The sequence below is a fragment of the Kitasatospora sp. NPDC048722 genome (assembly GCF_040650235.1).
Classification (GTDB): domain Bacteria; phylum Actinomycetota; class Actinomycetes; order Streptomycetales; family Streptomycetaceae; genus Kitasatospora.
Genome location: NZ_JBEZGX010000010.1, coordinates 114,103 through 158,419 on the forward strand (window position 1 = coordinate 114,103; position 44,317 = coordinate 158,419).

The following is a 44,317-nucleotide window of genomic DNA, read 5'->3' on the forward strand; positions in this document are numbered from 1 at the left end:
GCCCTCGCCCTGTTCCACGCCGACGGCCCCGCCCTGGACGCGCTCTGCCGGATCGCCGACGACGTGCGCCGCGACGCCGTCGGCGACGACGTCACCTACTGCGTCACCCGGAACATCAACTTCACCAACGTCTGCTACACCGGCTGCCGGTTCTGCGCCTTCGCCCAGCGCCGCACCGACGCCGACGCCTACACCCTCTCGCTCCAGCAGGTCGCCGACCGGGCCGCGCAGGCCTGGGAGGTCGGCGCCACCGAGGTCTGCATGCAGGGCGGCATCCACCCGGACCTCCCCGGCACCGCCTACTTCGACATCGCCCGCGCGGTGAAGGAGCGCGTGCCCGGCATCCACGTGCACGCCTTCTCGCCGATGGAGGTCGTCAACGGCGCCACCAGGACCGGCCTCTCGATCCGCGACTGGCTCCAGCAGGCCAAGGAGGCGGGCCTCGACACCATCCCCGGCACGGCCGCCGAGATCCTCGACGACGAGGTCCGCTGGGTGCTCACCAAGGGCAAGCTGCCCGCCGCCACCTGGGTCGAGGTCGTCACCACCGCGCACGAACTGGGCATCCGCTCCTCGTCCACCATGATGTACGGGCACGTGGACACCCCGGCGCACTGGCTCGGGCACCTGCGGCTGCTCGCGCAGATCCAGCAACGGACGGCCGGTTTCACGGAGTTCGTCACCCTGCCGTTCGTCCACACCAACGCGCCGGTCTACCTCGCCGGCATCGCCCGGCCCGGTCCGACCGCCCGCGACAACCGCGCGGTGGTCGCGATGGCCCGGCTGCTGCTGCACCCGCACATTCCCAACATCCAGACCAGCTGGGTCAAGCTGGGCGCCGAGGGCGCGGCCGAGATGCTGCGCTCGGGCGCCAACGACCTCGGCGGCACGCTGATGGAGGAGACCATCTCGCGCATGGCCGGTTCGGCGTACGGGAGTCACAAGTCGGTGCGCGACCTCCAGGCGATCGCCGAGGCGGCGGGCCGTCCGCACCGCCAGCGCACCACCACCTACGGCGAGGTGCCCGCCGAGCGCCGCGCCGCCGCGCTCGCCTCGGACGGCCACCTGCCGGAGCTGCTGCCCGTCCTGGACTGAGCCGCCCGGGGGTCCGGCCGCCGTGCTGCCGGCGGCCGGACCCGGCGGGGCACCGGGGTGCGAGGGAGCCCTTCGGGTCGAACGGGTCTTCGCATAGGGTGCCAGGGCGCGCGACCGGCCCGAGCGTCGCGTCGCCCCCTACCCCGCCGATTCCGGACGAAAGGCGCACCCGTCGTGATGCCACTGTGGTCACGCGCACAGCAGCAGGACTTCCGCAGCCGGGTGCGGGGCTGTCTGCTCGGCGGCGCGATCGGGGACGCGCTGGGCGCCGCCGTCGAGTTCGAGGCACTGGACAAGATCCTCGCCCAGCACGGTCCGCACGGCGTCACCGGTTACGTCCCCGCCTACGGGCGGACCGGCGCCGTCACCGACGACACCCAGCTCACGCTCTTCACCGTCGACGGCCTGATCCGCGCCCACATCCGCCGCGACACCGGCAGCTGGCACCCGCCCACCGACCTCCACCTCGCGTACCTGCGCTGGGCCGCCACGCAGCGCGACTGGGGTCCGGACGAACGACGCCCCGACCTCGGCTGGCTCGGCCGCGAGGAGTGGCTGTACGCCCGGCGCGCTCCCGGCCAGGGCAGCCTCACCGGCCTCAGCGGGCCGGACGGCGAGCGCCTGGGCACCCTGGAGCACCCGAAGAACCCGCACTCCAAGGCCTGCGGCACGGTCGTGCGGGCGGCGCCGTTCGGGCTGCTCACGACCTGGGAGCCGGGCCTGGTCTTCCAGCTCGCGGTGGAGTGCTCGGTGCTCACCCACGGCCACCCGACGGGCTACCTCGCGGCCGGCGCGTTCGCGGTGATCGTCCAGAGCGTCGCCCGCGGCGGCACCCTGGAGGAGGGCGTCCACCTCGCCCTGGCGCTGCTTTCCGAGCGGCAGGCGCACGAGGAGACGACGGCCGCGCTGCGGGCGGCGCTGGACGCCGTACGAGCGGGCGAGCCGTCCGCGGCCCGGGTGGAGGCGCTGGGGGAGGGCTGGGTCGCCGAGGAGGCGCTGGCGATCGCGGTGTACTGCGCGCTGGTCGCGCACGACGTCCGGTCGGGCCTGCTGCTCGCCGTCAACCACTCCGGGGACAGCGACTCCACCGGCGCGGTCTGCGGCAGTCTGCTCGGCGTGCTGCACGGCGACACCGCGCTGCCGCCGGGCCTGGTGGCCGGGCTGGAGGGGCGCGGCGCGATCCTCGAACTCGCCGACGACTTCGTGCTGGAGCTGGTGCACGGCGCCGAGCTGCACGGCCGGGACACCCCGGAGGGCGCCGCGTGGGCGGCCCGCTACCCGGTGGCGGGCTGAGCGGTCCCGGCCGGGACGGTCCCCGGGAAGCACAGTTGCCCGTAGCCGTGTCCGCCGCCGAGGAGGCGACGGGCACCGCTACGGGCAACTGGGCCGAGAGCGGCCCGGGTTCAGGCTGCGCCGGGTTCCCCCGCGCCGAACTCCCCGGGGCCGAACGTCCCTGCCCCAGCGGCGGCGGCGAACGCGTTCCAGGCCTCGGCGGAGAAGCGCAGTTGTGGGCCGTGCGGGTCCTTGGAGTCCCTGACGGCGACGGCCCCCGCGGCCGGCGTGGCGATCTCCACACAGGCGCCGTTGCCACCGCTGTGACTGCTCTTCCGCCAGGGTGCGCCGCTCTCGATGGTGGTGCTCATGTGTGGAATCCCTCTTCAATCTCTGCTATCAGTGTCCGGCTTTCCGCCACACCGAGCGCCGCCGCCCTCAGGTGGTCGTAGAGACTGGTATAGCGGCGCACGTCGGCCTCCTTCTCCAGGTAAAGATCGCTCGTCACCCCTTCGAAGTAGACAACCGTGGAATCGGCTGACTCGGGGAACTCCAGCAGGGAGAATGTCCCGGTCATACCGGGGTGGGCACCGGCGGCGAACGGGATCACCTGGATCGTGATGTTCGGCCGCTGGCTCAGCTCCAGCATGTGCTTGAGCTGGTGGGCCATCACCTCGCGGCTGCCGACCTCGCGGCGCAGCACCGCCTCGTCTATGACGGTCCACAGGCTGCCCAGCTGGTGCTCGCCGTGGACGCGGTCCTGGCGCTTCATCCGCACCTGCACCCGGCGCTGGACGGCGAGCGCGTCGGTGTCCGGCTGGGTGCCCTCGACGACGGCCTGGGCGTACTGCTCGGTCTGCAGCAGTCCCGGGACGAAGGAGGACTCGTAGGCGCGGATCGAGGAGGCCTCGGCCTCCAGGCCGATGTAGACGCTGTACGGCGTCGGCATGTCGTTGAAGTCGTGCCACCAGCCGCGCTGGCGGGACTCCTTGGCCATCTCCATGAGGCTGTTGCGCATCTGTTCGTCGGACACGTTGTACACGTCGCAGAGGTCGCGGACGTCGCGCTGGCTGATGCTGCGGCGGCCGTTCTCCAGTCGGCTGATCTTCGACTGGGAGACCATCAGCCGGCCGGCCACCTCCTCCGCGGTCATCCCGAGGCCCTCGCGGAGCTTGCGCAGCTCGGAGCCCAGGCGCCGTCGGCGCACGGTGGGATTGATGTTGGCGGACACGTCGACCTCCGGCCGGACCTCTGGTGATCGTTGGAACGGCAGTCCTCGGAACACTTCGGACATTGGGACCAACCCCCCTGACTCGGAGCAGCATGACACCTTGGGCCAGGTCGGCGCCGGGGAATCACAGCAGCGCAATAGAACTGATCATCGGAAAAGCGCTTCTGTGAGACAGCGAAGCCCCCCAGGTGGTAATGCGGCTCAGCGGCTCGAACCGGTACGGCTACCGGCGCTGGTTCGTACGGGCTTCCGGCGGCGCACGTGCTGGTGGCACATGCTGCGGCAGGCTCCGCCGGACGTCCCCGGGCGACCCGGGGGCCTTCGGGGACGGCAGAGGGGCGGTCGCCGGGCGACTTCCGTCGCGGGCGACCGCCCCTCCTTGCTCCTGGTACTGCTGGTGGTGCGGGTACCGCTGGTGGTGCATCGGGTCGTTCAGCGCTCACGGACGGCGCGAACGCCGTGGCGCGCGCTGCCAGGTGTGACGCCGGACGTCTCGCCGGACGTCTCGCCCGGCGTTCCCGGGTGCGCTCCCGGACCCCGGACCGGGCGTCAGCGGACGCCGACCCGGGAGGCGGCCACCCGGCCGCCGCCGGTGCCCCGGCCCGCCGCGCGGGCGCCGGAGGAGCCGGCGGACCGGCCCGTGCCCGTCGCCGACGAACTCTGGGCCGAGCGGTTCTGCTGCGTCGGCAGGCCGTTCTGCACGTCCATCACGGCGTGCGCGACCATCCCGCCGAGCGGGTCGTACCGGATCAGGTCGCGCAGCCGCGACCGCGAGGACCGGCCCTCGTTGCCCGGGTACAGGTGCTTGCCAAGCCCCACGGAGTGGGCCAGCGCGGCGAGCGCGGCCGTCCGCGGGTCCGGTGGCACACCGGTGCGGATCGCGGTGTCCAGCCGCTGCTTGATCGCGGCGTTGGTGCAGTCGTCGGACGCCTGGTAACGCGTCGTCGGCAGCACCCCGCACACCTGGCCCGGCACGGCGGTCACCATGCCGCAGCGCTCCAGGTGCGCCAGGTAGGTCTGGCGCAGCCCCAGCCGGGGCCCGCCGATCCAGTGCGCCGCGCGGACCGGACTGCCGCGCCGTCGCAGCAGTTCCAGTGCGTGGTCCAGGGTCGGGTCGCCGGTCGGCCGTGCGAGCACGACGGCGATCCGGTCTCCCTCCGGTACGATCCGTCCGGCCAGGGACAGCTCGACGAGCTGCGCCCCGGCGAGTCCGAGGTCGAGGGTCTGCGGCTGCGCAGTGGTACCCGTGGTCGGGTCCAAAGCGAGCAGCAAGAGTTCCTCGGGAACAGTTCTGCGGCTCTTGCCCATCCAAGCCTCCCCGCGTGGATGAGAGACAGGGTGACGCCTCTCACACGGGCTTGTCGAGTACGCCTCCGAATCGTGACCTTGCGGTGAAGGCCTGGAACCAGGGGCCGCGGGCCGGGCGTCTGTTCGGTGAACGGACCGCGATACGGCCGTGCGACGGCAATAAGGGCCGGTCGGGCGGGGTGTGCGCGGCCGGATCGCCGGTCGGTGGCGGAGACTGTACAGGTACACGGGGCGGGGCGCCGGCTTCCCGAAATCGGGTCTGCCGGTGCCCCGCCGGGCGTTGAGGAGGCTGGGTTACGTGGGCGAGTCCCCCGACAGGGTGCTGCGGGACGGCGGGAGTGGGCAGGACCGGGAGCGCGAACGGACCGGATCGACCGCCGTCGGAACGGCCGCTGACGGCGCCTCCGCCGACACCTCCGCCGACACTTCAGCCGACACCTCGGCCCCGGCCTCCGCTTCCGCTTCCGCCTCCGCCTCGACGTCCGGCGACGCGCCGAAGGCGGGGGGCAAGGGCGGTTCGACCGTACAGCTCCGTGTCCGGGATGTGGACAGCAAGACCACGATGCTGCGGCTGCCGGTGGACAACCGCACCACGGCGCTGCGGCTGCCCGACGAGCTCGTGAAGCGGTCCGGCGCCGGGAGTTCCGAGGACGATGCCCCCGAGGCACCGGACGAGGCGTCGGATGCCACCCCGGAGAAGGAGGCGAAGCCGTCCGGCACGCCGGCGGGCGCCGACCCGCGTCTCGGCATGCGGACGGCCGCCGCGGAGCCGGCGGACGAGGCGGACGAGGCCGCCGACGCCGACGACGCCGACGACGCTCCGGGGGATGACGCCGCGCCGGGGGCCGAGGACGACACGCCCGAGGGTGACGCTCCGGTGGACGCGGTGGACGCGGTGGACGCGGAGGACGCGGAGGACGCCGCCGAGGCGGACGCTCCGGTCGTGGCGGTGCGGCTGAGCAAGTCGGTGCCCGCCGCGCCCGCCGCGCCCGCCGCGAAGGCCGGGGGAGCCGAGAAGCCGGAGTCCGCCGAGAAGTCCGCGCCGGCCGAGAAGCCGGACCCCGCCGAGAAGGCCGGGGGCGCCGACGAGCCGGACCCCGCCGAGAAGGCCCAGGGCCGGGTGAAGTCCGAGAAGCTGGAGAGGCCGCGCCTCACCCCGCTCAAGGCCGCCTCCGCCCCCGCCTCCGGCACCGTCCCCGAGCCGCCCGCCCCCGGCCCCCTGCCCGAGCCCGAGCCGCAGCCCGGCCCGGAGCCGCTGCCGAAGCCGGCCCCCGCCCCGGAGCCCGCCCCTGCCCCGGCGCCCGAACCGCTGCCCACGCCGGACCCGCGGCCGGTGCCGCCCGTCCCGCCGCTGCCGAAGCCCGAGCCGCTGCCCGCCCCCGAGCCGCTGCCCTCGCCGGAGAACACCGCCGAGGCGATGGAGGTCCTGGCAGCCCTCAACGCCCGCCCGGTGTCGCCGCTGCGGCGCGCGCTCAAGCGGATCACCATCTGGACCGTCTTCCTCGCCGTGGTGCTCGGCGCGGCGGTCGTGGCCCAGCTGCTGCGCCCGCTGCCGGACGCGAAGGTGCGGATGTCCGCCGCCGGCGGCTACAGCTTCCCGGGCGACCCGCTCGACCTCGCGTGGCCGGCCAAGGGCCAGTCCGCAGCCGAGGTGGTCGGCGTCGGCAGCCTCGGCAGCTCCGGCCCGGAGACGCCGGCCTCGATCGCGAGCGTCACCAAGGTGATGAACGCCTACCTGATCCTGCAGAAGTTCCCCTTGAAGAAGGGGGAGAGCGGCCCCAAGATCATCGTCGACAAGCAGGCCGCCCAGGAGTCCGGCAACGTCGACGAGTCGAAGGTGACGCTCACCGAGAACCAGGTGCTGACCGAGTACCAGGCGCTCGAGCTGCTGATGCTGCCCTCGGCCAACAACGTGGCCCGGCTGCTCGCCCGCTTCCACTCCGGCTCCGAGGCGGAGTTCGTCAAGCTGATGAACGAGACCGCGGCCAAGTTCGGCATGACCAACACCACTTACGCCGACCCGGCGGGCTACAACGCGGACACCAAGAGCACCGCGAAGGACCAGCTGAAGCTGGCCGAGCAGGTCATGCAGGACGAGATCTTCCGGCAGATCGTGTCCACCCCGGACACCACCTTCAACAACCAGAAGATCCCCAACACCAACAACCTGATCAACCCCAAGACCGGCGTCATCGGCGTCAAGACCGGCTCCAGCACCCCGGCCGGCGGCTGCCTGATGTGGGCCGCCTTCAAGGAGGTCGGCGGCGTGAAGCGGCTGATCCTCGGCGTCACCCTCGGCCAGCAGGCCACCTCGCCCAACCCCGGCGACGGCATCCTGCCGACCGTGCTGAAGGTCAGCGGCAAGCAGATCCAGGCCGCGCAGAACGGCGTGACCGGCCAGACCGTGGTCAAGAAGGGCGACGTCGTCGGCTACGTCGACAACGGGCTCGGCGGCAAGGTCCCGGTCGTCGCGACCAAGGACCTCGTCGTGGCCGGCTTCCCCGGCATCAGCGGCACCGTGACCCTGGACGCCGGCAAGGTCGACCACCACGCCGCGGCGGGCACCGAGGTCGGCACGCTGCGCGTCGGCGACGGCGACACCAAGATCGAGGTGCGGGTGGCCCTCCAGTCGGACCTCAACCCGCCGTCCATCCAGTCCCGGCTGACCCGGATGCTCTGAACCCACGCCGTAGGACACGCTGTCGAAGGGGGAGCCGGGCTACCGGCTCCCCCTTCACCGCGTTCCGGGCGTTCACCGCATTCCCGGCCTTCAGCCCGTTCCGGTCCTCCAGCCGACGCGCGAGCGGTTACTCCTCGGCCAGCGTCGGCCCGAGCGCCGGCGCCAGCGTGTACGCGGTGAAGCCCGCGATCAGCCAGGACAGACCGGTGAACACCACCCCCTGACTTCCCGAACCGCGCCGCACTGTGCGCCATGGTGTGCGCGGGGCAGGTGGACGTGGTCGGCCACACGGAGGCCGACCACCTCCACCCCGCACAGCAGCGCGCCCGGCAACAGCGGCGGTCTGCGCACCCGGCCGCCCAGCAGCTGCTGCTGCGTCCACCACCACGGCGCCGTCGAGGCCAGGAAGGCCACGGCAACCCGAGCCGGCGGCCGGCCCCGAAGCCGTCCCGTAGTGATGCCTGAGAGATCAGGGCGGCCGGCCTGGTCGCCGCCCGCGGCAGCTCCCAGCACCTCTCGCACACCCACGGGATCGCCCGGCTCAGCGCCGCCGCCGACGGCAGGGTGAGCTGCGCGCCGAGCACCCCGAGGCCGGCCTCGCCCGTCCCGTTCGCCAGCCGCCGGTCGACTGCTCCGCCGCCCCGCGGATCCCCAGCTCACTGCGCACTGCGCGCAGGACGTGGTCGCGGAAGGACGCCGGGGTGAACACCGCCACCGGGAACGCCTGCGTGGCGTGCCTGGCGGCGCAGTCCAGCAGGTTCACCCGGACCAACTGGCGGACCGCCCGGCTGTCCAGCGGCACCTGGTCGGGCAGCCCGCGCGGCTACCGGGCCGTCCCGGCGGCCGGGCGCCCTGAGCCGGGCCGTCCGTCCACCACGGTGGCCGCCTCAGTCGGGCGGCCGGCCGCTTGGTCACGGGCGCCCTGCTCGGTCACGAGGCGCCATGGTCGCCCGGGGCCGGTCGGGCCGCACCCGGGGTGGTCGGCGGGGCTCAGCCCCGGCGGTCGAGCAGCGCCAGGGTGGCACCGTCCAGCGGCGTCACCCGGGTGGGGGTGCCGTAGCGGGCCCGCAGCGCCTGGGCGTCGTCCGGCCGCATCGCGGCGAGCGGGTCCGTGGTCTGCCCGAGGACGACCAGCCAGATCCGGTCGGCCCGCCCCAGGCAGTCGGCCGGGACCGCGCACGCCGTCGGCGACAGCTCCGCCGCCTCGACCGCGCCCCGCGCGACGAACACCGGGTACGGGCGCACGTCCGCCGGCAGGTAGTAGGCGAGGCCGGGGCCGATCATCGCCCAGCTCTGGTCGCCCAGCGGGACGGCGAGCCCGTCCCCGGGCCGGTAGCCGGCGGCGATCAGCCCGGCGGCCGCGCGGAACGGCTCGTGCGCGTGCGCCGACTCGTACCGCACCGTGGCCTGCCGCGGCAGCGCCGCCCAGGCGGGCAGTGCGAGCAGCGCCAGCGCCAGCGCCATCCCGGCCACGCGCAGCCGCTTCCGCCGCGGGCCGCGCCGGGCGAGGCCCGTCAGCGCCTTGTAGACCGCCGCGACGCCGCCCCCGCCGAGCGCCGCCCAGGCGGGCACGGTGAACAGCAGGTACCGGTCGACGAAGTACGACGTGCCGCCCTGCGACACCAGCCAGACGCCCACCACCGGCACCACCGCCAGCAGCAGCGCCTGCAGCGCCTGCACCCGCCGTCCCGGCAGCACCACGGCCGGGACGGCCAGCAGGACGACGGCGACGAACACGTCCGGCGCCCCGGCCAGGGTCTCCCCGAAGTGCCACAGCGCGTCCACCGTGGGCGTCCCTATCCAGCCCAGCTGCCGCTCCGACTGCCGGGCACCCAGCACCACCACCGGCACCAGCGGCAGCGCCGCCACCAGCACCGCCGCCGGGTACTGCCACAGCACCCGCCGGTCCGCCGTCCCGCGGGTGCGCCACAGGTGCAGCAGCACCACGGCGGACTGCCCGGCCACCGTGCTGAACGAGACCAGGTGCAGGACCCCCGCCACCGCCATCGCCACGCAGTACGGCGCCCACCGCCGCCACCCGGGCCGCTCCAGCGCCCGCAGCAGGAACCAGGTCGCCGCCGCGATCGCGCAGGTCACCAGCGCGTAGGCGCGCGCCTCCTGGGCGAACCGCGACACCTGCGGCACCGCGCAGAACAGCAGTCCCGAGCCGACCGCCGTCACCCGCCCGCCGAACAGCCGCTCGGCGGCGAGCCCCACGAACGCCGCCGCCCCGGCCATGGCCAGCACCGACGGCAGCCGCAGCGAGACCGCCGAGTCCCCGAACACCGCCGTCCAGGCGTGCATGAGCAGGTAGTACGCGCCGTTGCTGGCGTCCACGTGCTGGAGCAGCCGCAGCAGGTCCGGCAGGGAGCGGGTCGCCACCGTCCACGTCGCGACCTCGTCCCGCCACAGCACCGGCGTCCCCAGCCGGAACAGCCCCACGCCGAGCATCACCACCGCCGGCCACAGCCACACGGACCGCAGGAGTCGGCTGAGGGGGTGCGCAGCAGGGCTCATCTGGACCTTCGATCGGACATCCGAAGTTCGAACACGTTCGTTGAAGGCTACTTGCCCCATGCTGACACCCCGTCGGCGCCCGTACCATCCGCCTCTGCCTCCGCCCCCACCCCTGATCCGGTACGCTGTGGACGGCCTTGTGACCACACGGCCCGCCTCAGTGGGGCTTGCAGGAAACTCGATCGCCGCAGGTCGGGTGCGCATGAGCGCAGACCTTGAGAACGCCTGGGCGTTCATCTCGGAACGCGTGGTGATTGTTCGCAGGTCAGGCGAGTTGTCGGCCAATTCGGCCGTCGCGAGGCCAGCTTGAGTCTTTTGACGGCTACTCAATGGTTCGTCTGAGTGCCTTGTCTCGGTGGCCTCCGGCAGACGCCGCGTCGATATTGGCCGAGTGAACCGTGCCGCACTGATCCGGTCCTGCGAGCTTCTCGTCGTCGTGATGGCGCATGATCGGAGAGTTCTGCTGCACCGGGAATCGGGCGATTCCCGGTGGTGGCCGTTGCGTTTCGCGGTGGCGCCTGGGGAGTCGTTTCTCGCAGCGCTTCAGGAAGTGCGGCGCCGGGATCCTGCTCTCGGCGCCGGTCTGGTCGGGCCGGTGGTGGCCCGGCTGCGCCGCGAAGCGGTCGTCGAAGGCCGGCCGGTGTGTCAGGAGTTCCGGCTGTTCATTGTGAAGCTGTCGCCGGCCATCGGGCTGGCCGGGGTCGAGGGCGGGGTCTGGTGGCCGGTCGAGCGGCTTACCGGACTGAAGAGCTCGACGTTTCCGCTGGAGCTGGGTGTCCTGCTGGAGGGGTATGTCGGCGGGTGGATCCCGGACGGCGTGATCACTCTGGACGGCTGAGGCGGCGGGGTCAGTTCATCGCGGTCGGCTGCGCCGCCGTCGGGGTGCGGTGGGCGAGGACCTTATCGACTGCGGCGATTCCCGGCCACAGATCGGCGGAAAGGGCGACTTCCAGGCGGGCGACAGTGCCCATGTCGCACAGGACTCTTCCGCGCATGAGGCGGCTGATGGTGGTGTGGGCGACGCCGGACTTCTCGCTGAGGGTGCGCGTTCCGTGGCCGGTGGATTCCATGGCCCGGATGAGCTTGCGGGCGAACGCCTGGCCGTAGTGCGCGCTCGCTGGGGCATCGGCGATGAGTTCTGCCTGCGGCCATTGACCGGCGGCCACATATGCGGCGGGCACTAGGTCGTTGTTACTCCGGGGCATGCCCGGATCATCCCACGTCCCCATGGGCCCTTTCCTTTGTTGCGCCCGTTTTTCCCAGACCGACAAGTGGTGCATGTAAGCACCAATTTGCCGATTCGAGGTTAGGGACTGCTTGCGCGTCCCCGGCTGAGGCGCGCCGCGAGCTGGTGCTCGCGGCGCAGGGCCGTGGCCCCGCCGCCCCGGGGGTGTCGGGCGGGTCCCGCACGGACGCCACCGCACCCGCGTGCCCGGTTCAACGCTCAGCCGGACGGATCTGACGTGACTACGAACCGTCGGGGACGGTCATGGCGGCGCGGATGGCGCGAGTGCGTTCGGCGAGGGCGGGGAGGTTGACGGTGGCCTCGGTGGCGTTGGTGTCGACGACGCTGCCGACGGTGTTGTCGTCCGCCCAGGCGCACGCGACGGTGAAGTCGCTTCCCTTGCCCGTCGCGGCGCATTTCAGGAAGCCGCCGAGCGGGCCGGGCGGGAACGTGGTGTATCCGCCCACGGGCTTGGAGCCGTCGGAGGGAGTGGGGTCGTCGGCGGTGTCGGGGCCGCCGAGGAGGCTGTCGAGTTCGTGGACGGGCCTGGCGAAGGAGCCGGTGGCGCCGACGACGATCAGGCTCGGGTCGGTGGCGCCTGGGGTGCGGTAGGCGACGACGAAGTGATCGTGGATGCGGATCCTTCCGGGTGTGTTGGGGAAGATCCGGGCGTCCTGGTCGGCGAGGTTTTTCGCAGAGGTGGGATCGAGGGTGAGCTCACCGATGGTCTGTGGCGTGGTGAGCTTGTGGCGCTCGGGGTCGTCCGGGCCGAGGACGACGAAGAGCGTGACCGCGGTGACGACGGCGGCGACGGTGATGGCCACGGTGGTGAGCGTGCGGCGCTTCAGCCGGCGGTGCCACGGGATCGGTTCGGTCGCCACCGGCTCGGCCCAGCGTGCACGGAGCCGGTCGGCGGCACTCGCGGCCTGGTCGTCGACGGCAGCGTCTGCCTGCGGGCGCTGGGTGTCTTCGGGGTTGGTCATGGGGCCTCGTCCAAGGTTGTGTCCGGGGAGTTGGAATGGCCGGGTGGGGCTCCTGACGGTTCGGAGCCCCACCCTGTGCGCGTTACGGCCGGTGCGTCACGGTGTGTGCTCGGGTGCGAGCGACCACTGCTGGTTTGCCTGCAGTCCGGGGCAGTCCCAGATCCCGAGGCGTGTGCCCTGGGCGGTGGCCCAGCTGGGGAGTTCCAGGCACTTGCCGCCCGGGCTGTTGGCCGGGTCCACGGTGGCCGGCAGGTAGATGCGGCCGTCGGGACGCATCGTCCACTTCTGGCCGGTGTTCCCATTGCAGGTGGTGAGGATGACAGCGGTGCCGTTGGTGAGACCGTTGTCCTTGGTGGAAACGCACCAGCTTCCGGCGCGGATGGTGCCGTCGGTGCCGAGGTTGAAGCGCTGGTTGGGGGTGTTCCAGCAGGAGTAGATGCCCAGCGGCGCTCCGTCGCGGGGGCCGCCGTCGGCGTCGGCGCACTGCCAGGAGACGAGGTTGGGGTGGATCGAGGTACTGGCGTCGGCGTAGCCGACCGTGTTCCACGGGCCGAAGCCGTCGACCTTGCCCTTCGCGCCGGTGCTGCTCTGGCCCGGGAAGACGGCTATGGCGTTGGTGTTGTCGATGACCCAGAGGTCGGGGGAGCCGGTGCCGTGGTAGTCGCCGGCGCCGATGCGGGGGAAGCTGGCCGCGGTCAGTGCCACGCCGGTGTTCAGCTTGATCCCCGCGTCGGGCTTGGTGAGTGCGCCGTAGTCGACGGTCCCGTTGGACGTCCAGCCGAGGGGATAGGCGAAGACGTCGCCCGTGACGCGGTTGCGCGCCCACAGAGTCGTCTGGAAGGTGGGGTCGGTGGTTCCGGGGATGCTGGTGGCGCCGTTGGCGGCGCCGGGGTTGATGAGTTCGAGGTCCTTCCAGCTGCCCGAGGCGGTGGGGATGAGCGTGGCGCTGTCGATGTCGGGGGTGCCGTTGGGCTGGAAGAGATAGAGGTTGTTGTTCTCCAGGGTGAGGATGGACGTCTGGGTACTGATGATCTTGTGGTCAGGGTTCTTCGGATCGCCGGCCACCGCTTCGCCTTCGGGTGTACCGAAGGCGATCACCTGGGAGACGTTGGTCCAGGCCTTCGTGTTGTAGTCAGGGCTGGGGCAGGGCTGTCCGGTGCCGTACGTCGTGCAGGAAGGAGGTCGGGTGAGCGGGCCCGGCCTGAGCTTGTCGAAGCGTCCAGTGTCCCTGTTCGGGACCAGCCAAAGAACGTCTCGGAGCTTGGAGGTCGTGTCCTTGTTGTAGTGGGCGACGATTGCGTCGACGGGCTGCCCGATTTCGAGGGTTCCGTGGTGGCTGAGCTGGAAGTCGGCCCACGAGACGCCGTCCGGTGCGGCCGCAGCAGATGCGGCGAGGGAGGTGGCGGGATCCGCGGAGCCGCCGATGACCCGCAGGTCGCCGTTCTTGTCAGTGACGACGATGTCGGGCTTCTGGTCGTTGTCGATGTCGCCGAACAGGGGCTGGGTGCCGGGCTTCCAGGGGACGTAGTAGTTGTAGACGGCGGGCTGGCTGTAGTTGCCGGCGTTGTCCAGTGCCCAGGCGTACAGGGTGTTGGTTCCCCAGTTCTTGGGCGTGTACTTGTAGGTCTGGCCGGGCTGCAGGGTGCCGCTCGGGCTGCACCGCCAGCCGACCACCGGGGTCGGGTCGGTGCTCACGCGTACGCAGGCGACGCCGGAGGCCTGGAGGCCCGGGCCGGGGGACGGGTCGTCGGCGTTGATGGTGAACATGCCCTCGTCGTTCGCGTACTTGGCCGGGCTGGGGTTGGGGGTGCCGGAGGGCGGGAAGTCGGTGGAACCGATGCTGACGCGGGGGTTGGTCTTGTCGACGCGGAAGTAGCACCAGGCGCTCATCGGCGATGTGAGGAGGCCGTCAGAGGACTGGGCGTACCAGCCGTACTGGTGACCGTCGCTGAGGGAACCGACCTGGATGGTACGGCCGGGGTTGTTGTAGCTGCCGTCCCATCCGCCGTCCTTCAGACTGAAGTTGGGGTCGTTGTCGTCCCACATGTGGAAGCCGGTGTAGAGGGGCTGGCCGCTGGGGGAGTAGCTGTTGGCGGTGAGGGTGATGTTCTGGTTGCTGCCGACCCAGCCGGGGTTGTCCCAGGGATGGGCGCCGCGGGTGTTGCACGGTGCGGAGGCGTCGCCGGCGAAGCCCGGGGTCGGACCGGTGCGGGGATCCCAGACGGTGGGGGTGATGTCGTAGGTGGTGGTGACGCTGGGGTTGTTGGCGATGGTGTGGCGGTACTCCTTGGTCCACTCGGTGTCGCTCGGGGCGATGCCGATGGTCCAGGTCGCCCACTTGCCGTTGGCCGCCTGCTTCATGATGTCGGTGACGTCGACCGAGAGCGGGCCGGTGCCGGTGATCGGCTGGCCGCCGACGTAGGAGCAGCCGCCCATGACCTGGTTGCCGTTGTCGTTGCACGGCTGCTGGTACCAGTTGGTGTCGCCGTTGATGGCGGTGGGGGCCCAGTAGACGCCGAGGTTGGTCCCGGTGCTGGGGCTGGAGGCGCCGGTGACCTGTGCGTTGAGGGTGGAGGTGTAGAGCGTCGGGGGCACTTCGGCGCCGCTGACTTGGGTGTAGATAGCGGGGTTGACGCCGAACTGGAAATAGGCCCGCTGACGGCCCAGATCGCCGCAGTCCAGGCTGGGGTCGGAGCTGTGATACCCGCAGAAGCCGGTGGCGAGGTTGGACTTCGCGTTCCAGTTCTTCGCGCTTTTGTGGTTCTCCTGGGCCTCGACCGAGCTCTCGGTGTAGCTGGTGACGGCGGTGAGCGTCGGGTCCAGATACCACGGTCCGGTCCCGGCGCCGAGCGCCTTCGGGTCCGGGGTGAGCTCGATCGCGTCACTCGTGACCTTGGTGCCGATCGGGGCGACGTTCGCGCCGTCGCCCGGCGCCTCGGCCGTCGACGGGGCGGCAATGGCGGGCGCAGGCGCCGAGTCGGTGGCCGGTGCCGCGGTCAGCGCGGTGCGGGTGTACGACCTGGATGCGGCGGCAGGAGCGGCGGGTGCGGGCTTGGTGGAGTCCCACTGCAGCGGGGCGGGGGAGCGGAACCGCAGACCGCCCTTGTCGTCCTTGACGTCGATGCGGCCCTGATCGTCGGAGGCGACCGTCAGGCCCTGGGCGGTGAGCGGGAAATGCAGGGTCTTCAGCGCCGGGTTGGCCGCCGCTTCGGGCGTACGGACGACGATCACGTCGCGCCAGCCTCCGACCGGCAGGGCTGTCACCTGGAGGTCAACGCCGGGCAGCACGTTCGCGTATGTCGCCGTGTCCCCGTTCAAGGCCGGCTTGGGCAGCGCGAACGGGGCACCGACGGACAGCGTCTTGCCGTCGGCAGTCGCGACGGTGGCCATCGGGCCGGTACCGCCGCCGGAGAGCGTCAGCGCGGTGCCGGCGACGGCCGGGCTGACGGTGCCGTCGGGATTCTGACGGAGGGTGGAGTCGATGTCGGCCCAGCCGCCGTTGCGCTTCACCCGGACCGGCAGGGCGTTGTCCGTGGTCGACAGCGTGCCGTTGGGGTTCGCCACGGTCTTCGACGCCACATCGGTCATCGCGTCCACGACGACCGGCTTGCCCGTGGACCTGGCCTTGGCGAGCGCGTCCAGCATCGCCTGTTGGAGCGGTGTGCGAGGCGGTGCCGGCTTGGTCGGAACGAGCGGCGCCGTACCGTCGAAAGGCCCATGCAAAGGCGGCGTTGCCGCGTCGGCGGCGAGCGCGGACGGCGTGCTCAGCAGGCTGACGCTGAGGACGCATCCTGCGCCGAGTGCGGTCAGCCGGGTGACGCGCTTGCGTATCGATGGCGGCGGTGGCGTGTACGTAATTGTCCGTGGCGTAGTGGACATGGAGCTTTTGTGACTCCTCCCGGTCGGCAGACGCTGTCGTGGGTCTGCGTTCGGATGGGAACGATGTGGCCTGAAATGCCGATCGGTCAAACCAGTTTGTCGCGCTGTGCGGACATGTCTGGATACGTGCGAATCGCGAGGTCAAGGCTTTATAAAGATCTCACACTGGCAATGGGGCGACCTGGCTGCGTGTCAGAGCCTGCACTTATCGTCACATCAACCCTGGCATGACCCTGTCCGGTTTCATGCCGTTTCGGCCATCCATGAGGAGATGTGACGATGATTTGGCCTGCCCGGAAACGGGCCGGAAGACTAACGAGCGGCCGGTGGCGAACGCCCGTCGTGTCGACGGTGCTCGCCCTGGCGATGACCGGGGTGACCGTACCTCCGGCGGTGGCGTGGACGTATCCCGAGCCGGAGGGGAAGGTCTGGACCCCTCCGCACACGCCGCTCGGTGGATCCACGGCCCCAGTCAAGGGGAGCGACGCGCGGCCTTCGGCATCTGAGCCGGTCGCCAAGGCGCCGGACTGGAAGCCCGAGCCGGCGGTGCCCTTGGTAACCGGGACCGCGACGGTGACGCTGGGAGCTGACAGCGCCGAGGCCGAGGCCGCGCGTAGGGCGACAGGCGGTGCTTCACCTGCCTCTGGTGGATCGACAGGATCCAAGGCCGGGGCACTGGCTGTGCAGGTCGCACCGGGTTTCGGCAAGGGCGGCGAGAGTGCTCACACGGTAACGGTCGAGGTGACCGGACAGGACAAGGGCAAGGCCGCCGGTGTCACGGGTCCGTTGATCGCCCTGACCGATGCCGAGGCTCCCACGAGCGGCGGGGGCCGCACGGCGAGCGTCACCCTCGATCTGAAGGCCCTGCAGGCGGCTGGATGGTCGGAGCGGGCCGGGCTGGTCGCGCTTCCGGGATGTGCGCTGACGGCGCCGGAGCGACAGGAGTGCCGCACGCAGACTCCGGTCCCGGCCAAGCTTGACGGTTCCGGCAAGATAACCGCTGACGTCACCCTGCCTGCTGCCAAGGCCTCCAGCCAGGGGCGCGGTGGCGCGGTGAAGGCGTCGTTCACCGCGGCGCAGGCAGTGGGGACGACGGACCCGGGCAGTGGTGGCGGTTCCGTGGTTCTCTCTGCAGCACCCTCGCCGTCGGGCCCCATGGGCAGTTACACCGCCACTCCGCTGTCGCCTTCGGCGGGGTGGGAGGCCGGATCCAACATCGGCAACTTCACCTACAGCTACCCGATCGACGTGCCTCCCGCCCTCGGTGGGGCGGCTCCGGCTGTGGCGCTCGGCTACAACTCGGCGGCGGTGGACGGCAAGACGTCCGCGACGAACGCGCAGCCATCATGGGTCGGCGACGGCTGGGGCTACGAGCCCGGGTTCATCGAGCGCTCGTACCGCAGCTGCGACAAGGCCGGAATCACCGGCTCGTATGACCGGTGCTGGGGCGGCCAGAACGCCACCCTTGCCCTCGGGGGCCACTCCGGCACGATCGTGCGCGACGACACCACCGGCACGTGGCATCTCCAGAGTGACGACGGTTCCAAGGTCGAGCAGCTCGCTGGCGCGGTGAAGGCCGCGGGTGACATCGACTACCAGGGCATGGAGTACTGGAGGATCACCACCCCGGACGGTGTCCAGTACTACTTCGGCCTCAACCACCTGCCCGGTGGTGACGGCAGTGACCCGGCTGCGAACTCCGTGCTCACCGCCCCGGTGTACTCGCCCAACAGCGGCGACCCCTGTTACAACGCGGCGAGCGGGAACAACTCCTGGTGCCAGATGGCCTGGCGCTGGCAGCTCGACTTCGTCGTCGACCCGCACGGCAACCTGACCACGTACAAGTACGCCACCGAAGGCAACAAGTACAACCGCGGCACCGTCCAGAGCGGCAGCAACGGCACCCTCACCGACTACCAGCGGGCCGGCTACCTCAAGGAAATCGGCTACGGCCAGCGCCTGGACGACCAAAAGGCCGCCAAGGGCAACGCCAACCCGGCCGCCAAGATCCTCTTCACCACGGCTGAACGCTGCATACCCAATGGCGCGATCACCTGCTCCGAGGATCAGCGCACTACGGCCAACGCCACCTCCTGGCCGGACACGCCCATCGACCAGATCTGCACCGACAGCTCCTGCGTCAACGCGGCACCGACGTTCTTCACCACCAAGCGCCTGACCACGATCAGCACTCAGGTCCTGGTCAACTCGGCCTACCGAACCGTCGACACCTGGAACCTCAACCAGGAACTCGCCGACCCCGGCGATGGCACCAAGCGTCTCCTGCAGCTCGACTCGATCCAGCGCGTGCCGAGCAACGGCCAGGCTCCGATCAGCGACCTGCCGCCGGTGCAGTTCCAGTACAAGATGCGCGCCAACCGTATCGACGGACTCGTTCCTCCCTCGCCGATGTTCATGCGCCCGCGTATCCAGGGCATCACGACCGATACCGGCGGACGGATCGACGTCCTCTACTCCGACCCCGAGTGCTCTCGGGTCAACAACCACATGCCGGCCTCCGAGGACAACAACTCGATGGCCTGCATGCCTGTCAAGTGGTACTTGCCCGGGAGCTCCGCCAAGGACCCGGTCAGCGACTGGTTCGACAAGCCCCTCGTCAGGAGTGTTGTCGAGCAGGACCTCGTCAGCACTCCGGCCATCGCCAAGACCACCGAGTACACCTACAACGGGGGTGCGGCCTGGCACCGTGACGACGCCGAGTTCACCGACCCCAAGACCCGCACCTGGGACGACTTCCGCGGCTACCAGTCGGTGACCACGACCTCCGGAAGCGGTGCCGCCAGCGAGGCCCCCAAGACCCAGCAGAGGGTCACCTACTTGCGCGGCATGGCCGGCGACTACCTCGCCGACGGAAAGACCCTGCGCACCGTCCCGGACGTCCCCAGCCCCCTGGGCGGCACCGTGGCCGACAGCGCTCAACTAGCGGGTCGCGTTGTCGCCACCGAGGTCTACGACAAGGCCAGCGGAACGGTCACGGCGGTCTCAGGGAACACCTACAACGGGCAGCAGAAGTCAGCGACCCACGCGCAGACTGCGGGAACCCCGCAGATCTTCGCCTGGTACGCCGACTCCGAGGTCACAGGGCTCTCCAAGGCCCTTCTCTCCGACGGAACCTGGCGCACGACCACCGCCACGACCACCACGGAACCCGCGAACGGCAACCGCGTCACCAAGGTCGATGACAAGGGCGACGGCACCGCCACCACTCCCGAGACCTGCGTGCTCATCACGTACGCGTCCGGAAGCGATCCCCAACGCCTGACCTTGGTTTCGGAGCAGGTCAAGATCAAGGGAGGCTGCGGCAGCACTGCCAGTGCCACGAACATCCTCAGCGGTGTCCGCACCCTGTACGACGGCAAGCCGTTCAAGCAAGCCAGCAGTGCCGGTGACCCTAGCAGCGAGCTGGTTCTCGACCACTTCGACAGTAACGGCCAGCCTGTCTACGTTCACAACGGCAGCGTCACCTACGACCTCTACGGCCGCCCGCTGAGCGCGAACGCGACCGACGGATCCACCTACGGCGCTGATGGCACCCAGCTGAGTGCGCCGACCCTCACACCGGCCAATGCGACGGTATCCCTCACGCCTGCCTCCGGCGAACTGCCCTCGCAGGCGCAGACCACCAGCCCCATGGGCGCCGGCTGGACCACGACCGTCACCCAGGACCCCGCCCGCGGTTCACCGCTGACCCGGACGGATGCCAACGGCCGCGTCACCACGGCACAGTACGACGCGCTCGGCCGTGTCACCGCGGTATGGGCACCGGACCGCCCCACGAACGACTACCCGAACCGGAAGTTCACCTACGCCCTCAAGGGCTCCGCGGGGCCGTCCACCGTCAAGACCGAGTCGCTCAACGACGACGACGTCACGTTCTCCACGAACATCGACATCTACGACGGCCTCGGCCGTACCCGTCAGAGCCAGCGCACGAGCGACGCCTATCCGACCGGGCGCCTGATCACCGACACCCTGTACGACACGCACGGCTGGGTGATCAAAACCTCCGCCCCGTACTACCAGAACACCTCGTTCCCGAACGAGTCGGTCTTCATCCCCGCTGCCGACGGCCAGGTCCCGGCCCAGACGTGGAACACCTACGACGGCAACGGGCGAGTCGTGCGTTCGGAGTTTCGCTCGTACGGCAACCTCCAGTGGGCCAACACCACGGCCTACCCCGGTGCCGACCGGACTGATGTCACCCCGCCCAGCGGTGCCACACCGACCTCGGTCGTGACTGACGGCCGAGGCCGCACGACATCGGCCTGGCAGTACCGAACCGCTGCTCCCACCGGGAACCCGAGTGACGCCGACGTCACGACCTACGCCTACACGCCGACCGGTCAGCCTGCTTCCCGTATGGACAGCAGCGGCAACAGCTGGAGCTACACGTACGACCTGAGGGGACGGCTGGTCTCCGCGACGGACCCGGACACGGGTACAAGGCAGACCTACTACGACGCCAAGTCCCAGGTCGACCACACGGTTGATGCCAAGGGCAACACCCTCGCCTACACGTACGACCTGCTCGGTCGCAGGACCGGCATGTACAACGGCACCGTCGCTCCGGCGAACCAGCTGGCGGCGTGGACCTACGACACCCTCGTCAAGGGTCTGGCCACCTCCTCCACCCGGTACGTCGGAGGCGCGACGGGCGCGGCCTACACCACGGCCGTCACCGGATACGACACTGTCTACCGACCGCTCGGTACCTCGATCACCATCCCGTCGGCGGAGGGAGCACTCGCCGGTACCTACACCACCTCCAACACCTACAGCCCGGTCCTCGGCGCCCTGAAGAAGGTCAGCATCCCCGCCGCGGGAGGGCTGCCGGCCGAGACCGTCAGCTACGGACGCACAACCACCGGCCTGATGACGTCGGCAGCCAGTCTCGGCAAGGCCGTCATCGCCGAAGTCGACTACGACGCCCTCGCGAGGCCCGTTCGCACGACCGCCGGCGAGTACGGCAAGCAGGTCGTCTCCACCCAGCAAGTCGACTGGGCCACCGGGCGGGTCATCAACTCCTTCATCGACCGGCAGATCGGCACCGTCTCCGCCGACCAGACCACCTACACCTACACCCCGTCCGGCCGGATCACCTCGATCACCGACATCCAGGACGCCGCGGCAACCGACACCCAGTGCTTCACCTATGACTACCTGGGCCGACTGACCAACGCCTGGACCGACACGGCGGGCACGTTCACCACAGCCGACTGGACCGACTCGGTCGGCACGAAGCACGGCACCGGTTCATCCACCACCGTCCCCGGCATCGGCGGCTGCAACAACACCACCGGACCGGCCACCCTCAGCCCCGGCGGACGCACCGTCGGCGGCCCCAACCCCTACTGGAACACCTACAGCTACGACGCCACCGGCAACCGCACCAGCCTCGTCCAGCACGACATCACCGGCAACAGCCTCAACGACACCACGACCACCCAGACCTTCGGAGCCGCCAAGAGCGCGAACACCCCCACCGGCGCCCCCAACACCGGCGGCGGAACCGGCGGGCCCCACGCCCTCCTCACCTCCACCACCGCGGGCCCCGGCGGAGCCAAGGCCGTCGGCTACCAGTACGACGCCGCTGGCAACACCACCGCCATCACGGACACGAGCGGCACCACCACCCTGACCTGGAACGGCGAGGACAAGCTCGACACCCTCACCAAGACCGGACAGGCCGGCGCCACGACCTACCTCTACGACGCCGACGGCAACCAGCTCATCCGCCGTGACCCCGGCAAGACCACGCTCAACCTGCCCACCGACGAGCTGACCCTCGACACCACGGTTCCCAACGGCTCGCTGAGCAACGTCCGCTCCATCGCCGGGCCCGACGGCCTCACCTACACCCGGGTCACGGCCGCCATCGGCGGAGGCAAGGTCCTCATCCAGGCCTCCGACCCCCACGGCACCAACGGCGTCCAGATCAACACGGCCACAGGCCAGGCCGTCACCCGCCGACCGTCTGACCCCTTCGGCAACCCCCGCGGCACCCAGCCGGCGGCCGGGCAATGGGCCGGCACCAAGGGCTTCGTCGGCGGCAGCAAGGACGACGCCACCGGACTCACTAACCTCGGAGCCCGCGAATACGACCCCGGCACCGGCCGATTCATCAACCCCGACCCACTGTTCGACGCGGCCAACCCGCAGCAGTGGAACGGATACGGCTACAGCCAGAACGACCCGGTCAACCTCAGTGACCCGAGCGGCCTCATCTCCGGCGACTGCGCCGAAGGCCGTTGCGGAGGCCACTACAACCCCCGCGACGACGACGGCAGCGGACCTCACCGCGACTACGCCACCGAGCAGGCGGACTCCACCGACCCGATCATGCTGCGTGGCCTCGTCCAGGTCCCGGACAGCATGCGGCACGACCACAAGTTCTTCGCGCAGTGGCAGAAGTACATCCATGATGTCGACCGCCGCCAGTACAAGGGCAACGACATCATGCGATCCGAGATCGCCGATGCCGCGCTCAAGGCCTGCGACACGAGCAACTGCGGGGAACTCGCCTACTTCTGGCAGCTCCAGGCCAAATGGAAGATCCAGGACGGCGAGGTTGTCGGCATCGGCGAAATCCTCGGCGGGGTCCACGGAATCGGGGTGGGCCTAGAAGGCAGGGGAGGAGGATCCTCCAAGGCTGCTCCAAGGACAACACCGGAAAGTCGATCTTCCAACCCCTGCGACTCGTTCCCGCCAGGAACGCTAGTCCTCCTCGCGGACGGATCCACAAAGGACATCGCCACCGTCAAGGTCGGCGACACCGTTCTCGCAACCGACCCCCAAACCGGCCAGACCGTCTCGCAGCCCGTCACGGCGAAGATCACCACCCCTGACGACAACAAGTTCACCGACGTTGTAATCCGCCTCGCCGACGGTAGCCAGAAGGAACTCACTTCCACGGCACACCATCCGTACTGGGACGTCACCGCCGAGCGCTGGACTGCGGCAGAAGACCTTGGGTCCGGGCATCTGCTGCGTACGGCTGATGGCCGGCAGGCGACCGTCGAAGAGGTCCGCGCATACGCCACCGAGCCACGTGCGGCGTACAACCTGACCGTTGCCGACGTCCACACGTACTACGCACTGGCAGGAACCACGCCAGTCCTGGTTCACAATTGCGGCAAAATTGACTACGGAAAAATAGATGCCGACGGGCGGCGTTCCGGAGTGGTAGCAGAAGTTACTCCAGATATGATTGGCACCGGCGGAAAGGCCTCGACGCGGATGAGCCCACCTGGCTTTGTGAGCGGGGCCAACGGGGATGCGCGCGGACACCTCCTCCCGAAGGCGCTAGGCGGATCCGGAAATACGCCAGAAAACTTCGTCAGAACAACGGCAGCCATCGACAATGGCCCCATGAATCGATTTGAAATGGAAATCGCCGACTACGTCTCCAAGGGTAATCCCATCATGTATGCGGCAACGCCACACTATCGATCAGGAAGCAATGTTCCATTCGCTGTGACGATCGAGGCATTTGACGACACCGGATGGTTCATGGGTGCAACATTCATACAGTAGTGACACCTGGCAGCCATAACTTGCCTGCCCTCAAAAGGCGCGGCAGCGCTCCAGCTATCGGGTAGGCAAGTGGCGTGCGGGCGGGGGCTTATTTTGAAGCCCCCGCCCGCACTCTTCACGGCCGAGTCGAGGTCAGTTGACCCCAAATAGGGTAATTCAGCAGCGCCACTCATATGCGCCTGGTGATGTCTGCAGTACTTTACTCGGCCAGGCCTGCATTATCCTGTCGAGGTGCCCGCGCTGTTCCTCGATCCATCTGCCAGTCAGAGCGATCGGGATGACTGCCGATACACCGGACCCCGATGCGTCCTCGATTGAAACTACTGGGACATCGTAGTCGTCGTTAGGAAATTCGATCCTGACTATTGGACCGTTCCCATTGTCCAGCCATTCGATACTCTGACCCGCGCCGAGGGAGTCGAGCGCCAGGGACCACTCCTCCAGACTTGAGAGGTAGAAGCAGATGTCGAGGTGCCCGTTGATGAAACTGCTTTCCACGATGATCTTTGCATCAATCAAGTCATGCAGGGGTAGAATCCCAGGTCCTCGCCGACCTAGAACATGCACGCGGACGCTGTTGCCCCCGTCTGATAGGTTGATCAAATCCACGATGTCTTCCAGATATATCGGACCGTCAGTAGTTTTGTATGCCCTTTCGCCATCTGTCAGTGGCGCGTCCGAGTGCCAAGACGGTCGGTTCCCCGCCTCGCGCGCACTGCGGAGTTCCCTGGCATGGCAGCCGCTGCAAACAACTGCTGCGTGGAAGACATTCTGGCAGGTCTCCTCGGCCTTGTGGGCGGCCTGACCGCAGCAGCTGGTGGCAACATCAGCCTAGGTGTGCGGACCGCTCCAGAGCCTGGATCTGCGGCTTCTTGTATCGACACCTTTCAGAAGGCAGGCGCAGACCTCAGTGGGCATCGCGTCTTGATGGACGCGCCAGCCACCCCAACCAGCTACAGTGGTCAATGATGTCGATGCTGGCCGGACCTGTAGCGCTGGTCACATGCGCGCCGTCTTTGCCTGGCCGGGCTGCAGCTGTTCGATGGCTTGATCCTTCCCGGCTGGCTACGGCCCCTTCGGTGCCGCCTTGAGCTCCGGCTGTGCGACCGTGCTCTGACCCGACCGGACCTTGTGCACTGCCGGCGGCGGGGCTGGGTGCACACCGGCAGGGCCCGCCCAGCGCCGCTGCGATGAGCGCCCCGTGGCCGGCGCTCTGTGGCCGTGATCGACGAGTGCTTCCCCCATCGCTGGTTCTCTACTCCGCGCGTCCTCTTGTTGAATATCCGGGGCGCCTGGCCCTGTGCTCGACCAACTCGCTGCCGAGCGCGGCGAACTGATTAAGGTCGCTGTGATCGACGTCGACGCAACCCGTCTCCTGTCCGGTGATGTCTGTGTCCAGTCCGCCCTCTGCCCGTTTGAACGGGGCGTCATCGTGTGCACTATCACCAGACCCACGACTCTGTTCGCCCTTGTCGGCGACCTCGCCGGACACCGATAGCACCGCTGGGTGTGGTGGGGCAGGTAGCCAAGTCCGCGCTGGCGCGATCGCCCCAGTTGATGTTCCTGCTATGCGGCACGATTTCTCCCTTATGAATACGCACATGGAATGCGCGATGGAAATGCTGGGCAGAAGGATGCTTCTGGAGATTCCTGAGCCGCAATTCCAGGCATCTGAAATCCGCCGGCCCATCGCGATTCGAAATCAGCATCGAAATGTCGGTCGACCGGTGAAGGTGCTGTCGGACATCCACGGCTTGCCGAGGCCAGCTCCGTCGAGGCCTCACGGCCCTCTCCCGCCACCGGGTCTCAAGCGCCACGCGAGAAGGTGCGCACATGGCCGCAGCAGCGCAGGCGGCCATGTGCGCAACATTGCGCTCGACCTATAGCCGCAGGTGAGAGCGGGCCTGCCGGGTCGAGCGGGAGGCGCGCGCAGTCATTGATGCGATGTATCGTCAATGATTTGGCAGACGGGGTGAGTTGGTGCCGCTACGCTAGCTCGCGACGGACCTGTGGGAGGGGTGGATGAATGGCGCTTGCTGGCGCCGATGGGGCGGCGCGCTCGTTCCTGGAAGACCTGCGCGCACAGGCCGCAGCGCTGCGAGAGACGGCCGAGCGCGCACGCGTCGAACACGCTGATGCCGCCGTGCGCCTGGCCGAGGCCGAGTCGAAGCTCGCCGACAGCCTGCACGCCCTGCGGGCCCTGGAAACATACACGGGCCTGGGGTCCGAAGTCGGCAGCTCCCTGGCAGGCAGCGAAGACTCAACGCCGCAGGCCGCAACGCCGTTGACCGTCGACACGGCGATCGTGCAGGCCCTGCGAGGAGCGGAGCGCATGAAGACCGACGAGATCGCCGAACGCGTCGTGCGGCTCGGGGCCACGCACTCGGCCGGCGGCGTCCGTACCCGGCTCACCGCCCTGACCCGCAAGGGCGTGCTGCAGCGCGTCGCCAAGGGCTACTACCGGCTTCCCGCCCAGGGAGGCCCACCGGCCTGACCAGCTGACACCGCGGCACGCCCATTGCCGCATGAGCAGTGCATGAGTCCGGCCGCCGCTCGTTTTCGAAGGCCAGCGGCGGCCGGATGGTGCAACCCATTGCGGAGCTCACGCACCACCGGCCAGGGTATGGCATCGGTGGGCCCGTGTGAGCTCATTTCCCGAAAAAGCCGCCGTCGTGCGGTGGAAGGAATGAGAAATCACGCTATGAACCACCCGAACTCCGAAATTCCGGTGCCCGGTCCACGGGACGGCGCGACCGCGCGCCCCTATGTCCTGCCGCCAGTGAGCCTGTCTGCGGTGCGCCAGATGGACGTCCAGGCCGCCGTCGTCGAGATCTGCACCGGCGGGCGCTCGACCGTGAAGATCGGGCAGATTATGGAGCGCACCGGCCTGGAACGCGCCCACGTCCACCCCACCCTGCGCTTCCTCACCGGCAGCGGCCTGCTGGTCGTCAGCCCCGCCGGATGGACCCCCACCACAGGCGGCCGTGCCGCCGGCCGCCTGTGGCACACCGACCGCCCCGCCGCCCGGCGGGAGCTCGCCCGCGCCTGGCGCACCCAGTGGATGAACGACCTGCTCGTGCGGGCCCTGGCGCCGCGAACCGGCGTCAGCGCTGAGATCCTGGCTGGCGCCCTGCGCCCGGTCAAGAAGGCACCCATCACCCCCTGGATGCAGCTCGTGGACTGGCTGGTCCTCGCCGAGCTCGTTACCCGCTCCGACGACGGCGCCATCCGCCTGGCCCCCCAGCCCGTCTCCACGCCACCGCCCGCGCCCGTGCCCGACGAGCATCGTGAGGCGGCCCCGCATCGCGGCCCCGCGGCCCCGGAGACCTCGGCGGCCACCGATCCGTCGCCGCCCCCGGCGCCCGCGCCCAGGCCCGCCGGTCTGGTCCTGCCCCTGACCGTCGACGAACTCGCGAAGCTCCCCGCCGACGACTACGGCGCGATCATGCGCGCGGTCGCCACTATCTACGAGGTCCTCTCCCGCCGCCCCGCCTGACGCCTCACCGCCCGCGGCTCGGCCCACTCTGTCCGGCCGGGCACCGTCACCCCTGCGCACGCGAGCGCGTGCGGCGTGGCGCCCCCACCCTCACCGTGGTGCTTACATGCACCAGTGGAGGAGGTGATGGCGCCGTGTCGCCGTCCCGCGGACCCCGACCCGACACGCCACCGGGCGACGGCCCGAACGCGAGCTACGACCCCGACGCGGAGGTGACGCTCGCGCACGCCGTCGCCCGGACCCTTGCCATCTGGAACGACATGACCCAGTGCGGACAGATGTCCCCGCAGACCCGCCGATCCTTCGGTCAGCTCATCATGCGCTACCAGCACTACGCCCACGCCCGCGGCGTCCTCACCCTCCACCAGGTAGACGCCCACCTCGCCGAGGACTTCGTCTTCGCCCAGGGCCGCACTCGCCACGGCCGCCTCGGCGACTCGGCCACCGCCACCTCGCACCAGCGCCGCGCAGTCCTGCGTACCTTCTACCGCACCCTGCGCGAACTCGGCCTCGCCGACACTGACCCCACTCGCGACCTCGCCCTGCCCGAACGCTCCCGCAGCACGGTGCGCCCGCTCACCGAGGATGAGGCCATCGCCATCCGACACGCCGCCGAGTACGTCAGCCGCCCCAGCCGCCACGCCGCCGCAGCCGCCCTCGCCCTTGCTGGCGCCCACACCGGCGAGATCGGCCACATCCGCGTCCGCGACCTCGACACCCGCCGCACCGCGGTGTGGGCGCATGGCTCTACCCGCACCGACCAGCGTTGGTGCCCCCTGCACCCATGGGCCCTGCGCATTCTCACCGCCCGGGCCGCCTACGTCACCCGCCAGCAACTCGACCCCGCCCGTGCTCCCGACGCCCCGCTGGCCGTCTCGAACCGGCCCGCCGCCGACGAACAGCTCCAGGCCCGCGCCTGCGTCGCCCTCACCGACCTCATCCGCCGCATCGGACTCGGCCACGACCCCCAGGTCAAACCCGCATCCCTCACTGCCCACGCGGGCGTGCGCGTCTTCCAGGACGGCGGCCGCATCGAGGACGTCGCACGCCGCCTGGGCCTGCGCTCCCTCGACCGAGCCGCCGCCGTCATTCACTACGACTGGGCCCACAGCCACCTCCCTGAGGACGCGGCCCGTGCCTGACGACCTGTTCGGCGACCCTCTCGCCCCGAACCAACGCCCCAAGCGCAAGCGCCGGTTCACTGACCGCGACCAGCGCACTGTCCACGAGCGCCTCACCGACTGCGCTCACAACCAGGACCTCTTCCGTCTCGCCGCCGCCCTCCCCCAACCCGGCCGCGTCGGGCGCCCCAGGGGCTACCCCGACCACACCTTCCTGTTCTTCCTCGCGGCCCGCAGCGTCCTCGCGTCTGCCCGCCGCACCGCCGGCCACCTCCAGGACCCGGCCCTGTGGGCCATCTACCGCGCTGGGGTGCGCACCAACCTCGGACACCTCGAAGCCGCCCGCCTGCCCGCCCTCGGCCCCACCCGCGCCCAGTGGCTCCACGCCCAGCACCGGTTGCGGCACCACAGCGAAGACCTGTGGGAGCACTACAGGCCCCTCGCCCTCCACCAGGCCCTCACCCAGGGCATCTTCCCCCCTGGCGCCCCCAGGCCCTGGAGCAACCCGGGCCGTCACCAGCTCATCGCCGCCGATGGCACTGTTCTCAAATCCCCCACCCTTGCTCGCGCCGCCCACACCGTCGACGAACGCACTGGCGAGATCAGGACCCACCGCCTCGACCCCGCCTCAGCACCCCAGACCGAAGGTGGAGGCCAAGCCGTCTACGGCCCCAAGTACTGCTTCTTCTCCGCCCGCAAAGACCCCCACTATCGCTCCCGCGTCTTCCTTGACTGCCGCTACGTCCCTCACCTGCACCCCGGAGGCGAAAGCGCCGTCGCTGTACAGGCAGCCCTCGACCTCATGGCCAGGGCCCCCGGCTGCATGGGACTGCTCTACGACGGAGCCCTGCGAGGCGTCCACCGCGACACCATCGCCCGCGCCGGCGGACTCGTCATCAACAAACAGCACAAGGGCATCACGCCCGTCTACTACGAGACCCTCCGCCCAGGCCGCTGCAGCCACGAACTCTGGGCCGCCCAGGGGCGTATCGCCGAGAAACTCCACTACGCCGACGGCACCACCGACCTCGTCCCCGTCCCCATCGCCAAGCTCGAACATCGCGGCACCCGCACCCACCGCTGGTACCACCTGCTGCACATCCCCTGCCGACACGGCACCCACCACCACCGCGTCCCCGTCGCCGTCACCACCCGACCCGGCGAACGGCCCCCAGGCCAGAGCGATACCGAACGGGGCTTCCACCGCGCCGAGCACCTGCAGCAGATCCCCGAGCACACCCTCGCCCACCAGACCGTCTACCCCTACCGCAGCGACGCGGAGTCCGGCCACGCCGAACTCGACGCCTCCCTCTGGAATGGCCGGCTCATCTCCTACGGCGTCGGAGCCCAGCAACTCCTTACCCTCGGATTCGTTCTGGCCCAGAACTCCACCAGCCGAGCCATCCACACCATCCAGGCCGACCTCCAGCTCACCACCTGACCAATCCAGACCAGCCAGTCCCACAACCTCAGCGCCCGCCAGACCCCCGATCCGGTACTCTGTGGATCGAGCGTCCAGGCGGGCGCTGCATTACGCCTAGGCGAAGCCACAGCACCCCGCCACACAGACGCCCACCGTCTTGTCCGCAACCGCACGCCCGGCTCGCTGACGCGAGTTCCGTGCAAGGTTTCAGACAAGCCCCGCCTCAGTAGCTCAGGGGATAGAGCACGGCTCTCCTAAAGCCGGTGTCGCAGGTTCGAATCCTGCCTGGGGCACAGCAGCGCAGACGCGCTCAGGCCCAGATCAGAGGGTAAAACCCTCCGATCTGGGCCTCAGTCGTTCCGGGGCGGTCAGTCGTCCTGTGCCACGTCCGTGCCAGATTCCTCCGGCGGGCCCTGCTTCTCCAGCTCCTCCCGGACCATCTCGCCCATCCTGTCGGCGATGGCCCGGTCGCGGTCGCTGGTCATGTGCTGGTAGATCAGCGCGGCCCGCGCCGTGCTGTGCCCCATGCGGGTCATGAGCTCCCTCGTGCTCGCGCCGCTCTGCGAGGCGAGGGTGTTCCCCGTGTGGCGCAGGTCATGGAAGTGCACGTCCGGTGAGATCCTCGCCTTCGCCTTCGCGGCGCTCCAGTCGTCCCGGAAGTTGCTCCGGCGCAGGCGGCCCCCTCGCGGCCCGATGAACATGTGGCCGTTCGGGCCCTGCCCCGCGTAGTGCTCCAGGTGGTGGCGGAGGGTGTCCACGATCGAGGCGGGGAAGGCCACCGGGCGGAACCCGGCCCGGCTCTTGGGCGCCTTGTCGTAGAGCTTCCCGCTGTACAGCTCGGCCTGGTTGCGGCGGACCCGCAGAAGCCGGGCGTCCAGGTCGACGTCCCGCCGGCGGAGCGCGGCCAGCTCGCCGAACCGCAGCGTGGTGAACGCGGTGACCAGCACCAGCGCGCGCCACCGGGGCGCGATGGCGTTAGCCGCGGCGAAGACCTCTGTCACCGAGAGGACCGGCCGCTCCGGCACGTCGTACGTGTCGGCGCCCTTGATCCGGCACGGGTTGCGCTTGATCAGCTCGTCGTCCAAGGCGGTGTTCATGATGGCCCGCAGCATCTGGTACGCCTTGACCACGGTCGGCTCGCCAACCCCGGATTCCAGCAGCCCGGTTCGCCAGGACCGCACCCGTGCCGGGGTGATCTGCACGACGAACCTCGGGCCCAGGGTGGGCAGGATGTGCAGCCTCAGCGCGGTCTCGTACCGCTCGCGCGTGGTCTCCTCCAGCTTGCGCTCCTTGAGCCAGCGAGCGGCGTACTCGCCGAAGTTCACCTTCCCGGCGTCCGGATCGGTCCACTTCTCACGGGTGATGTCGGCTTCGAGCTGGCTGAGCCTCACCTCGGCGTCCGTCTTGGTGGCGTACGTCTTCTCGTCGGGCCGCAGCGCGCCCGTGAGCGGGTCGCGGTACCGGACCTGCCAGCGGCCGGAGGGGAGCTGGCGGACGGCGCCGAAGCGGCGCCGGCTGTTCTTCTTGTTGGCCATCAGGCGGCGTTCCTGTTCGTGGCGGTGCGGCGGACGGTGATGGGCTGCACGGTGTTGGCGGCGATGAACTCGGCGACGGCGGAGGCCGGGATGCGGACATGGCGCCCGACCTTGACGAAGGTGATCCGGCGTTCCTCGATCAGCCGGCGGGGGAAGCGTTCGCCGCTGGTCTTCAAGGTGCCGAGAAGCTCGGCGACCTCTCGGACGCTCAGTAGCTGCTCCGGCAGGGCCGGAGCGGTCCGGGTGCGCTCCGGTGCGCGGTGGTTGGCCAAGGGGTCCTCCTGTGCCGGTCGGGCCTGCCTGCGGGCGGATTGGGCGAGCTGGGGGTGGGGCTGGTAGCGGGTGCGGTCGCGCACCGTCAGGCTTCGGGCCTCTCGCGGCGCGCGTTTGTCCTAGGTGGGGATTTCTGCGTCACTGCGTCACCTGCGTCACGCAGGCCGCTGACCTGGGGGTTTGCGTGACGCAGTGACCGGGGGCTGCGTCACCGCTGCGTCATGGGCCGCGTCACCGGGTGACGTAGGTGACGCAGGCGTGACGCAGCGGCCGTCGTCTGCGTCACGCCCTCCGGCGCAGGTCAGGGGCCGTTTTCCGGGCCTGGTGACGCAGGTGACGCAGCGTCTTCCTACTTAGGAAAAAAGGAGGGCTGATTGCTTGTAGTCGGGTGCGCCTCAGGGCGTGAAGGAGGAGCCGCTTCGCGGCGCGACCTCAGCGGCTTCGCCGAACAGCAAGAAGAGCACCCGGCGGCCGGTGCTCTTCTTGCTTGTCCGTGCCGCAGCGCGGGTCAGAACGCCCGCTGCTGCTCGTGGGGGGCGGGGGCGGCCGGGCGGGCCATTTCGAGGTAGCGGCCTTCATGTGCGCGGCCGGTGTCGATGAGGACGCCCCGGGCGGCGAGCACCGGCTGAAGGCGCTTGAGCCGGTCGGACAGGACCTTGCCGGTGGTCGGCCACCCTTTGGGCAGGGGGCGGAGCTCGTCGCCGCTGTAGAGGCTGCTCAGGTGGCTCACCCACTGGGTGGACGTCATGCGCTGCGCGCTGCCTGGGGCGATGGTCTCGGCGTGCATGAGGACGGTCTGCGCGAGCAGGTCACCTTCGATGACGTCGTCGTTGAGGTCGTCGAGGCTGGCCCGGTAGGCGGCGAGCGCCCCCAGGTTGGTGGCCGCGTCGAGCTGCGCGCACAGGTGGGCGAAGTCCGCCATGCGCAGGTCGGTCGGGGTCTCCGCCTCGGCCGCTCGGACCTGCACGGTGAGGTCGAGCAGGGACCCGAGGACTACGGGCAGGATCTCCGCGTACTCCGTCCACAGCTCCGCCTCGGTGCGCCTGACGCTGGGGCGTTCCAGGCGCAGGGGCAGGAGCCGTTCGGCGAGGTCGGGGCGGATGACGCCGACGTCGATGCCGGTCAGGAGCAGGGGCCGGCGGTAGGCGGAGCGGTGGACGTCGCCGTCGGTGAACAGGGCGCGTTTGACGCTCTCGGCGCCGGTCACGATGCAGCACATGGCGTCGGAGAGGTCCGGGGTCATGTGGGAGAGGTTGTCCAGGGCGGTGACCCATCCCGCCGCGACCGCAGCGATCAGGTCTTCCTCGCCTTTCGGGGCCCGGCGCAGGTCGCCGCTCATGCCCTCGATGATCCGCACGAGCATCCGGCCGCCGGTGGACTTGCCCGCGCCCTGGGGGCCGGTGAGGAACGGCGCGGGGACGGGCACGGACGGCCCCAGGCAGCCGATCAGCCAGGCGATGGCCAGGCATTCCGTCTGGGCGTTGGCGAAGTTCGTCAGCCGCAGCAGGAGGTCGATGCCCTTGCCGTCAGTGTCCTTGACGGGCAGGGGCAGTTCCCCGGTGAGCTGGGTGCGCTTCCAGCAGACCTCACGCGGGTCCGGGGTGAGGATGTCCCATCCGGTGGGGTGGATGCGCACGGACTTGCCGTCGGCGCGGCCCAGGTCGAGCCAGGTGGCGCCGTCGAACCCGGGGGCGACGCGGATGTGGACGGGCTGGACGTCCTCGGACAGGGCGAGTGCTTCGATCAAGTCCAACGCCTCCTTGAGTGCGGTTCCGTTGAAGACGCCGATCCCGTCCTTGAACAGGCCGACCATGAGTTCCTGGCGGTGGCTGCCGGTGGTGCCCTGGGAGCGGATCGGACGGGCCACGGGGTGGCCGGTGCGCTGGGCGTACACGGTGCCGTCGGCGGTGCGGAAGTACCGGAAGTGGGCCTGCGCGTAGTCGGCGATGATCTGGCGCGCCGGGGTCTTCTCGTCCTCGGCCACGGCTACATCCCCAGCCTGGTCAGGGCGTTGGCCCAGGCGTCGGCGCAGTGGCGGGGCGATTCGCCCTTGGCCTGCGCGGCGGCGAACAGGCGCGCGGTGTGTGCCTCGGTCAGGCACCCGCAGCGGCCGTGCGTGGACAGCACCGCGAGGAAAGTCCCGTAGACGGCGGCGTGCACGCCGCTGGGCGCCTCGGTGATGCGCTGCTCGGCCATGGTGATGCCACGTTCGAGGTAGGCCGGGGTGCGGTGCGGGCACCGCCCGCCCCGGGCCGGGGCAGGCACCGTGACAGGCGCCGGCCGGGCCGGGACGTGGTCCTTCACCAGCAGGCTCCGGACGGTGTCCGGCAGGGCCGTGAGCGGCCCCTCGCCGTAGCCGAGCCACCGGGCGTAGGACATCAGCGACTTGACGTCCACGCCCGGTCGCACGGCGTTCGCGGAGGGCATGGCGCCCCGGTAGAGCCAGTGTTCGCCCCGGGTGGTGCGCACGGTCCGGGTGGCGGGCAGTGCCTCGCGGGCCCACGTGATGGCGTCGGTGTCGTCGAGGTCGACGACGGTCAGGCCGGCGCCGCCGGGGTGGTAGGCGACCGCCGCCGCCTCGCGCCACGCCCGCGCCCAGGCGGGCGAGGTGATGACGTCGGGGTCGGTGGTGGCGGCGGCCCAGCCGTGGCACGGCTTCGGGCACTGGCAGGGGCCGGGGGTCTTCATGTTCGGCCGGCCGCCGCACGCGTTGCGGTCGCAGAGGCGGCAGTTGCCGAACGGCACCTTCCCGGCCCGCAACGGCAGCACGGGCACGCCGGATGCCGCCAGGGCGAGCGCGGCGAGCAGGTGCTCTCCCCGAACGTCGGTCAGTTGGGTCATGCTGGATGCCTCCAGTTCTCTGCTGGATTGATGGCGGCCCCGCTTCTTGCCGGGAGGGGGCCGCCGTCGTCGTTCATCTCGGCGCAGACCTTGTGCGAGGGCCTGCGCAGGTCGTCCCGCAGTGGGGTAGGCCGGCCGCACCAGCGGCACGGGCGGTCGCCGGTGCGGTCGTAGTGGCGGGCGTCGCGCCAGTCGAGGGCGGCCAAGGCACGCCTAGCCGTCGGTGGCGGCGGCGGTGATGAGGTGGTGGGCGAGGCGGGGCGGGACGGCGTTGCCGATCTGCTGGCCGATGTCGCGGCCGGTCCAGGGGTGGTCGGCGGGGAAGGACTGCGGGGCGCCTGCTTCGGCCCAGGTGAATCGGCTTTCGGTGCCGTCGTCGGCCAGGACCCGGACGCGGGAGATCTTGCCGGTGACGGTGGCGGACGGCTCGCCGCTGGTGCGTCGTCCTCGGGCCTTGGGGTCGCCGCCGGTGCCGTAGTTGGAGACGACGGTGAACGGCCCGCGTTCGGGCAGGACATCGGCCATGGGCGTCCAGGGCAGCAGGTTCGGATCACCGGTCGTGCGGGGCACGCGCTTGGTGTAGGGCCGGTGGGTGGGTGCCGGGAGTGCGGCGGTGCCGGTGCGGCGGGCGATGAGGACGGCCCGGCGGCGGGTCTGCGGGACGCCGTACTGCTCGGCCCGCACGGTGCCCGCGACGGCGCTGTAGCCCTCGGCCCGCAGGATCGCCGCGTAGGTCTGCCACACGGGCAGGACGGCCGGCACCTGTTCCAGGACGACCCCCTCGAACGGCCGCCCCGCGTCCAAGGCGTCGAGGGCCCACCGGAGCGGTTCCAGCACGAGGCGGATCAGGTCGTCCGTCTCGGTGCGGCCGTGGCGGTCGACGGGCCGTCGCTCGGCGAGCAGGTGGGCGAGCGTCACGATGTCGCCCAGGGCCCGGCGTCCGGCGCCGGTGCCGGCCGCGCTGAACGGCTGACAGGGCGGCCCGCCGAGCAGCAGATCGGCGTCCGGGAAGTCGCCGGGCCCGTGGCGACGGACGTCGTCCTCGATCGTGTCGAGGCCGGCGGCGCGACGGGTGGCGCACGCGTCCGCGTTCTTCTCGATGCCGGTCACGTGGACGCCGAGCGCGCGGGCGGGCAGGTCGAGCCCGCCGACACCGGCGAACAGGTCGACCGCCCGCCACGGGTGCGGGGTGGTGTCAGGCAGCACGCCGCACCCGCCTCTCGGGGAAGGCGTGGACGGTGGCGAGCTGGGCGGGCTGCTCGGCGGCCGGGGCGGGGGCGCCTTCACCGCCGTCGGGCGGGGCGGTGTCCGTCCCGGCCGCCGCGCGGGCGGCGCGTTCGGCGGCGGATTCGGCGAGGACCTGCATCACGGCGGCGGACTCGGCGCGGGCGCCGCGCTGGCTGATGAGGATGGCGGCGGACAGGGCGGCGCCGGTGCCGAGCAGGGCGGCGGTGACGATGTCTGCGGGGGTGCTCACGGGGTTCCTCCGGTTCGTGCGGCGGTGGCGAGCAGGTCGAGGACGTCGGTGCCGAGCAGGTGGGCGCGCTGCTGGATCGCGGTCCACGAGTCGGGGTCGATGTGCATCAGGGCGGCGAGGGCGGCGGCCGGTTCGCTGTTGGCGGCCGCCTCCAGGGCTTCGCGCAGGTGGACGGCGGCGAGCGGCCGGATCGCGGCGGGGGCGGTCATCACGGGGCCGGGTCAGTGGTGGCTGACGGCGGTGACGATCGCGCCGAGCATGTCGTTGACGGGCCCGGCCAGGCCGGTTGAGGCGGCGGTGAGGCCGGAGAGCCAGACCACGAGGGCGGTGCCGGGGCCGACGCGCTTGGTCCACACGAGGACGATCGTGATGACGCCGGTGACGGCGGCGATCGAGAGGGTCACATTCACGGGATCTCCTGGTCTGCGGTAGGCGGGCGGGTGGGCTAGTTGGTGCCGGCGGTCCAGGTGCGGTGGGCGACGTTGTAGAGGTGGCGGCCCACCCGGATGCGCTTGCCTACGCCCCGGCAGCGGCGGCAGTGCTTGCCGCGCTTGGGCTTGCCCTTGCGATCGGTGGTGAGCTGGAAGCCGAGTCCGCCGCACTTGCGGCAGTCCCCGAAGGGGCTGGACGCGCACAGCGCGGCGTAACAGAGCGCGACGAGCAGGGCGGCGGCTATCGCGGCGAGGATGAGGGGGGGCATGGATGCCTCCAGGGCGGTTTCGGGAGGTCTAGAGGGCGGCGCGCTAGGAGCTAGCGGCCTGATCAGGGGATGTTCGGGCCGCTAGCGGGGGTGCTAGGTCTAGCGGGGGTGGCCGCTAGGCCTAGCACCCTTGCTGGGCTCTCCGGGGCTATCCGGCGTTGCGCTTCTTGTCGCGCTCAGTGACGGCCGCGTGGACGTCGGCGCGGGTGATGCCGCGCCGGTTGGCGCCCTTCCCGGCGTCCGTGGTGCCCCACACCTGGCCCGTGGCGATGCCGTAGGGCTTGAGCGCGGTCACCAACTGTTCGACCCTCGCCTGGCCTTCCAGCGCGCCCCACGGCCCGTACGAGTCCGGCCGCAGCTCGGCCAGGCGGGCGACGATCGTCTCCGACCAGAGCTTGGGCTCGTCGGGGCCCATGACGGCGAGGACGTCGGCGAGCAGGTCGTAGGACGGCGCCGCCGCGGGCGTCGCGTCGGTGCCACCGCCGGCGTGGCCGGTCAGCAGTCCGGCCTTCTCGCGGGCCTCGCGTCCGCGCTGTGCGATCGCCTCGGCCGCCGGGGCGTCCACGAACACGGAGCGGACGATCTGCGCGTCGGCGCCCTCACCGCCGATGTAGTACGCGATGCCCCGGTCCTCGCGGGTGAAGGTGGTCGCCCGGATGCCGTTCTTGTACGCCGAGGTCCCGAGGACCATGTCGTTCTCGACCTGCCCCATGACCTTGAGGCACAGCCGCAGGATCGCGTTCGCCGAGATGCCGGTGGGCAGGGACTTGGCGTCGGGGCGCTGGGTGGCCAGCAGCAGCACGATCCCCGTCGCCGGGCCGCGCTTGACGAGGTCGGTGCAGATCTCCTCGAACTCCGCCCCGTACTTGGGGTGCTCGAACCACACCTGACACTCGTCGACCCCGACCACGATCGGGTGCAGTCGCAGGGACTTGTTGTCGGCGAGCTTGCTGGTGACCTTGGACTCCGGGCAGACGTCCCGGGGCAGGGAGCGGATCACCTTGGTGCGGCGCCGCAGCTCGGCCCGCAGCTCGCGCATGTCGGCGATGGCGTACTCGATGTCCTCGTCGTCGTCGCCGGCCCGGTGACGGTGGGAGACCTTCTCGCCGACCGGGTCGAGGTCGCCGGTGCCCTTGAGGTCGTAGGTGTGCAGCTCCGCGCGGGGGTCGAGGGCGGCGATGAGCAGGAGCAGGCGGAGCAGGAAGGTCTTGCCCATGCGCGGGACGGCGCCGATCACGCCCGCGATGAACGTCAGGGTGACGTTCACCCAGGCGCCGCGCTGGTCGGTGGCGAACGCCACCGGGTCGAACAGGTCCACGGTGCCCTTGCGGGCGAGGGGCCAGGCGGGCTGCTTGGCCTTGGCCATGTCCTGGTCCCCGACCCACAGCACCATCCGGCCGGGGTGCTCGCCCCTCGCCTGCTCCGGCCACACCGTCCCGACCGGCCGGCGCAGACCCGAGGCGAGCTGGCCGCGCTTGCCCATCACGTCCGCCACGGTCACGCCGTGGGGCAGTTCGACGTCCGCACGCCACCCGGGCCCGTCCCGCATGATCGGGGCCGGGAACGTGATCGCGGTGCCCTTGGTCTTCGCGGAGGTGATCCCGCCGATCCCCAGGGACTCCAGAGCCCGCACCACCATGTCCGACGTCAGCTTCGGCGCCCTCGCCTTCACCACGGCGCGGGTGATCAGCGGCTCATCGGCCGGAGCGCCGGCGACACCGAGCGCGAGCACCACGGCCGCGGCGAGCGCGAGCAGGGTCGTCGTGCTCGTCATCACGAGCAGCACGATCACGGCGGTCAGGCCGAACACCGAGGCGAGCAGCGTGATCAGGGTCCGCAGCCGCACCCGGCCGTCGCGCTGCCGGCTCAGCTTCAGGTACAGCTCGGCGTCCTCGCGCCGAGCCGCCGCCGCCCGCAGCGGCTGCCCCTCCGCATCCGACGTCCACCGGCCCAGGAAGGTCAGGGCACGGGCGGCGCCGCGCGGCGAGCGCGCCGCGAGGCGTCCGGCGTAGAGCGGGGTGCGGATCGCGTGGTAGGCGGCCGTGTGGCCCATCCGCCCGGCCACGTAGGCGAGTTGGGTCTTCAGCTCGGCCGTGGACAGCAGCCACGCGGGGAGGATCGGGCGGCGGGCGCCCTCCGGCACCGGCAGCGGCGCCGGGGCGGGCTGGTCGACGTAGACGGACGGGCCGTCGTCGCCGTCGTCGTCCACGGCCGTGGCGGTGGGGCGGCGTTCGGCGCGGGCCTTGGCGAGGTCGACCACGCCTTCGTCGGCCATCTCGGCGGCCAGGCGCTCGAACAGCTCGTTCTCGGCGTCGTCGCCGGGAGTGTGGTGGTTCACTGGGGGTTTCCTTCCTCACTGCTCTGTGGTGCGGAAAGGGGCCCCGGGACGGCCGGACGCCGGCCAGCTGAGCGGCCGTCCCGGGGATCGTGCGAACCGGGCTGCCGCGCAGGTCAGCGCGGGTCAGGCTCCGGTGTTCAGTGGTTCAGGACCGCTTCCAGGGCGGCGGCGCCCTCGGTGGTGGTGATGGGTTCGCCCTTGAGGTAGCCGCCGTACATGGCGTTCGCCTGGCGGGCGACGTCGGCCGGGGTGGCGGCCGGGCGGCCGTCCTTCCAGGGGCCGAAGGTGACCAGCAGGCCGGCGGCGTGGCGGGCCATGCGGCTGCGGGCCTCGGCCTTGCGCTGGGCTCGGCGCCGCTCGTTGCGGGCCTTGCGGTACTGCTGGTTCTCCCACGCGGCCTGTTTGGCGAGGAAGTCGGCGTGGAGCGGGTCGCCGACCGGGCAGGGCCGGGCGGCCTGGCATTCCTCGCAGGCGAGCAGGTGCTCGGCGGCGGTCTGGAACACGGTCATGTAGGCGATGAACAGCGGGTCGGACGGCAGACCGGACGTGGTGAGCTGGTCGGTCACGGCGGTTCCTCCGGCCGGTGGCGATGCGTGGGCAGAGCGGCGGAACGGGAGCCTGGGGCGGTCTGCAAGGCGACCGCCCCAGGGCTGGTGGTGGCTCTTGTCGCGCTGGTCAGCGGCGGAAACGGCTCTCGCGCTCGGCCTCTTCGCGCTCGCGGATCATCGCCTGGCGCTCGGTCTCGGGGCTGCCGTCGGGGTTGCGGTTGAGGCCGTGGAGGCTGCCGCCCTTGGCGTACTCGAACGCCAGGGAGGTGATCGGGCCGCGCTCGCCGCTGCCGCGCGCGTATCGGCCGCCCTTGGCGTAGTCGAACGCGGACGGCTCGGACGACTGGTTGGAGCTGCTGCTGTTGTCGGACGACGACTTGCGGAAGAAGCCCATGACTATTCCTCGGTGTGGGGCTTTCGGCGGGTGGTGTGTGGTGGTGGTCAGGCGGAGGCGATGAGGGCGGCGATGGTCTCGGCGGTGTGGTGCCAGGCCTGGTCGAGGGCGTAGGCGCCGTTCATGCCGTGGTCGGCGAGGCGGACGAAGTTGCCCTTGCCGGTGGCGTCGGCCAGGTGGCGCAGGGGTTCGCGGCGGTCGGCGATGTAGTGGGTGACGGCCGAGAGGGCGAGGGCGGCGGCGACGGGGCCGGGCCGCAGGCGGACGCCGAGCAGGCGGGTGCCGGCCAGCAGGGCGGCGCCCTGGGTGGCGGTGTAGGTGGCGACGTGGGCGGCGCAGGCGCGGCGGCCGGCCGTGCTGGACTGCCCGTCGTTGTGGTCGTGCTGGCCCTTGGTGGAGGCCTGGTGGTCGGTCTGGATCCAGTGGTCCGCCACGTCGGCGGCGGCGCGGAGCAGGGCGTACGAGGCGGCGAAACGGGCGGCGCGAGCGGTCATGATGCCTGCTCCTCGGGGGAGTTGGTGGTCTCGGTGGGCGTGTCGGTCGCGTCGGCGGCGGCCGGGGCGGGGTCGGGCACGGCGTGCAGCGCGGGCCGCTCCGGCCCGTCGGGCGCGACGGCGGCGCGCTCGGCGGTGAGGGTGTCGCGCAGGGTCCGGGCGTTCTCGGCCGACGTGTGGACCGCTTTGCGGATTCGGTCGGCGGTCAGTTCCGAGTCGGGCCACCCGACTGTGGCCGACCGCGCTTCGGCGAGCAGTTCGTCCGGCGTGCGCTTGGGTCGGGTGGTCCGGGCCGACTGCGGGACCGTGCCGGTCGCCCGACGCGGGCGGGCCGGCGCCGGGGCGGTCGGCTTGCGGTTCGGTTCGGCGGACGCATGTTGGGTCGGTGCCTCGGTTGGCCCGGCCACCGGCGCGGACGGGGCCGGGGCGGGTGCAGGGTCGGGCGATTCCCACAGCGGGAAGTCCGGTTCGGCCGTTCCGGGTTCGGGCAGGTCAGACCCCGACCGATTCGCCATGGTCTGGTCTGTTTTGTCGGCCTTGGGCTTGGTGTGCAGGACCTTCGCCACGAGATCCGACCCGAAGTAGATCGACCCGACCGGAAGGCTGCTCGCGAGCAGGACCAGGGCCCAGTGCGCGGGCGCCCACTCGGCCAGTCGGGTCCGGCCACCGCCGTGCAGAGTCGGCACCAGACCGTGCACGTAGTTGAGCACCAGCGACGCGGCCGTGTACCCGGCCAGGACCCGCAGGGCGAACCGGCGGTCGGCGTCGGTGAGCACCAGGGCGACGACCAGCGCCAGCGCCATCAGCCCGTCCACGACGAGCGGGTAGACCGTGGCTGCGGTCGAGTCAGCGCCGATCGCGGACGCCACGTCCCGCAGCGCGTTCCACGAGACCCGGAACGCCATCGCGGCCACGGCCAACAGGCCGACGACCAACCAGAACTTCCCAGCCTTGGTCATCGCTTCCACCCCCGCCTCGGCTTCTCGCCGTCGGTGGTGAAACCGGCGTACCCGCCCTCCGGCGGCGGCTCCGGCGTGCCGTGGAGTTTCTGGGCGATGATCGCGGCCACCCCCAGACCGGAGGTCGCGGCAGCGACCGTCGTGAGGTCGGCGTCATGCGCGACCGAAGACGCGAACGCCACCACGGTGGAGAGCGTGTGGTTCTCCGGCATCGCCTGCGCCGCGCGGTCGGCGGCCTTTCGCAGGATGCCCATCACGCACCCCCGAGTGCGTTGGCGGCGATGAGGGTCTGCGCCGCCTCCCGGGTGGCGCGGGCGGCATCGGCCGCAGCGGCGGCGGCGATCCGGGCCGCTTCCGCAGCGGCGGCGGCCTGCGCGGCCGCCTCACGGGCCTCGGCACTCATGCCGCCACCCCCGAACGCGGCCGCCGACCGGCGGGGCGCGGGCGCCGCAGCGGAACCGGGGCGGTCCGCAGCAGCTCCGCCGCGACCTCCGCCGACTCCGGGTCCGACTCCCACAGCTCCGCCAGCACCTCACGGGCCACGTCGGTACGGGCGGCGTACTCCGCCGGGCTCTCGCCGGCCACGCCACCGAACAGCGCCCCGAACGGGTCGTTGTCGATGCCGAGCGCCAGCTCCGTGTACTCCAGGGCCGAAACGGCCCGTTGGCCTGCAACAATCGACTTCACGGGTTCACCTCTTGGTAGTTGGGTGAGTGAGCCCGAGGGCCGCCGCGCGTTCCTTGGCCGGAGCGCGGCGGCCCGACTTATTCGGGCTCAGCCACTCGCGATGTACGAGCAGCCATGACCCCCGACCCGCCCCAGATGGCACGGATCGGGGACCAAAGACACTCGTTCTTGATCAGCACACTGTTGAGTTCTCAAAGATCGGCGTGTCACCGACAGTCCGTAGGGCGCGCGGCCAAGCCGCCTTCCCCCGACAACTGTCGAGCGCGTATGTGCAGGTCAGAGCAGCCCAAAGAAGAGCCGATCTCTCGCAGTCCTAGGACTGCGAGCTGCCGAGAAAGACGATGCCTGACTGCGTCTCAGCTGTCAACAGTCCTAGGACTGTGTTTGACTGGTCTCGTTGAAAGGAGCTCGCATGGCACCCAAGTGGCGAGAGCTGGCGGACAAGCTGGCTGAACGGATCAGAAGCGGGGAGTACGCGCCGGGGCATCGGTTGCCGCACATTCGGACGCTCGTGGACGCGGGCGAAGGCTCCAAGGCCACGGTGCACGCCGCTTACAAAGCGCTTGAGGCGGAAGGGCTAGTCACCGCTTCGCGAGGGCACGGGACCATCGTGCGGCCGCAGACCCCGCTCAAGCGCTTGGGCATCGACCGATACGACAAGGCCAAGTGGCGCGACGGCGATGAAGTGGCCTTCATCGCGGACCGTGTCGCATCCGGTCGTGCGTACCGTCGGGATGAGCAGACCCAGACGGTGAGCCGCATCGAGGCACCATCCGTTGTTGCTGCGGCGCATGGCCTTCCGGCTGGCGCCGAGGTCTATGCGCGCGCTCGTCTGGTTAAAGAGGGCGAGCAGCCGACGCACGTCCTGACCAGCTACTACCGGCCTGAGCATGTGGAAGGGACCCGAATCGTCGATCCGACCCCCGGCCCGGCCGGGCGCGGCGGCGGCTTCCGGGTGCTCTACGACGCGGGATACGAGATCGACCACATGCGAGAGGAACTGTTCGCACGGGCTGCCACCGCCGAGGAGGCCAGGCTCCTCCAACTGCCGGCTGGTGAGCCGGTGGTCGAGATGCACCGAACGGTGTACACGGCTGACGGCACGGTGGTGGAGTTCGCCATAGGTGTTCATGCCGCCTCGCGGTTCGCCTGGAGCTACGACTTCCAGGTCCCCGATTCGGCGCAGGGCAAGGAGGAAGATCGATGATCTCGGCGCAGGCATGGGCGGACGCCAAGATGGTCTGGGACTTTCACCAGATGCATCACGAGCCTCGCCCATGCTCGGTTGCCATCGGTCTTGGCAGCCACGACCTGGGCGTGGCGGACGCGACCGTGGACCTGTACCGGCGCGGCATGGCGCCCCTGATCGTATTCACCGGTGCCACCAGTCGCACGACGCAAGCGCTCATGCCGCGAGGGGAAGCCGTCCATTACCGAGAGCGGGCGCTGGAACTCGGCGTGCCTGCGTCGGCGGTGTTGGTGGAGCCGCGAGCCCGGAATACCGGTGAGAACATCCGTTACTCACGGGAACTGCTCGAACAGGGAGGCGTGGACGTCTCGTCCGTGCTGCTGGTAAGCAAGCCTTACGAGGAGCGACGCGCGTACGCCACCGCACGGAAGCTGTGGCCGGGGGTTGAGGTTGTGAGCGCTTCCACGCCCATGACCTTCATGGAATACGTGGACTCCATCGGGGACGCGAAGCGCGTCATTGACATGCTCGTTGGTGCCTTGCAGCGCTTGCTGATCTATCCCCAACAGGGCTTTATGGTGAGTCAAACGGTGCCCGATGATGTGAGCGCTGCCTACGCGAGGCTCGTCGACGAAGGCTTCACAGGTCGGCTCGTGCCCGTGCCGTGACGACATCCAGCGTGACCCTCCGGGATTGAGGGAGGGTTGGGTTGAGGCCCCCAGACCGGATGGATTCCGCCGCCGCGCTTCAAGCAGGACGACGATGCGACCATCGCGTTCTGCCCACTGCCGTAATGGGGCAGTGCCGCTCGTGCCACAGCCGTGCCAGGACGGGCGGGGAACCACGGGGAATGACGGGCGGCGGCGGAGAGAACCCGGGGTAGACCCGCAGGGGCGCTTCGGCGCAGGTCAGGGCGGTTAACCGACAGCTGTGCTCCTAAAGCCGGTGTCGCAGGTTCGAATCCTGCCTGGGGCACGTAGCAGCGAGAGGCCCCCGACCTGTGCTTGAGTTCTAGGGATCGTTGCAACACCCCACTTCAAGGGGTGCGATGTTCGAGATCCGGAAGAACCGGACGGTGGCTCAAGGGTCGAGGACCCT

At 70.5% G+C, this 44,317-nt stretch carries 35 protein-coding genes, 1 tRNA gene and 1 pseudogene (1 of these 37 cut by a window edge); 12 read left to right on the top strand and 25 right to left on the bottom strand.

All coding sequences use genetic code 11. The features are described 5' to 3' along the window. Together AB0C76_RS10655 and AB0C76_RS10660 are read left to right on the top strand one after the other, a co-directional pair. Window positions 1–1,095 carry the 3' end of a bifunctional FO biosynthesis protein CofGH gene (locus AB0C76_RS10655; RefSeq protein ID WP_359962710.1) on the top strand. 1,509 nt of this gene lie to the left of the window's left edge, so 1,095 of the gene's 2,604 nt are visible here — the last part of the coding sequence; its start codon lies beyond the left edge, outside the window; the stop codon is at window positions 1,093–1,095. Between the two features lie 177 nt (window positions 1,096–1,272). Further along, window positions 1,273–2,388, top strand: coding sequence for an ADP-ribosylglycohydrolase family protein (locus AB0C76_RS10660; RefSeq protein WP_359962713.1), 1,116 nt, complete (start codon window positions 1,273–1,275; stop codon window positions 2,386–2,388). A gap of 110 nt (window positions 2,389–2,498) precedes the next feature. Here AB0C76_RS10660 and AB0C76_RS10665 read toward each other — a convergent pair whose 3' ends face one another. From AB0C76_RS10665 to AB0C76_RS10675, 3 genes are all read right to left on the bottom strand, one after another. Continuing rightward, window positions 2,499–2,738 carry a DUF397 domain-containing protein gene (locus AB0C76_RS10665; protein WP_359962716.1) on the bottom strand — a complete coding sequence of 80 codons (240 nt, stop codon included), beginning with the start codon at window positions 2,736–2,738 and terminating at the stop codon, window positions 2,499–2,501. Beyond that, complete coding sequence (locus AB0C76_RS10670) at window positions 2,735–3,598, bottom strand: helix-turn-helix transcriptional regulator (protein ID WP_359962719.1); 864 nt, start codon at window positions 3,596–3,598, stop codon at window positions 2,735–2,737. The genes AB0C76_RS10665 and AB0C76_RS10670 overlap by 4 nt, the downstream gene beginning before the upstream one ends. Before the next feature lie 549 nt (window positions 3,599–4,147). Beyond that, window positions 4,148–4,906 (bottom strand): GPP34 family phosphoprotein, encoded by a 759-nt coding sequence (locus AB0C76_RS10675; RefSeq protein ID WP_359962722.1) that lies wholly within the window; start codon window positions 4,904–4,906, stop codon window positions 4,148–4,150. 298 nt (window positions 4,907–5,204) lie between these two features. Between AB0C76_RS10675 and AB0C76_RS10680 the strand changes: the two genes are divergently transcribed. After that, window positions 5,205–7,586: a hypothetical protein gene (locus AB0C76_RS10680; protein WP_359962725.1), complete on the top strand. Its 2,382-nt coding sequence runs from the start codon at window positions 5,205–5,207 to the stop codon at window positions 7,584–7,586. 990 nt (window positions 7,587–8,576) lie between these two features. Here AB0C76_RS10680 and AB0C76_RS10685 read toward each other — a convergent pair. Further along, window positions 8,577–10,103, bottom strand: a complete 1,527-nt coding sequence (locus AB0C76_RS10685; protein ID WP_359962727.1) for a glycosyltransferase family 39 protein — start codon at window positions 10,101–10,103, stop codon at window positions 8,577–8,579. Window positions 10,104–10,494: 391 nt separating this feature from the next. Between AB0C76_RS10685 and AB0C76_RS10690 the strand changes: the two genes are divergently transcribed. Beyond that, window positions 10,495–10,941, top strand: coding sequence for a hypothetical protein (locus AB0C76_RS10690; RefSeq protein WP_359962730.1), 447 nt, complete (start codon window positions 10,495–10,497; stop codon window positions 10,939–10,941). A 10-nt stretch (window positions 10,942–10,951) separates the two neighbouring features. Here AB0C76_RS10690 and AB0C76_RS10695 read toward each other — a convergent pair whose 3' ends face one another. From AB0C76_RS10695 to AB0C76_RS10705, 3 genes are all read right to left on the bottom strand, one after another. Further along, window positions 10,952–11,332, bottom strand: coding sequence for a helix-turn-helix transcriptional regulator (locus AB0C76_RS10695; RefSeq protein ID WP_359962731.1), 381 nt, complete (start codon window positions 11,330–11,332; stop codon window positions 10,952–10,954). 238 nt (window positions 11,333–11,570) lie between these two features. Beyond that, entirely contained in the window at window positions 11,571–12,311 is a 741-nt protein-coding gene (locus tag AB0C76_RS10700) for a hypothetical protein (protein ID WP_359962733.1), read from the bottom strand. 96 nt (window positions 12,312–12,407) lie between these two features. Further along, window positions 12,408–15,956, bottom strand: coding sequence for an RICIN domain-containing protein (locus AB0C76_RS10705; RefSeq protein ID WP_359962735.1), 3,549 nt, complete (start codon window positions 15,954–15,956; stop codon window positions 12,408–12,410). 576 nt (window positions 15,957–16,532) lie between these two features. Between AB0C76_RS10705 and AB0C76_RS10710 the strand changes: the two genes are divergently transcribed. Further along, window positions 16,533–23,744, top strand: a complete 7,212-nt coding sequence (locus tag AB0C76_RS10710; protein WP_359962738.1) for a polymorphic toxin-type HINT domain-containing protein — start codon at window positions 16,533–16,535, stop codon at window positions 23,742–23,744. Between the two features lie 156 nt (window positions 23,745–23,900). Here the strand turns inward: AB0C76_RS10710 and AB0C76_RS10715 are convergent, their stop codons facing one another. Further along, the gene (locus AB0C76_RS10715; protein WP_359962741.1) at window positions 23,901–24,353 is read right to left on the bottom strand and encodes a DUF5959 family protein; all 453 of its coding nucleotides are present in this window, start codon (window positions 24,351–24,353) and stop codon (window positions 23,901–23,903) included. Window positions 24,354–25,770: 1,417 nt separating this feature from the next. Here AB0C76_RS10715 and AB0C76_RS10720 point away from each other — a divergent pair. The 5 genes from AB0C76_RS10720 (at window position 25,771) to AB0C76_RS10740 (ending at window position 30,077) form a co-directional block, all read left to right on the top strand. Next, entirely contained in the window at window positions 25,771–26,238 is a 468-nt protein-coding gene (locus tag AB0C76_RS10720; RefSeq protein ID WP_359962744.1) for a hypothetical protein, read from the top strand. A gap of 285 nt (window positions 26,239–26,523) precedes the next feature. Further along, window positions 26,524–27,240 carry a hypothetical protein gene (locus tag AB0C76_RS10725; protein ID WP_359962747.1) on the top strand — a complete coding sequence of 239 codons (717 nt, stop codon included), beginning with the start codon at window positions 26,524–26,526 and terminating at the stop codon, window positions 27,238–27,240. 134 nt (window positions 27,241–27,374) lie between these two features. Next, window positions 27,375–28,382 carry a site-specific integrase gene (locus AB0C76_RS10730; RefSeq protein WP_359962750.1) on the top strand — a complete coding sequence of 336 codons (1,008 nt, stop codon included), beginning with the start codon at window positions 27,375–27,377 and terminating at the stop codon, window positions 28,380–28,382. Beyond that, window positions 28,375–29,802 (top strand): hypothetical protein, encoded by a 1,428-nt coding sequence (locus AB0C76_RS10735; RefSeq protein WP_359962753.1) that lies wholly within the window; start codon window positions 28,375–28,377, stop codon window positions 29,800–29,802. The genes AB0C76_RS10730 and AB0C76_RS10735 overlap by 8 nt, the downstream gene beginning before the upstream one ends. Window positions 29,803–30,004: 202 nt before the next feature. After that, window positions 30,005–30,077, top strand: a tRNA-Arg gene (locus AB0C76_RS10740). Window positions 30,078–30,152: 75 nt separating this feature from the next. Here the strand turns inward: AB0C76_RS10740 and AB0C76_RS10745 are convergent. The 17 genes and pseudogenes from AB0C76_RS10745 to AB0C76_RS10825 all read right to left on the bottom strand — a co-directional run bounded on the left by AB0C76_RS10745 (window position 30,153) and on the right by AB0C76_RS10825 (window position 42,030). Next, window positions 30,153–31,319, bottom strand: a complete 1,167-nt coding sequence (locus tag AB0C76_RS10745; protein WP_359962756.1) for a site-specific integrase — start codon at window positions 31,317–31,319, stop codon at window positions 30,153–30,155. Then, window positions 31,319–31,546, bottom strand: coding sequence for an excisionase family DNA-binding protein (locus AB0C76_RS10750; protein ID WP_359962818.1), 228 nt, complete (start codon window positions 31,544–31,546; stop codon window positions 31,319–31,321). Before AB0C76_RS10750 ends, AB0C76_RS10745 begins: the two co-directional genes overlap by 1 nt. A gap of 554 nt (window positions 31,547–32,100) precedes the next feature. Then, window positions 32,101–33,576, bottom strand: coding sequence for an ATP-binding protein (locus AB0C76_RS10755; protein ID WP_359962759.1), 1,476 nt, complete (start codon window positions 33,574–33,576; stop codon window positions 32,101–32,103). Window positions 33,577–33,578: 2 nt separating this feature from the next. After that, window positions 33,579–34,433, bottom strand: coding sequence for a bifunctional DNA primase/polymerase (locus AB0C76_RS10760; protein ID WP_359962762.1), 855 nt, complete (start codon window positions 34,431–34,433; stop codon window positions 33,579–33,581). Window positions 34,434–35,390: 957 nt separating this feature from the next. Continuing rightward, window positions 35,391–35,720, bottom strand: a pseudogene (locus AB0C76_RS10765) (DNA cytosine methyltransferase); the annotation flags it as partial. Further along, a complete protein-coding gene (locus AB0C76_RS10770) occupies window positions 35,629–35,910 on the bottom strand; it encodes a hypothetical protein (protein WP_359962765.1) in 282 nt (93 codons plus the stop codon). The gene AB0C76_RS10770 and the pseudogene AB0C76_RS10765, both read right to left, overlap by 92 nt. Next, on the bottom strand, window positions 35,907–36,119 hold the full coding sequence (locus AB0C76_RS10775; protein WP_359962768.1) for a hypothetical protein: 213 nt from the start codon (window positions 36,117–36,119) through the stop codon (window positions 35,907–35,909). The genes AB0C76_RS10770 and AB0C76_RS10775 overlap by 4 nt, the downstream gene beginning before the upstream one ends. Window positions 36,120–36,131: 12 nt before the next feature. Then, entirely contained in the window at window positions 36,132–36,320 is a 189-nt protein-coding gene (locus AB0C76_RS10780; protein ID WP_359962771.1) for a hypothetical protein, read from the bottom strand. Between the two features lie 35 nt (window positions 36,321–36,355). Next, complete coding sequence (locus AB0C76_RS10785; protein WP_359962774.1) at window positions 36,356–36,610, bottom strand: hypothetical protein; 255 nt, start codon at window positions 36,608–36,610, stop codon at window positions 36,356–36,358. A gap of 148 nt (window positions 36,611–36,758) precedes the next feature. After that, the gene (locus tag AB0C76_RS10790) at window positions 36,759–38,885 is read right to left on the bottom strand and encodes a cell division protein FtsK (protein ID WP_359962821.1); all 2,127 of its coding nucleotides are present in this window, start codon (window positions 38,883–38,885) and stop codon (window positions 36,759–36,761) included. Window positions 38,886–39,085: 200 nt separating this feature from the next. Then, window positions 39,086–39,514 carry a hypothetical protein gene (locus AB0C76_RS10795; RefSeq protein WP_359962777.1) on the bottom strand — a complete coding sequence of 143 codons (429 nt, stop codon included), beginning with the start codon at window positions 39,512–39,514 and terminating at the stop codon, window positions 39,086–39,088. Between the two features lie 109 nt (window positions 39,515–39,623). Continuing rightward, on the bottom strand, window positions 39,624–39,890 hold the full coding sequence (locus AB0C76_RS10800) for a hypothetical protein (protein WP_359962780.1): 267 nt from the start codon (window positions 39,888–39,890) through the stop codon (window positions 39,624–39,626). A gap of 47 nt (window positions 39,891–39,937) precedes the next feature. After that, window positions 39,938–40,384 carry a hypothetical protein gene (locus AB0C76_RS10805; protein WP_359962782.1) on the bottom strand — a complete coding sequence of 149 codons (447 nt, stop codon included), beginning with the start codon at window positions 40,382–40,384 and terminating at the stop codon, window positions 39,938–39,940. Next, window positions 40,381–41,343, bottom strand: coding sequence for a DUF2637 domain-containing protein (locus tag AB0C76_RS10810; RefSeq protein ID WP_359962785.1), 963 nt, complete (start codon window positions 41,341–41,343; stop codon window positions 40,381–40,383). The genes AB0C76_RS10805 and AB0C76_RS10810 overlap by 4 nt, the downstream gene beginning before the upstream one ends. Next, window positions 41,340–41,600: a hypothetical protein gene (locus AB0C76_RS10815; protein WP_359962787.1), complete on the bottom strand. Its 261-nt coding sequence runs from the start codon at window positions 41,598–41,600 to the stop codon at window positions 41,340–41,342. The genes AB0C76_RS10810 and AB0C76_RS10815 overlap by 4 nt, the downstream gene beginning before the upstream one ends. Next, window positions 41,597–41,746, bottom strand: coding sequence for a hypothetical protein (locus AB0C76_RS10820; RefSeq protein WP_359962789.1), 150 nt, complete (start codon window positions 41,744–41,746; stop codon window positions 41,597–41,599). The genes AB0C76_RS10815 and AB0C76_RS10820 overlap by 4 nt, the downstream gene beginning before the upstream one ends. After that, entirely contained in the window at window positions 41,743–42,030 is a 288-nt protein-coding gene (locus AB0C76_RS10825; RefSeq protein WP_359962792.1) for a hypothetical protein, read from the bottom strand. The genes AB0C76_RS10820 and AB0C76_RS10825 overlap by 4 nt, the downstream gene beginning before the upstream one ends. A gap of 412 nt (window positions 42,031–42,442) precedes the next feature. Between AB0C76_RS10825 and AB0C76_RS10830 the strand changes: the two genes are divergently transcribed. Next, window positions 42,443–43,237, top strand: a complete 795-nt coding sequence (locus AB0C76_RS10830; protein WP_359962794.1) for a GntR family transcriptional regulator — start codon at window positions 42,443–42,445, stop codon at window positions 43,235–43,237. Then, window positions 43,234–43,887: a YdcF family protein gene (locus tag AB0C76_RS10835; RefSeq protein WP_359962797.1), complete on the top strand. Its 654-nt coding sequence runs from the start codon at window positions 43,234–43,236 to the stop codon at window positions 43,885–43,887. Before AB0C76_RS10830 ends, AB0C76_RS10835 begins: the two co-directional genes overlap by 4 nt. The last annotated feature ends 430 nt before the right edge of the window (window positions 43,888–44,317 follow it).

Bases quoted from the DNA above. Each gene is read 5' to 3' on its own strand.
- AB0C76_RS10660 (WP_359962713.1), top strand. From the start codon at position 1,273: ATGCCACTGTGGTCACGCGCACAGCAGCAGGACTTCCGCAGCCGGGTG.
- AB0C76_RS10665 (WP_359962716.1), bottom strand. From the start codon at position 2,738: ATGAGCACCACCATCGAGAGCGGCGCACCCTGGCGGAAGAGCAGTCAC.
- AB0C76_RS10675 (WP_359962722.1), bottom strand. From the start codon at position 4,906: ATGGGCAAGAGCCGCAGAACTGTTCCCGAGGAACTCTTGCTGCTCGCT.
- AB0C76_RS10685 (WP_359962727.1), bottom strand. From the start codon at position 10,103: ATGAGCCCTGCTGCGCACCCCCTCAGCCGACTCCTGCGGTCCGTGTGG.
- AB0C76_RS10695 (WP_359962731.1), bottom strand. From the start codon at position 11,332: ATGGGGACGTGGGATGATCCGGGCATGCCCCGGAGTAACAACGACCTA.
- AB0C76_RS10700 (WP_359962733.1), bottom strand. From the start codon at position 12,311: ATGACCAACCCCGAAGACACCCAGCGCCCGCAGGCAGACGCTGCCGTC.
- AB0C76_RS10705 (WP_359962735.1), bottom strand. From the start codon at position 15,956: ATGCTGGACGCGCTCGCCAAGGCCAGGTCCACGGGCAAGCCGGTCGTC.
- AB0C76_RS10720 (WP_359962744.1), top strand. From the start codon at position 25,771: ATGGCGCTTGCTGGCGCCGATGGGGCGGCGCGCTCGTTCCTGGAAGAC.
- AB0C76_RS10745 (WP_359962756.1), bottom strand. From the start codon at position 31,319: ATGGCCAACAAGAAGAACAGCCGGCGCCGCTTCGGCGCCGTCCGCCAG.
- AB0C76_RS10760 (WP_359962762.1), bottom strand. From the start codon at position 34,433: ATGACCCAACTGACCGACGTTCGGGGAGAGCACCTGCTCGCCGCGCTC.
- AB0C76_RS10775 (WP_359962768.1), bottom strand. From the start codon at position 36,119: ATGACCGCCCCCGCCGCGATCCGGCCGCTCGCCGCCGTCCACCTGCGC.
- AB0C76_RS10785 (WP_359962774.1), bottom strand. From the start codon at position 36,610: ATGCCCCCCCTCATCCTCGCCGCGATAGCCGCCGCCCTGCTCGTCGCG.
- AB0C76_RS10790 (WP_359962821.1), bottom strand. From the start codon at position 38,885: ATGGCCGACGAAGGCGTGGTCGACCTCGCCAAGGCCCGCGCCGAACGC.
- AB0C76_RS10800 (WP_359962780.1), bottom strand. From the start codon at position 39,890: ATGGGCTTCTTCCGCAAGTCGTCGTCCGACAACAGCAGCAGCTCCAAC.
- AB0C76_RS10805 (WP_359962782.1), bottom strand. From the start codon at position 40,384: ATGACCGCTCGCGCCGCCCGTTTCGCCGCCTCGTACGCCCTGCTCCGC.
- AB0C76_RS10810 (WP_359962785.1), bottom strand. From the start codon at position 41,343: ATGACCAAGGCTGGGAAGTTCTGGTTGGTCGTCGGCCTGTTGGCCGTG.
- AB0C76_RS10820 (WP_359962789.1), bottom strand. From the start codon at position 41,746: ATGAGTGCCGAGGCCCGTGAGGCGGCCGCGCAGGCCGCCGCCGCTGCG.
- AB0C76_RS10830 (WP_359962794.1), top strand. From the start codon at position 42,443: ATGGCACCCAAGTGGCGAGAGCTGGCGGACAAGCTGGCTGAACGGATC.
- AB0C76_RS10835 (WP_359962797.1), top strand. From the start codon at position 43,234: ATGATCTCGGCGCAGGCATGGGCGGACGCCAAGATGGTCTGGGACTTT.